45 protein-coding genes and 2 pseudogenes (1 of these 47 running past the window's edge) are annotated in these 57671 nt (G+C 38.8%); 31 read left to right on the top strand and 16 right to left on the bottom strand.

The annotated features are described in order from the left end of the window. Window positions 1-207 carry the 3' portion of a bifunctional aldolase/short-chain dehydrogenase gene (locus JOC76_RS14730; protein WP_205178691.1) on the top strand. The gene continues 1863 nt to the left of window position 1, outside the view, so the window shows 207 of its 2070 coding nt (coding positions 1864-2070); its start codon lies beyond the left edge, outside the window; its stop codon occupies window positions 205-207. Window positions 208-334: 127 nt separating this feature from the next. Here JOC76_RS14730 and JOC76_RS14725 read toward each other — a convergent pair whose 3' ends face one another. From JOC76_RS14725 to JOC76_RS14715, 3 genes are all read right to left on the bottom strand, one after another. After that, window positions 335-670: a L,D-transpeptidase gene (locus JOC76_RS14725; protein WP_205178690.1), complete on the bottom strand. Its 336-nt coding sequence runs from the start codon at window positions 668-670 to the stop codon at window positions 335-337. Between the two features lie 185 nt (window positions 671-855). Continuing rightward, entirely contained in the window at window positions 856-1608 is a 753-nt protein-coding gene (locus JOC76_RS14720) for a TraR/DksA C4-type zinc finger protein (RefSeq protein ID WP_205178689.1), read from the bottom strand. Between the two features lie 301 nt (window positions 1609-1909). Next, window positions 1910-2809 carry a LysR family transcriptional regulator gene (locus tag JOC76_RS14715; RefSeq protein ID WP_205178688.1) on the bottom strand — a complete coding sequence of 300 codons (900 nt, stop codon included), beginning with the start codon at window positions 2807-2809 and terminating at the stop codon, window positions 1910-1912. A 264-nt stretch (window positions 2810-3073) separates the two neighbouring features. Here JOC76_RS14715 and JOC76_RS14710 point away from each other — a divergent pair, with 264 nt between their 5' ends. From JOC76_RS14710 to JOC76_RS14685, 6 genes are all read left to right on the top strand, one after another. Further along, entirely contained in the window at window positions 3074-4126 is a 1053-nt protein-coding gene (locus JOC76_RS14710; protein ID WP_205178687.1) for a quercetin 2,3-dioxygenase, read from the top strand. A 2-nt stretch (window positions 4127-4128) separates the two neighbouring features. Beyond that, window positions 4129-5100 (top strand): alpha/beta hydrolase, encoded by a 972-nt coding sequence (locus tag JOC76_RS14705; protein ID WP_205178686.1) that lies wholly within the window; start codon window positions 4129-4131, stop codon window positions 5098-5100. 237 nt (window positions 5101-5337) lie between these two features. Then, the gene (locus tag JOC76_RS14700; protein ID WP_205178684.1) at window positions 5338-6276 is read left to right on the top strand and encodes a fumarylacetoacetate hydrolase family protein; all 939 of its coding nucleotides are present in this window, start codon (window positions 5338-5340) and stop codon (window positions 6274-6276) included. Further along, complete coding sequence (locus tag JOC76_RS14695; RefSeq protein ID WP_205178682.1) at window positions 6273-7232, top strand: VOC family protein; 960 nt, start codon at window positions 6273-6275, stop codon at window positions 7230-7232. Before JOC76_RS14700 ends, JOC76_RS14695 begins: the two co-directional genes overlap by 4 nt. Before the next feature lie 19 nt (window positions 7233-7251). Further along, complete coding sequence (locus JOC76_RS14690) at window positions 7252-8436, top strand: acyl-CoA dehydrogenase family protein (protein WP_205178680.1); 1185 nt, start codon at window positions 7252-7254, stop codon at window positions 8434-8436. A gap of 22 nt (window positions 8437-8458) precedes the next feature. Further along, window positions 8459-8902: a PNPOx family protein gene (locus JOC76_RS14685; RefSeq protein ID WP_205178678.1), complete on the top strand. Its 444-nt coding sequence runs from the start codon at window positions 8459-8461 to the stop codon at window positions 8900-8902. 79 nt (window positions 8903-8981) lie between these two features. Here the strand turns inward: JOC76_RS14685 and ystJ are convergent, their stop codons facing one another. From ystJ to JOC76_RS14655, 6 genes are all read right to left on the bottom strand, one after another. Continuing rightward, window positions 8982-10229: an NADP-dependent malic enzyme gene (gene ystJ / locus JOC76_RS14680; protein ID WP_205178676.1), complete on the bottom strand. Its 1248-nt coding sequence runs from the start codon at window positions 10227-10229 to the stop codon at window positions 8982-8984. Between the two features lie 199 nt (window positions 10230-10428). Then, window positions 10429-10686 (bottom strand): aspartyl-phosphate phosphatase Spo0E family protein, encoded by a 258-nt coding sequence (locus tag JOC76_RS14675; RefSeq protein ID WP_205178674.1) that lies wholly within the window; start codon window positions 10684-10686, stop codon window positions 10429-10431. 102 nt (window positions 10687-10788) lie between these two features. Continuing rightward, entirely contained in the window at window positions 10789-10938 is a 150-nt protein-coding gene (locus tag JOC76_RS14670) for a hypothetical protein (protein ID WP_205178672.1), read from the bottom strand. A gap of 16 nt (window positions 10939-10954) precedes the next feature. Then, a complete protein-coding gene (locus tag JOC76_RS14665; protein ID WP_205178670.1) occupies window positions 10955-11470 on the bottom strand; it encodes an acyl-CoA thioesterase in 516 nt (171 codons plus the stop codon). Between the two features lie 20 nt (window positions 11471-11490). After that, complete coding sequence (gene odhB / locus JOC76_RS14660; RefSeq protein WP_205178668.1) at window positions 11491-12735, bottom strand: 2-oxoglutarate dehydrogenase complex dihydrolipoyllysine-residue succinyltransferase; 1245 nt, start codon at window positions 12733-12735, stop codon at window positions 11491-11493. A 62-nt stretch (window positions 12736-12797) separates the two neighbouring features. After that, window positions 12798-15692, bottom strand: a complete 2895-nt coding sequence (locus tag JOC76_RS14655; RefSeq protein ID WP_205178666.1) for a 2-oxoglutarate dehydrogenase E1 component — start codon at window positions 15690-15692, stop codon at window positions 12798-12800. Window positions 15693-15857: 165 nt separating this feature from the next. On the opposite strand from JOC76_RS14655, the gene JOC76_RS14650 reads away from it, so the two are divergent. Further along, window positions 15858-16757 (top strand): LysR family transcriptional regulator, encoded by a 900-nt coding sequence (locus JOC76_RS14650; RefSeq protein ID WP_205178664.1) that lies wholly within the window; start codon window positions 15858-15860, stop codon window positions 16755-16757. A 109-nt stretch (window positions 16758-16866) separates the two neighbouring features. Here JOC76_RS14650 and JOC76_RS14645 read toward each other — a convergent pair whose 3' ends face one another. Continuing rightward, window positions 16867-17793 (bottom strand): LysR family transcriptional regulator, encoded by a 927-nt coding sequence (locus JOC76_RS14645; protein ID WP_205178662.1) that lies wholly within the window; start codon window positions 17791-17793, stop codon window positions 16867-16869. Between the two features lie 180 nt (window positions 17794-17973). Here JOC76_RS14645 and JOC76_RS14640 point away from each other — a divergent pair, with 180 nt between their 5' ends. The 5 genes from JOC76_RS14640 (at window position 17974) to JOC76_RS14620 (ending at window position 24560) form a co-directional block, all read left to right on the top strand. Beyond that, window positions 17974-19032 carry a quercetin 2,3-dioxygenase gene (locus tag JOC76_RS14640; RefSeq protein WP_205178660.1) on the top strand — a complete coding sequence of 353 codons (1059 nt, stop codon included), beginning with the start codon at window positions 17974-17976 and terminating at the stop codon, window positions 19030-19032. 27 nt (window positions 19033-19059) lie between these two features. Beyond that, window positions 19060-19230, top strand: coding sequence for a hypothetical protein (locus tag JOC76_RS14635; RefSeq protein WP_205178659.1), 171 nt, complete (start codon window positions 19060-19062; stop codon window positions 19228-19230). Beyond that, window positions 19191-20015, top strand: a complete 825-nt coding sequence (locus JOC76_RS14630; protein ID WP_239557748.1) for an alpha/beta hydrolase — start codon at window positions 19191-19193, stop codon at window positions 20013-20015. The genes JOC76_RS14635 and JOC76_RS14630 overlap by 40 nt, the downstream gene beginning before the upstream one ends. 263 nt (window positions 20016-20278) lie before the next feature. Beyond that, window positions 20279-21550, top strand: a complete 1272-nt coding sequence (locus JOC76_RS14625) for an MFS transporter (protein WP_205178657.1) — start codon at window positions 20279-20281, stop codon at window positions 21548-21550. Window positions 21551-21722: 172 nt separating this feature from the next. Next, a complete protein-coding gene (locus tag JOC76_RS14620) occupies window positions 21723-24560 on the top strand; it encodes an alpha-L-rhamnosidase (RefSeq protein WP_205178655.1) in 2838 nt (945 codons plus the stop codon). Window positions 24561-24682: 122 nt separating this feature from the next. On the opposite strand, the gene dcuS is transcribed toward JOC76_RS14620, so the two are convergent. The 4 genes from dcuS to JOC76_RS14600 all read right to left on the bottom strand — a co-directional run bounded on the left by dcuS (window position 24683) and on the right by JOC76_RS14600 (window position 29554). Then, complete coding sequence (dcuS, locus tag JOC76_RS14615) at window positions 24683-26269, bottom strand: DcuS/MalK family sensor histidine kinase (RefSeq protein WP_205178653.1); 1587 nt, start codon at window positions 26267-26269, stop codon at window positions 24683-24685. 33 nt (window positions 26270-26302) lie between these two features. After that, window positions 26303-26980, bottom strand: coding sequence for a response regulator (locus JOC76_RS14610; protein ID WP_205178652.1), 678 nt, complete (start codon window positions 26978-26980; stop codon window positions 26303-26305). A gap of 115 nt (window positions 26981-27095) precedes the next feature. Then, window positions 27096-28349: a dicarboxylate/amino acid:cation symporter gene (locus tag JOC76_RS14605; protein WP_205178651.1), complete on the bottom strand. Its 1254-nt coding sequence runs from the start codon at window positions 28347-28349 to the stop codon at window positions 27096-27098. A 185-nt stretch (window positions 28350-28534) separates the two neighbouring features. Continuing rightward, the gene (locus JOC76_RS14600; RefSeq protein WP_205178650.1) at window positions 28535-29554 is read right to left on the bottom strand and encodes an AraC family transcriptional regulator; all 1020 of its coding nucleotides are present in this window, start codon (window positions 29552-29554) and stop codon (window positions 28535-28537) included. A gap of 221 nt (window positions 29555-29775) precedes the next feature. Here JOC76_RS14600 and JOC76_RS14595 point away from each other — a divergent pair, with 221 nt between their 5' ends. From JOC76_RS14595 to JOC76_RS14515, 17 genes and pseudogenes are all read left to right on the top strand, one after another. Continuing rightward, entirely contained in the window at window positions 29776-30690 is a 915-nt protein-coding gene (locus JOC76_RS14595) for a DMT family transporter (RefSeq protein ID WP_205178649.1), read from the top strand. Between the two features lie 79 nt (window positions 30691-30769). After that, on the top strand, window positions 30770-31978 hold the full coding sequence (locus JOC76_RS14590) for an MFS transporter (RefSeq protein ID WP_205178648.1): 1209 nt from the start codon (window positions 30770-30772) through the stop codon (window positions 31976-31978). A gap of 436 nt (window positions 31979-32414) precedes the next feature. Next, window positions 32415-33833 (top strand): rhamnulokinase, encoded by a 1419-nt coding sequence (rhaB, locus tag JOC76_RS14585; RefSeq protein WP_205178647.1) that lies wholly within the window; start codon window positions 32415-32417, stop codon window positions 33831-33833. A gap of 22 nt (window positions 33834-33855) precedes the next feature. Next, window positions 33856-35109 (top strand): L-rhamnose isomerase, encoded by a 1254-nt coding sequence (gene rhaA / locus JOC76_RS14580; protein ID WP_205178646.1) that lies wholly within the window; start codon window positions 33856-33858, stop codon window positions 35107-35109. A gap of 218 nt (window positions 35110-35327) precedes the next feature. After that, on the top strand, window positions 35328-36344 hold the full coding sequence (locus JOC76_RS14575) for an AraC family transcriptional regulator (RefSeq protein ID WP_205178645.1): 1017 nt from the start codon (window positions 35328-35330) through the stop codon (window positions 36342-36344). Window positions 36345-36507: 163 nt separating this feature from the next. Beyond that, window positions 36508-37776 (top strand): glycoside hydrolase family 1 protein, encoded by a 1269-nt coding sequence (locus JOC76_RS14570; RefSeq protein WP_205178643.1) that lies wholly within the window; start codon window positions 36508-36510, stop codon window positions 37774-37776. 197 nt (window positions 37777-37973) lie between these two features. Then, a complete protein-coding gene (locus tag JOC76_RS14565; protein ID WP_205178641.1) occupies window positions 37974-39266 on the top strand; it encodes an MFS transporter in 1293 nt (430 codons plus the stop codon). Between the two features lie 99 nt (window positions 39267-39365). Continuing rightward, the gene (locus JOC76_RS14560; protein WP_205178640.1) at window positions 39366-42278 is read left to right on the top strand and encodes a family 78 glycoside hydrolase catalytic domain; all 2913 of its coding nucleotides are present in this window, start codon (window positions 39366-39368) and stop codon (window positions 42276-42278) included. 438 nt (window positions 42279-42716) lie between these two features. Next, entirely contained in the window at window positions 42717-43478 is a 762-nt protein-coding gene (locus JOC76_RS14555; RefSeq protein ID WP_205178639.1) for a DeoR/GlpR family DNA-binding transcription regulator, read from the top strand. A gap of 209 nt (window positions 43479-43687) precedes the next feature. After that, on the top strand, window positions 43688-46192 hold the full coding sequence (locus tag JOC76_RS14550; RefSeq protein WP_205178638.1) for a GH39 family glycosyl hydrolase: 2505 nt from the start codon (window positions 43688-43690) through the stop codon (window positions 46190-46192). 261 nt (window positions 46193-46453) lie between these two features. Continuing rightward, a complete protein-coding gene (locus tag JOC76_RS14545) occupies window positions 46454-47740 on the top strand; it encodes an MFS transporter (protein ID WP_205178637.1) in 1287 nt (428 codons plus the stop codon). A gap of 194 nt (window positions 47741-47934) precedes the next feature. Next, window positions 47935-49563 carry a nickel ABC transporter substrate-binding protein gene (nikA, locus tag JOC76_RS14540; RefSeq protein ID WP_205178636.1) on the top strand — a complete coding sequence of 543 codons (1629 nt, stop codon included), beginning with the start codon at window positions 47935-47937 and terminating at the stop codon, window positions 49561-49563. A gap of 17 nt (window positions 49564-49580) precedes the next feature. After that, window positions 49581-50525 carry a nickel ABC transporter permease subunit NikB gene (nikB, locus tag JOC76_RS14535; protein WP_205178635.1) on the top strand — a complete coding sequence of 315 codons (945 nt, stop codon included), beginning with the start codon at window positions 49581-49583 and terminating at the stop codon, window positions 50523-50525. Further along, window positions 50522-51364, top strand: coding sequence for a nickel ABC transporter permease subunit NikC (gene nikC, locus JOC76_RS14530; RefSeq protein WP_205178634.1), 843 nt, complete (start codon window positions 50522-50524; stop codon window positions 51362-51364). The genes nikB and nikC overlap by 4 nt, the downstream gene beginning before the upstream one ends. Window positions 51365-51369: 5 nt before the next feature. After that, window positions 51370-52197 carry a nickel import ATP-binding protein NikD gene (gene nikD, locus JOC76_RS14525; RefSeq protein WP_205178632.1) on the top strand — a complete coding sequence of 276 codons (828 nt, stop codon included), beginning with the start codon at window positions 51370-51372 and terminating at the stop codon, window positions 52195-52197. Between the two features lie 28 nt (window positions 52198-52225). Next, window positions 52226-53035 (top strand): nickel import ATP-binding protein NikE, encoded by an 810-nt coding sequence (gene nikE / locus JOC76_RS14520; RefSeq protein ID WP_205178630.1) that lies wholly within the window; start codon window positions 52226-52228, stop codon window positions 53033-53035. A gap of 93 nt (window positions 53036-53128) precedes the next feature. After that, window positions 53129-54434, top strand: a pseudogene (locus JOC76_RS14515) (MATE family efflux transporter). Between the two features lie 26 nt (window positions 54435-54460). Here the strand turns inward: JOC76_RS14515 and JOC76_RS14510 are convergent. Further along, a complete protein-coding gene (locus tag JOC76_RS14510) occupies window positions 54461-55456 on the bottom strand; it encodes an AraC family transcriptional regulator (protein ID WP_205178628.1) in 996 nt (331 codons plus the stop codon). Between the two features lie 226 nt (window positions 55457-55682). On the opposite strand from JOC76_RS14510, the gene JOC76_RS14505 reads away from it, so the two are divergent. Continuing rightward, entirely contained in the window at window positions 55683-56960 is a 1278-nt protein-coding gene (locus JOC76_RS14505) for a glycoside hydrolase family 1 protein (RefSeq protein ID WP_205178626.1), read from the top strand. Here JOC76_RS14505 and JOC76_RS14500 read toward each other — a convergent pair. Beyond that, window positions 56957-57671: pseudogene (locus tag JOC76_RS14500) on the bottom strand (hypothetical protein); the annotation flags it as partial. The gene JOC76_RS14505 and the pseudogene JOC76_RS14500 sit on opposite strands and share 4 nt — an antisense overlap.

The following is a 57671-nucleotide window of genomic DNA, read 5'->3' as shown; positions in this document are numbered from 1 at the left end:
AGATGGCGTGAAGAACGTGCTGCAGCATACGGCATTCACCCTGACCAATTAGAAGAACACTATCGTAAACGTACGACATTACTGGTTAACATTTATCCAAGCGATATTGCTGAATCTATTGCATTCTTTGCTTCTTCAAAATCAGATCGCACTACTGGCTGTATGTTAACAGTTGATGGCGGAGTACCTGCTGCCTTTACAAGATAAAAAGGGAATTGAAGAAATCCTGTCCCGAATTTTAATAAAAGTTTAATAGATTAAATAAAAGGAAAAGGGACATTCTAAGAAGCTTGTCTTTTTTCCTTTTTATTATTGGATACAAAGAATTATTGATTCATTTATGAATAAAAACGTTAGTACCAATAGGAACTAAAGATGATAATTCCAGAACATCATGATTAAACATTCTAATGCAACCATGCGAGACATTCTTACCTATAGAGGATGGATTATTGGTTCCATGAATACCGTAATGTGGTCTTGATAATCCCATCCAAAGGACTCCAAATGGTCCCTCAGGATTAGGATCTTTGTTGATAATCGTGTATGTTCCTGTAGGTGTTGGTGCCAACATCTTTCCAACTGCAATTGGGTAAGTTTTTAAAAGCCTGTGACGATCAAAAAGTTTTAATTGATGTTTTGACGTTGATACATCAATCCATTTCGCCATGAAGTTCAACTCCGTTTTTTTTGAATATTGTATGAAGTATGTTAGGCATATGTTAATTATAAGTACGAAAGATGGACCTGCGGACTTGATGAACACTATAAAACAAAACGATGAATGATAATTAGTATTATAGTAGGGATTTGGCTGCTCAATTACCTTAAGACCTAGTAAAAACAGAGACTGAATTATTCAGACTCTGTTTTCTTATCATCTATATAGCTGTCTCTCTTCTTATATGGAATATCTCCAATTTTGGATTCAATCCCTTTTCTTTGTAGCAGTTCCTTGTACTCTTCTAACTTTCTGGACGGCAAAACGTATTTTTGCTGACCCGTGATGTCTGTAGCAGAATATGATTCATAATCCTCAGCATATAATTCTTCGTTTTTTCCCTTGATATACAGATCATTATAGCTATTATAATCCCCAACAAAGTCGGAAGGAGTTTCCGACGTTCCAAACATGGCGACTTCCTCATAACTATCTTGAATATCGACCAGATCATGCCAGAAGGAATAAACTATGGGTGGCTCTAAGAGCTCTTCCCCAACTGGGCGATAATTTCTGTCGGATGTTTCCTGAGAATGATTTACACAATGTAAGGTTGAAGGAAGAACTTCCAGCCGTTCGAAAGGAATTTCTTCTCCGCAAACCTGACACTTTCCATAAATCCCCTTTCTAATGGCCGATAGTGCAAAATTTATTTTTTCAAGCTCTTTATCCTGGTGTTCCTCTAAGGCGAATTCTCGTTCACGCTCGAATAATTCAGTACCTAGGTCAGCAGGATGGTTGTCATAAGCCGATAATTCATCGACAGTTTCCCTCATGCTTGTATCCCTATTACTGTACTTACTGTTACGATTCATTTGGCGTTTAATTGCCTGTTTTTCCTCCTCAAGAATCCTTTTTAATGTATCTAATTGTTTTTTGGTAAGCATTACTGATCACATCCTCTTTTATAATTGCTTCTAATCTCTTAAATAATACCCTTTCTATGATTTATAAAAACCCCCATTAAGATGAAAGAGGGGATGTCTTTGTTACAGAAATAATTAAGAGGAAATAAGTTTAGATGGAGCTTATTTTCGTAAAAAGTATGATCTAAGTAGGGGGTGAACAGTTTGGCAAAATGGAATTTACTTCAACAGGTGCGACGTTCTATTGATATGATAAGACCATATAAAAAAGGTCAACCAGATAAAATTCTGGCTAACCTTATAAAATATTACTTTTGTAAATTCAGATTGTTAATCCTTCGTTCGCCAATACCTCTAAAAAAATTGGTATAGAAGGATTCAAATTGTTCTTCTTCCATGCTGCAACGAGTTCAAAATCATGTCCTTCGAGTCCGTCAATTTCGATAAAGCGAAGAGAATGGCTAGATACTGCTTCAAAGCTTTTAGGCAAAATCGATATTCCGATTTCCGATTCAACTAGTATTGGAACCGTATCGACAAACCGCGGTTGACTCACTATTCTTGGAGTGAGACCGTTTTGCTCACATAAATGGACGATAAATTCATAGGAACCTATAGGGGAATCATGCCGATTATGGATAATGAACGGCTCAATGGAAAGATCAGTAAGCTTGATTTTTTGTTGATTTGCTAGCGGATGATTTTTATGCATGACTACACAATATCGCTCTTTTGCTACGGTTTGGATCTCAACTTCTTCTATTCGATGCAACCCGGAAGGCTGGGTTAGCGCAATATCCAGTTCACCTTCTTCTAACGCTTCTTTCAGCATTTTACTAGGATAGTGATTCAAATGTAATTCTACTTTCGGATAAAGCACACGGAATCGTTTGATTACTTCTGGTAAAAAACCGCGCACATGAACACTTAGAAAACCTATTGATAGACTTCCGATCACACCGGCATCTGTTTGTTGGGCCTTTTCAATCGCTCCTGACGTTTTTTCCACGATTTCCATCGCTTCTTTTAAAAAGACAGCCCCAGCAGGTGTAAGCTGGACGGAGCGTTTATTTCGAATAAATAGCTTCACACCGACTTGGTCCTCTAAATCGGCAATTTGATGGCTGATGGCTGATTGAGCTACGTAAAGTTGATTGGCTGCTTTGGTAAAATTTAAATGCTCTGCTACAGTAATGAAATAGCGTAATTGGCGAATATCCATAGGGTCCTCACTTGTTATTTAATTATTATTATTTTATCATAAGAAGTAGAAAGTAGTCGAAATTATAAGATAACTTTTAAGGTTATATCTCTATACAACTTGTAATCTACTTTAAAAAGTCATCTTACATAGCAGAATAATCATTAATGCAGAATCATGATTACAGAAATCGAATACCTATATTTCCAAATTTTCTTCATTCGTATTATGTTTTATATTGAAAGCGCTTAATAATATTAGGAATTGTGATAAGGAGTGAATAGGATGGTTCTAAAAGTCGTTGGCAAGTTACCTAACGAGAAGAAACCATATTTTATTAAAAATGGAGAGGGAGAGCGATATCTTTTCGGTACCCAAGTAGCCTCTATTGTTGCGACCACAGATAGCACTGGTGATATGATGGAGATTGTACAATTATGGGGAGGTAAAGGGGACAGTTTTCCTGCACATGTCCATGAACAAGCCCACGAAGGCATTATGGTACTCGATGGGAGACTTGAAGTAGAACTGAATGGACAATTATATTTATTAACAGCAGGTGACTACGTAAGTATTCCGGCAGGCACTGTCCATTCTTATCGGATGCAAAGCCATCGAACACGCTTCTATTCGTTCACTATTAACGGTCATGTCGCAAAGCTATATTCCTTAATTGGAGAGCCATTTACGAAGTTTGAACGCCCTCCAGTTCCAACGAACCTCTTAAACTCTGATATTTTTAAGCAAATCCCTACTGGTATTGATATTAAGTTCGTCACTAGTCATCCAATAGATGGCTTACCACAATGGGTTAACGGCAGCTCAATTCCACAGGAGGTTCAACCATATGTACTGGAATCTGGAGGAGGAGTCCATCTTCTTAGCGGCGATACTGTACATACACTCCTAACGACCAAAGCCGCAACAGATAGCAAGTTTCTTGTACTGGTTTCTGAAGGACCAAAAGGACAAGCTATTGGTGAACATGCACATGAATTAACGAACGAAACATTTATGTGTTTACAAGGAGAAATGACTCTTTGGGTGGATGGGGAAGAGTTGCATTTATTACCAGGTGATTTTGCCTATGTACCGGCCAATACGCCTCATCGCTTCCGCTGTGATGCCCATTATACGAAGTTCTTTGGATTATTGACCCCAGGGGAATTTGAAGATTTCTTCCGTATTCTTGGCGATCCTTACGAACATCCAATCTTCCCAAGTGATCCGGCTCCGTATCGGTTTGACCGGGTTATCCAGCGAATTCATGAACTTGATTTAAAATTATTAGGTAAGCCGCCTGGTGCTCCGCCTGCTGCCGTCGAAGAGGTCCATTAATAATGAACGATCGTTATGAAGTAAAGGTAATAGCTGATCTTGAATTTGCTGCACCAAATGGAAAACCATTACTATTGGATCTTTATTTACCTATTGGAACGGAAAGACCTGTGCCAGTGATTGTCTGGCTGCACGGCGGTGGTTGGCGAATTGGTGATCGAAAGCTAGGACCGGATTTCCGTGTGAGATTTGCAGAGCAGGGCTATGCTATGGCAAGCATTGAATACCGCTTAAGTAGTGAAGCCATTTTTCCTGCACAGATTCATGATGTAAAGGCAGCCATTCGTTGGCTTCGTTCGGTTGCAGATGAGTATGGTCTTGATAGTGGTAAAATAGGTCTTTGGGGTTCTTCGGCTGGCGGGCATTTGGCGGCATTAGCGGGTACGACAGGATTTGGTAGACTAGAAGGTTTAGAGTTAGGAAATTCAGATTTTTCGAGTGAGGTACAGGCTGTTGTTGATGGTTATGGTCCAACTGATTTCTTGCAGATGGAAGACGAATCAGAGATTACACCTTCTGATGATCCGGAATCCAATCGTCTAAATTACGTTGAGCGCCATACCGACCCAAATTCTCGTGAGTCACAATTGCTGGGAGCACCTATTCAAACGGTTCCTCATCTTGTCCGTGAGGCGAATCCTATCACATATATTGATAACAAGATACCGCCGTTTCTTATTCTACATGGGAAGAATGACACAGCTGTACCTGTACATCAAAGTGAGCTGCTTTATCGGGCACTCGTTGAAAATGGAAATGAAGCTGCGCTTTGTTTGATTGAAGGATTGGGTCATGCATTTTTTAATAAAAATGATCTAGATGAACAGCCTTTGGAAGTTACCCTTCGTAAGGCTGGAAGAGGTGAATTCGAGCAAATAGAGAATGGCAGTATGAGAATATTTGAGTTAGTAGAATCATTTTTTCGAAGACACCTTTTTAAAATTGGATCAAAGGTCGATAAATACTCCGTTTAGGCGGGGTATTTTTTTTACTTTTTCTTTTGAAAATGAAGGACATAATTGCTGGAATCCCAATAAGAAGTGTCCTTCATAGATTGATGTGGGAACACAGTTATTTACATTATTTAAACTTAAAAATCAGAAATCGTGATTTCTCAAATTCAATATGTGTATTTCAAAAAGAAATCAATCTGCCTTATCATTAATTTAAAGAGAAAAACACACTGTTGTTAAACATAAGGAGGAGATTCCATGAAATTACTAACCTATTCCACAAACAATAATCCGCTACGACTTGGCGTTCTTGTCGACGAGAATACCATTGTCGACCCACAGCAAGCCTATATCGACCTTTTAAATGAAAGTGGGCAGGAAAGAGCAATAGAAATTGCGAACGCTTTATTACCAGCTGACCCAACACAATTTATTGCAGGTGGAGATCTCGCGTTAAAGACCGCTAAGGAAGCAATATCCTATGCCCTTGAGAATCCAACACAAACATCAGCCCTTTATCAAAAAGAAAATGTCCAAATCGGAGCACCTGTATTAAAACCTAATAAAATCATCTGCGTGGGATTGAATTACAAGAATCATATTCTTGAAATGAAGCGTGATCTTCCCGTCCACCCAGTGATTTTTGCCAAATTTGCTACAGCGATTACCGGTCCAAACCACATCTTTCCGCTAAATTCAAATTTGACTAAAAAACTAGATTACGAGGCAGAACTAGCGTTCGTGATAGGGAAAGAAGGAAAAGACATTCCATATGAGGATGCTTTGGACTATGTATTCGGCTACACCGTAGCGAACGATATCACAGCTCGCGACATGCAAAAACGAACCCTTCAATGGCTGCAAGGAAAGACACTCGATAAGAGCCTTCCGCTTGGACCTGTCTTAGTAACAAAGGATGAAATCCCGAATCCACACTGCCTGGATATTTCATTAACCGTTAACGATGAAGTAAGGCAGAAATCCAATACAGAACAGCTTTTGTTCAATGTCAATCATCTTGTTGAGTTTTTATCAGGCATCATTACTTTGGAGCCAGGAGACATCGTCCTTACTGGTACACCTGGTGGCGTCGGGGAAGCACAAAACAAATTTTTACAGCATGGAGACAAAGTAAAGGTTGAAGTCTCTGGCATTGGTGCAATTGAGACTACCATTGTGGAGGTGACTAAAGAATGACCACCAATCATGAACCTATACGAGATATTGCCCACTTAGCCCATATCGAATTATTAACTCCTAAACCATCCGAGAGTCTAGAATTTTTCCGCGATTTACTTGGAATGGAAATCGTCCATCGCGAAGGACAATCAGTCTTTCTTCGCGGCTGGGGGGACCAGCAGTTATACAGCTTGAAACTCACGGAAGCAAGTCAGGCTGGTTTAGGGCATGTGGCATTAAGAACCTATTCACAACAGGCACTTGAGCGGCGTGTACATGATATTGAGCAAAGCGGATACGGGATTGGTTGGACAGATGGGGACTACGCACACGGTCGCTCCTACCAATTTACCGATGCTGATGGGCATGTTTTAGAAGTGTTTTATGAGGCAGATAAATATGTAAGACCAGATCACTTAAAGCCAGGGTTGAAAAATCAGCCTCAAAAATTTTCAGCCAAAGGAGCCGCGGTGACACAGCTGGATCATATTAATTTGTTCAGCTCAAATGTCGATGCCGACAGCAGTTTTTTCCAAAATCAACTCGGATTCAGACTAAGTGAACAAGCCATAACCGATGAAGGTCAACAAACAACGGCTTGGCTTCACGTAACTAATAAATCCTATGACCTTGCCATTTCACTTGATAAATCAGGCTCTCAAGGTCGCTTCCATCATGCAGCATTCAAAGTGGAGAGTGCTGAAATGGTACTCCGGGCAGCAGATATATTTCTAGATAATGGAATATTCATTGAAGCTCCTCCTAATAAACATGTCGCAGGGCAAACGATGTTTGTATACGTATATGAACCTGGTGGTAATCGAATTGAGGTTTGCTCAGGCGGTTTTCTCATCTTAACACCGGATTGGGAAACGGTTACCTGGACAACGGAGGAAAGGAAAAAGGGCTTAGCATGGGGGTCACCGCTGCCATCCACTTTTCACACGTATGGTACACCGAACCTAGAAAAATAAACCAGAGGAGGATGAGAAAATGAATGAAGTATTAAAGAAGTTCTCATATGAGGAAGCGATCGAACGTGCAAAGGAATTGTCTGCTTCCCTACGAATGCGGCCAAATCTTGGTGAAGAATTAAGACATCAGCCCCCTGAAACCATTCAAGAATTCATTTCATCGGGCTTGGTTCGATCCTTGGTTCCGAGCCGTTGGGGTGGTCACGAACTCAATTGGAAGTCATTAGCGGATACTGCTATTGAGGTATCTAAAGGTGATGCTTCTGCAGGTTGGTGCTATTCTCTCCTGCTCCTGCATAACTGGATGCTGGCCTTTTTTCCAAATCGGGCACAAGCAGATGTGTGGCAAAACAATCCTGATGCCTGTCTTGCTACATCGATTAATCCAAGTCCGGATGCAACAATCAGCCGTGTAAATGGAGGATATAAGCTAAGCGGCAAATGGGGATTCTCATCAGGGATCAATCACTGTGATTGGGTCATGATTAGTGCCCCAGCCCCAGTATCGGAAGATGGAGAAGAAACCAAGGTTTTATATTTCCTCGTTCCAAAAAAAGATCTTCATGTGATAGATGTTTGGCGAGTCATTGGCATGAGAGGAACAGGCAGTAATTTACTGCAGTTAACCGACGTTTTTGTTCCGGACCATAGAACAATGGAGTTGGAACCATGGAACCTTCAAGGTGTATCACCTGGGATGGACTTGAATACAGCACCACTTTACCGCATCCAATTGTCAGCTGTAATGCCAGTTACGCTTTTATCCGTCATTCTTGGAGCAACCAAAGGAGCATATGAGATTTGGCGTGACCAAGTAATTGGAAAAAATAAAACAAGGGGCGGCGGAGCAGTCGCGAACTTAACCCATCAACAAATTCGACTCGCAAAGGTAGCGGCGAAAATTGAAGCTATTGATGCTCTTCTTCATAAATCTTTGGAACTAGTGGAGTCAGGCCGGGTAATGGATTATCCTGAACGGGTACGCTTACGCTGTAATTATGCGTATTGTGCAGAAATGTGTACGGAAGCGATAGAAACCATTTATACTAGTAGTGGGGCTGCCGCTTCTGCGGAGAGCCATCCTCTACAACAGTTTTGGCGGGATATACATGCTGGAGCACAACATACGGCTTTCAATTTTGATTGGGTCGGAGAACTGTTCGGCAAGCTTGAGCTTGGTCTTCCGGTAAAAGTGGAATATTAATAGAGAGAAGGAGAGATTCATAATGACAAAAACTTTAGATCGTCTGAGCCCAGCGCTCGCTTCTTCTTTGCAGGGAGAAAAGATGGTTTCGTTGATTACGGTGGATGCAGAAACTAAACTTCCGCAATTGAGTGTCGTTTCATGGGTAAATGCGAATTCAGAAGGCACTCAAATAAAGATAGCACTTGGGTCTAAAGCATCTAGTATTACAAATATCCAAAGCAATCCTACTGTCATTGTAGGGATGATTGGCGATGGAAGCTGCTATTCAGTACGCGGTAAGGCTACTGTGTCCGAAGTAATCGAGAAGACCATGAAGTTTTGTGTGGTTACGATTGATGTTGAGGAAGTGGAGAATGTCATGTTTTATGGTGGTAAGGTGACGGTTGAACCTGAATACGAAAAAACGTACAATCCGGAACTTGCCAAGAAATTAGATACAGAAGTTTACGAGCTTCTAAATTAAGGGAAAAACTAAAAAAAAATAATCAACAAGAAAAGGGAGCATCAATAGTGATAAGACTATTAGTGCTCCTTTTTTAGAATTATAATAAAGCAGGTTGTTTTTCTTCAACTAGTGGTAATAGACGCCTTTTGATTTCTTCAACATTTACATTTTTTTGTGCAACACCCGTTTCCATTGCAGCGTTAGCAACAGCAGCTGCTACATGGGCTGCTACCCGGCGGTCAAATGGATCAGGAATTACATAGTCGGGATAAAGTTCATCGTCTGAAATTAATCCAGCAATGGCATACACGGCAGCCAACTTCATTTCTTCATTGATTTCTATTGCCTGAACATCTAAAGCGCCACGGAAAATTCCAGGGAATGCCAAAACGTTATTGACTTGATTCGGGAAATCAGAGCGCCCTGTTCCAACAACTAGTGCCCCAGCTTCTTTTGCATCCCTTGGCATAATTTCTGGTACGGGATTGGCCATGGCAAAAATGATCGGATGATGGTTCATGGAACGGACCATTTCTTTGGTCACGGAACCAGCCGCTGATACGCCAACAAACACATCCGCTCCCATTAGTGCATCCGCTAGTTTCCCTTGTTTTTGTTCTTTATTGGTGATGCGGGCCATTTCTTCTTTAAATGGATTCATTCCGGCAGGACGTCCTTTATATATAATCCCATTTGTATCACATAGGATGACATCCTTTACCCCCATATGGAGCAAAAGCTTCACAATCGCTACACCCGCCGCACCGGCACCGTTTGCTACGACACGTATATCTTCAATGTCTTTATTAACGAGTTTCAGAGCATTGATTAATCCGGCTGCCGTTACAATAGCTGTTCCGTGTTGGTCATCATGGAAAATGGGAATATCGCAGATTTTTCGTAAGCGATCCTCAATTTCAAAGCATTGCGGTGCTGCGATGTCCTCCAAGTTTACTCCGCCAAAAGTGGGTTGTAATAGTTTAACCACCTCGACAATTTTATCGGGGTCCATTGTATCAAGGCAAATGGGAAATGCATCTACATCGGCAAACGATTTGAATAACAATGCTTTTCCTTCCATAACCGGCATCGCAGCTTTCGGACCAATATTTCCAAGGCCCAAAACGGCTGTTCCGTTGGATACAACGGCAACGAGGTTTCCTTTCATCGTGTAATCAAATACTTTACTTTCGTCTTCATGAATGTCTAAGCAAGGCTCAGCAACACCGGGTGAATACGCAAGACTTAAATCGTTTGCATTACTTACTGCGACTTTTGAGTGAACACCCAACTTTCCTCGATTTTCTTTGTGCATCCTTAATGCTTCTTCACGTAAAGTTGACATACATGTATCTCCCTTTGTTTAAGTTTTTATGGTATAGGAAAAAAGAAGAGTGCTCATACTTACATTTCAGCAATTTTGCTGCATTCATTCTCTTAATAAATGCGTACATATGTTGAAAAAACTACCAATCTCAAAAAATTTGTACCAACTAAACTTATACAAAAGAGACTCTTTAGTTTGATGTTGTTAAAGTTGGATATTAATCTTTTCTTTTTAAACCATCATGACTAGTGGATATGGGCTCATCTAAGTTTGGAGGCCTAATATAGAGATATCCCTGTTGTAAGGAGCGAAGTTCATGCATAATTTTTTGTAACATGACCATGTCCCGATCGATTTGTTGGCTGAGTTTTATGACATCAGGATCAGAGGGTCCCTTAGTCCTTTTCAATTCATCCAAACCCTGTCGGTAGGAATTGATACGCTTACTTAATTCAAGGGCATTCTTTAGAATCATGAACCTCATCTCCTTTCTATAGTTATCAAATTGTATTAATCTATTCCTTAATAACTAGCCAATTTTTGATAAGAGAAAATAGGCGGTTATCATGGAAAAGATCTAAACAGCGTAAATAGGATCATTAAAGTAAACAATGTGTGAAAGAATCTTGTAGCCTTTTAGGACTTTCAAAGCTTCTTTTGCCTCTTTTTCCGTGTTATATTCATACATGGTTATATTTAAATTTGAATAATGAGTGATAACCCACATAAAAAAAATCCTCCAATTAAAGGTAAATTTCCTGATACATGGTTAAAAATGAGGCTAATTCTTTACTTTTTTGTTTTCTTTCTTTACGCACTCTTGCCCGCTCTGGAGCGGTTTCATGTAATTTTTTCTCTTCTTCTGTTTCTGGGATGACTTCCGGAACCCATGTTGGGCGCTTATTCTCATCAAGTGCGACAAAGGTTAAGAGGGCAGTCGCCGCAATTTTACGCTTACCGCTTTTTAGGTCTTCTGCAATGACTTTTACAAATACTTCCATTGAAGATGTGCCTTTCCATGTCACATAAGATTCAAAGCAGACTGAATCAGTTGGTCGTATTGGATGTAAAAAATCGACTGAATCCGTTGAAGCAGTTACACATTCGCTTCGGCTATGGCGCGCTGCTGAAATAGAGGCGACTTGGTCTATATCACTCATTAACCGGCCGCCAAATAATGTATTGTGATTATTCACATCGTTTGGGAATACACGACTGGTTCGTATCACTCTTGATTCTCTACAGTATTTAGCTTCCATTGATAGATCTCCCTATAGTTTTAGCTTTCTAATAATAAGGTTTCTGGATCTTCTAACAATTCTTTTACCATAGCCAGGAAGCTAACGGCTTCTTTCCCATCCACAATTCGATGGTCGTAAGACAGTGCGATATACATCATCGGACGATTTGCTATTCGTTCACTATCAATTGCTACTGGCCTTGTTTGAATCTTATGCATACCGAGAATGCCTACTTGCGGACTATTCAAAATTGGAGTGGACATTAAAGAACCAAAAACTCCACCATTTGTAATCGTAAAGGTTCCACCTTGCAAATCATTCAAAGTGAGGGCATTATCACGAGCCTTTTTACCAAGATTACCGATTTCTTGTTCGATCTCGGCAAAATTTTTCTGGTTCGCGTTGCGTACAACTGGAACGACCAAACCTTCTGGAGCGGCAACGGCAATTCCGATATCGTAAAACTTCTTGATCAGCAATTCATCTCCTTGAATTTCCGCATTTAAAAGAGGGAATTGCTTTAAGGCTGAAACTACTGCTTTTGTAAAGAACGACATAAATCCAAGACGAACACCATGTTTATCATAAAAGGCATCTTTCCGCTTATGGCGTAAATCCATAATCGCAGACATGTCAACTTCATTAAATGTGGTCAACATTGCTGCTGTTTGTTGAACCTCTACGAGGCGTTTAGCGATCGTTTGACGTCTGCGGGACATTTTTACACGTTCTATAGGTTTATCAAACTCCACATCCGTTTGTTGTTCCTTTCGCTTTGGACTTGCCTTTTCCAATTTTGGTTCTTCTTTTACCGGAGATGCAGGTGAATAGGCTTTAACATCATTTGATCTAATTCTGCCTAGTGGGTCACTGCTGTTTACCCGGTTTAAATCGATTCCCAGTTCTCTTGCCATTTTTCTTGCAGCTGGAGAAGCAATCGGCCGGTTGGATTTCGGAACTTCTTGCTCAGACGGGATGCTTTGCTGGTTTAAGGATTCTTCTAACGTGTGCTCCGGATCTGTTGATGGGGCAACAGTTCCTTCAGCTTTGCTCTCCTCAATAATCGCAATAACATCGCCTACCTCTACCGTATCGCCTGTTTCTTTTAATACTTTTGTCACTACACCTGAGTATTCAGCATTTAATTCTATATTGACTTTATCTGTTTCCAGTTCTACGACACTATCTCCTTTTGATACTTTGTCACCAATATTAATGAGCCATTGTGAAATCGTTCCTTCTGAAATGGATTCTGCCAACTCTGGTACTTTAATTTCCATCAAGTTCATATCCTCCTAAGTACAGTAAGTACTATTATTATCTTGGTATTTGCTATTGATCTTGGTTAGCTTCTAATTAACTCTCTTTCATGTTTCTGTGTATCTTTTACACTATTAAAATTCAAAGCCTGTTGGATAATGTTATCTTGTTCCTTTTTGTGGACGATTGAATCGCCGACTGCGGTGCTTGAACGCGCCTGCCGTCCCATGTATCCAACTGTCAGTTTGCCGGAAGCAAGTTCAAAGAGAGTAGGGGCGATATAATGCCATGCTCCCATATTCTTTGGTTCTTCCTGTACCCAAATGATTTCCTTCAAGTTTGGATAGCGCTTTAGTATTTCTTCTACTTTTTCCATCGGGAATGGATACAATTGCTCGATACGAATGATGTGTATTTCGTCTAATTTTTGCATTTCTTTATTTGAGTCAATTTCGGCAGCCAGATCGATTGCCATTTTACCAGTCGCTAACACTAGCCTCTTTACTTTTTCTCTCCTTTTTCCTAGCTCTGGTTGTTCCACAACCGTTTGGAAACTGCCATCGCTTAGAGCAGTGCCAGGAGAAGAGACCAGCGGGTGACGAAGCAGACTTTTTGGTGTCATAATGACCAGCGGCCTGACGAATTCTGTTCCTAAGATGGATGCTTGCCGGCGCAAAATATGAAAGTATTGGGCAGCACTAGTCAAGTTTGCAACCGTCCAGTTGTTTTCTGCCGCCAACTGTAAAAAGCGTTCAAGACGGGCACTGGAGTGCTCTGGACCCTGGCCCTCATAACCGTGAGGCAGCAAAAGAGTAAGCCCTGACTTTTGTCCCCATTTTGCTCTAGCGGATGAAACAAATTGATCAAACAGAGGTTGTGCTGTGTTAGCAAAATCACCGTATTGTGCTTCCCATATGACAAGTGTTTCAGGAGCAAAGACATTATAGCCATATTCAAAACCTACTACAGCCGCTTCAGACAGTGGGCTATTATGAACCGCAAACGAAGCCCGGGCTTGCGTTAGATGATGCAAGGGTGAATAGGTTTCGTTGGTTTCTGTGTCATGCAGCACAATGTGACGCTGAGCGAACGTTCCACGCTCAGAATCCTGTCCTGTTAGCCGGATGGGTGTGCCTTCTTTTAACAACGTCGCGAATGCAAGCACTTCTGCTACCGCCCATTCTACTTTCCCATTTTCCTCCAGTGCTATTTCACGGCGTTCGAGAATCCGCTTTAATTTTGGATAAACGTGAAAGCTTTCCGGCCATTTCAGCAATTCGCGATTTAATTCACGAAGGGTATTAAGCTGTACATTTGTTTCCAATGGCGGAATTCCTTTCGTGATAACCTTAGGAACCTCTACAACTGCCGATTGCTCATCATGCTTCGTCTCTGACACTTGGTCATATTCAGCTTGGAGCTTTTCTTGTACGCTGCGATTGATTTGTTCGACCTCTTGTTCATTCAAAATACCCTTAGTTCGCAACTGTTCTGAATATAAGGCTTTTACCGTTAGGTGGCCCGCAACTTTTTTGTATACCTGGGGCTGGGTGACCGCAGGGTCGTCCATTTCGTTGTGGCCAAATCGGCGGTATCCGACTAAATCAATCAAAAAATCCTTGTGGAAGCGAGCACGGTATTGATAGGCAAGACGAACAGCTGCCAGACAAGCTTCTGGATCATCCGCATTTACATGCACAATTGGGATCTCAAAGCCTTTTGCCAAGTCACTCGCATATCTCGTAAAACGAGAATCATGGCTATCTGTCGTAAAGCCGACCATGTTGTTCGTGATGATATGAATGGTCCCGCCCGTTTGATATCCTTTTAATCCACCTAAATTTAAAGTTTCTGCTACAATTCCCTGGCCCGGAAATGCAGCATCGCCATGTACCAGTATTGGAAATGCTTTCTTAACATCTTGCTTAGGATATCCTGCTTTTTGACGTTCTTCTTGGGCTGCTCTTGTAAACCCTTCGATTACTGGATCGACAAATTCAAGATGACTCGGATTATTCGCTAAGGTAATCCGTGTACGAAGGGTACTGTCACCCTCGACGAACCGATTGCAGCCTAAGTGGTATTTCACATCTCCTGTCCAGCCCTCACTAATATCGACTAAATCTGCTGACGGTCCTTGTTGTTTGGCGTAAGAGTGCTGAAACTCAGAGAAAATCTTGCTGTATGGTTTATTTAATACATGTGCCAAGACACTTAAGCGGCCACGATGAGCCATTCCAATCAAGACATTTTGTACTTGATCCCCGACACCTTCGTGAATCGCTTCATTAAGCATAGGTACGAGCATGTCTACACCTTCAATAGAAAATCGCTTTTGACCGACAAAAGTTTTGTGTAAGAATTGTTCAAATCCTTCCACCGCTGTCAAACTCTTTAATAGGTTTGCTTGTTCTTCTTTTGATAAGGAGCGATGCATGCCCCCTGTCTCCACGATCCTAGTTAACCATGCTTTTTCGTCCATATTATCAACATGGTTAAATTCGTAAGCTAGTGTAGAGGTATAAAGATTCTTTAAATGGTTTATCGCATCACATGCGGTTTTAACGCTATCAGGTGTATCCTCCCAAACGAGTTTAGATGGAATCGCTTTCAACTCATGGTCACTTAGCCCATATTTTTCAGGGTTGAACAAGTCATGGTGTTTTTCATTCCCTTCTAACGGGTTCATATTTGCCGCTAAATGTCCATGTGAGCGAATGTCTTCTAGAAGTTTTACAACTTTCATCACTTTCTCTATGTCTGCTGAATTTCCTGGAATAACAGAGCCATGTTCGACATTTTCTTTCAATGGAGTTGTCTCAAAAGACAAGGGTGATCCCCATGTTTTAAATAACTCTATTAATTTTGGCTCGACTGTATCTATACCGTTTATATAATGCTCATATTGTTCGATTATATAGCCAAGGTTTGGACCATTAAATTTCCTCCATGGATTTAGTTGGTTTTTCTGTTCTCCCATTCTGGAATACCCCCATGATTGTTTTTCATATAATAATATTTGGAAAGGTAAATGAAGTAATTAACATTGATTAAGGATAAGGATAATGCAATAATGAAGATAAATAAAATTCAAAAATATTATTTTTACTTATAAAAAAACTTTATATCATTACAGGGTGGGACAATGGATTACCGTGACTGGGAAATACTGAAGGTACTTTATAATCAAAAAAATCTTACAAAAACAGCTCGATTATTATTTCTTACTCAACCTGCTTTAACGAGTAGATTAAAGCATATGCAGGAAGAGCTGGGGGTTACAATAGTAACCCGTGAAAGCCGTGGAGTGCATTTTACCCCACAAGGAGAATATCTTGTCCATTGTGCGGAGGAGGCCCTTGCTCATTATGAAAAGATAAAAGAAAATGTCCAAAATATGAGCAATAACGAAAGTAATAATGTGGTAGGTACGTTGAAATTGGGGGTATCTAATTTTTTTGCGAATTATGAACTTCCTTATCTTTTGAAACTATTTAAAAGGCAGTTTCCCCATGTGGAATTCAAGGTGATTACGGGATGGAGCAGAGACGTAACCCAACTTATACACAATAAAGATGTTCATATCGGTTTTGTTCGGGGAGACTATGGATGCAGGGGATTATTGACACATCAATTATTTGAGGAAACCATTTGCATTGCTTCAAAGGATGAGATCGAGATTAGGGATCTTCCTCGTCTTCCGAGAATTGAATATCGAGGGGATTACTTATTAAAATCAATAATTGATCATTGGTGGGCTGAAAATTATGCGCAAGCACCCTTTATTAGTATTGAAGTCGACCAAGTGGATACGTGTAAGGAAATGGTGATAAACGGTTTAGGATATGGTATCCTTTCCAACAGGGTTCTTAACGGAATAGAAGACTTATTCAAAGTCCCAATAACGGATCAAGAAGGAAATCCTATCTTGCGGAGAACGTGGATGTATTATCATAAGGAATCCCTAGAATGGAATGTCCTTAAGGCATTCGTCCATTTTATAGAAAACTTTGATTGGAAAGGTACTCGTACAAAGATTAAATAATTTAGTTTCTGGAAAAATTGCAATTAGATTACTATTTAGTAAGGTTAATAAAATAGAAGTTCATACATTATGTTTTAGAGAATAGGAGAATGAAGTAAATCCACGCTCATTATGGCGTGGATTCTTTATTTTTAAAAAATAGTCCATCTTCGTGTGTATTCATAAATGACTCAAATTCCTTGGTAAATAAAGATATTAAAGGATTATGATTATTCTTATTCCAGGCAATAATGAAATCAATTTCCTCTATTTTCTCTTCTAATTCAATAAAACGAAGAGTTGGAGGGGGATTGACCATTGCAACGGGAAGAATGGAAATACCAATACCAGCTTCAACCATAAGTAAAACAGTTTCAAAGTGGGAACATTCCTGTATGATGTTTGGAGAGATACCATACTTAATAAAGAGTTCTGAAATATGTTTAAATCCATCTGGGGACACTTCTTGATTAATTACAATGATCGGCTCAGAGGCAATCGACGTAATACTAACTCTTCTATGGTTCGCTAGAGGATGTTCACTATTCATAACCACTGTAATGGGAATGTTGGATATTTTCCTAGAGATGATTTCGGGGAATTTTTCAATTGATAACGATAGAGTAAAACCAATATCGATTTCTCCTAGTTTTAAGGAGGCATTAAGTGAATCCCTCGTGTATTGAATTAACTCAATGTTAATCTCCGGATATTTCTTGGAGAATTGATTAATCAGTCTTGGTAAAAAAAGTTTCTCTAGTCCTAAATACCCGATTTTTATGCTTCCTGACAAACCGCTTCCTCTAAGTCTAGCATTACTTATGGCTTCTTCATAATGTGCTATAACGCCTTTGGCATCCTTTAACAATTGAGTCCCAGCATTCGTTAATTGGACAGTTCTTCTATTTCTGATAAATAATTGAACTCCTATTAGTTCTTCAAGATTAGAGATTTGCTTACTAATAGCTGATTGAGCAACAAAGTGTTCCGCTGCTGCCTCGGTAAAACTCAATCGTTCCGCAACAGAGACAAAGTAACATAGTTGTTTTAAATCCATAGGTAATATTTCCCTTCCTATTGAAGATGTTTTGTGGGCTAATTACCCATATGAAAAAAAGGTATAACTGTGAACTATTAGTTATATTCTCTCATGAAATATTCTACCATATACTATCTATTGAAGTTATTGTGATAAATATCTCACATGTAATAGGTTAAACATTGAGGAGGAAAAAAATTGAGTACCTTGTTTAAAAATAAACTTCCGGATCACAAGATCCCTTATTTGGTGAGAAATGGAGAAGGAGAACGTTACTTATTCGGAAGACAGCTAGCTACTATTATTGCAAATGGAACAAGTACTGATAATTTAATAGAAATGGTTATCCTTTCAGGGGGAAAAGAAGATTCCTTCCCATTACATAAACATTTACATAGTCATGAGGGGATCTACGTACTACATGGCAGACTTGAAGTAGTTATAGATGATAAAAAATATTTACTGACCGAAGGAAACTATGCATATATTCCCGCAGGTACCTCTCACAGTTATAAAATGCTTAGTCACCGAACACAGATTTTATCTTTTACATCAAAAGGTGATGTTTCAAAGCTTTATTCCGTTATTGGTGAGCCCTACGATAAATTTGTACACCCTCCAAAAGCGGTTCATGAACCTTCCTATGAAAATTTTAAAAAAGCATCACTCGAAGCAGATGTAGATTTCATTATAGATACTCAAGTTAATCTTGGTACATCACAACTCGTTGAAAATGGGGAAATCCCTGAAGGTGTTGCACCGTATGTTCTTGAAGCAGGAGAGGGAATTCGCTTACTTACCGGAGACCAACTTCATACCCTGATGACAACTCAAGCCAATTCTAATGGCGAATTTATTTTCGTTGTGTCAGAAGGACCAAAAGGAGAAGCCATACCTGAACATTATCATGAAGAACATACGGAATTTTTCTTCTGTATTGAAGGTCAGGTTACATTGTGGGCAAATGGAGAAGAACTCACACTACACCCAGAGGATATTCTCCATGTGCCTGCTAACACTGTTCATTCCTATCGAATGGATTCACATTACACAAAAATGATTGGTATACTCGCGACTGGTCTATTCGAAGCATTTTTCCGTACGCTTGGAGATGTTTACGATGATTATATTTTCCCAAGCGAGCCGGCTCCACTCCGTTTTGATCGAGTACTCCAAAATTTAGATATTCTTGACCTGAAAGTGCTTGGCGGTCGTCCAGCAAAGATTAATAGTGAAATGAAAAAGATCATAAGTTAAAAATTGCATTATTAAGGAGGAGTTCCGTTGGAAGAGTTAGTGGATTATTCTGTAGAAATCATAAAAGACCTCGTTTACGCAGAGATAAATGGAAAACCGTTATTAGCTGATTTATATTTACCCCAGTTGAAAAAAGAGCCTATGCCAGTGATTATTGGCTGCATGGCGGGGGATGGCGTTTCGGGAATCGCAAATTAGGTCCAGATTTTACCCGATATTTTGCCAGCAAGGGCTATGCGATGGTAAGTATTGATTACCGGTTAAGTGATGAAGATACTTTTCCTGCTCAAATTCATGATGTAAAAACAGCAGTTAGATGGGTTAAGAGTATCGCAGGGGAATATGGTCTAAACGGTAATAAGATAGGTCTTTGGGGCTCATCGGCAGGAGGGCATCTTGCCGCACTTGCTTCAACAACTGAACCGAACCAATTTATCGGAGAGAATCCACTCTATTCTGACATGACAAGCGAGGTTCAAGCTGTTGCAATTGGTTATGGACCAATGGATTTTCTCCAAATTGATGAACAACGAGAATTAGATGGAATAAGCGAAGAAGATCCTGAGTCAGTCCAAATTCCAAAGGATAAAAAAACCTCTGATCCTGATTCATTTGAATCGTTGTTTTTAGGAGCCCCCATACTAACATGTCCTGATCGAGTGAAGGAAGCAAATCCATTGACGTATGTAAAAGCTGGGCTTCCTCCATTTCTAATTATGCATGGGTTAAGTGATGTAGCTGTTCCTGCACATCAAAGTCAGTTACTCTATCAAGCACTGGCCGCTAAAGGAAATGAAGTATCACTTTACCTGATTAATGGGCTGGGCCATGGATTTCTAAATCGATCAAATTTAGATGAAGGCGGTCCAAGGATAGCAACGTTTTTTACTTCAAAGAATGGGGGTGGGGAGATTATTGAAGAAAAAAATCTATTAATTTTTGATAAAATTGAGGAGTTTTTTCGAGTACAACTTTCAAAATGAAAATATAGTAAAAAAGAATGCAAACCACGCTTTTTCTTACGTGGTTTGCATTCTTTTTTTAGGATAAATAGTAACTAATATTAGGGACAAACAACTAAAAGGTATTACCTTTAAAGAGATATACAGACTATTTTAATAACTTATGTTTGAAATGGATAGGATTTATGTCACATATGGCTATAGTTATCCATTAGATCCTCCTATAAACTAAGGTTAGAAGCGCTTTCAATAATAAAAATAATATTAGGAAAGAAGGTTGAACAATGAGTTCTAATGTGATCAAAACACCTTTTCCTCGATTAATTACAGGTATTTCACTTGGAAGCTTTGGTTATAATCTCGCACTCATTACACCATTAGCATTCCTGCTTACCGTAAAACTGGCTATGCTTGATCCTGCAAACGTTACCAAAAACTTTAGTATTATTGGTCTTACTACAGGTATAGTTGGAATTTTAAGTCAATATTTGGCAGGTGTAATCAGTGATAGGACTACGTGGAAATTAGGACGCAGACGCCCTTGGATTTTAATTGGTTCAATAGGTGGAGCGGCGGCACTTTACGGGATAGGCGCAGCTAAATCCTTTACAATAGTGTTATTGTTTTGGGCCTTAGCCAAACTCTTATTTAGTTTTATGAGTACGGCTATAACAGCATTAATTCCTGATCAAGTACCGGAAAACAAACGTGGTACTGCTTCTGGAATATATGGTCTTGTCAGTCCGCTAGCCATTATGGTTGGAATTAACTTAATGTTTATCTTAAACAGTTGGTCGATTGAAAGGAAATTTTTAATACTTGGACTAATTTGTGTGGTCTTTGCCATTATTACATGTGTATTAATTAAAGAAGAAAGAGTGGATTATCAACAAGAACGTGGTAAGAATGATTCCTTAACATTTGGTGAAAAAATGTCTCGGATTTATCCAAGTCCAAGAAAATATCCTTACTTTACATTTGGAGTATTAACAAGATTTTTCATGGCTATTGCCTACACAGCAGCTTCTTTTACAAGTGTATATTATCTAGAGCGTTTTCATGTATCCCAACAAGATCTAGCAGGAATTGTTTCTACAAGCATGAATATCACTATCCCAATCTTAGCGGTTGCAAGTATTATCGGTGGTGGTCTCTCTGATAAATTTGGACGCCAAAAACCTTTTGTCTTTCTTGCGGCTGTTGTCACTGCAGTCGGTATATTAGGCTATGGTTTTGCTCCTAGTATTGGCTTTTCCTATGTTTGTGGTTCTATCATTTCCCTTGGCTTTGGTATGTTCTTAGCTGTCGATATCGCCCTAATGTCACGGGTCCTGCCACATCCTGAAGATGCAGCAAAAGATATGGGTATCGTCAATATTGCCAATGATATTGGGCAATCGCTTGCAAACGCAGCTGCAAGTCCAATTGTTGCTGCAGGAGGCTATCCATTATTCTTTGGAGTACTGGCTATTTTCGGAATCCTAGCAGGAATTATCGTTAAACCAATTCCAGAATTGGAAATAAAGGAACCTAATAATATTGAAATTGCTCAGTAAAAAAGTGAAGGAATCCGCGCTCAATTTGCGTGGATTTTATCCATATGTCGGAGGTTACACATGAATATAACCTTGATACTAATTGCAATACCAGCAGTTCTTTTTGAAATAATTGTAGCACCTCTTATTGTAAACAACATGAGAAATAGAGGGCAAATAAGGAGGAAAAGTCTTGACCCAGGTCATCAAGTTAACAATCGAAAATCAGGATAGTCTGATGGGAACGGATATCCTACAGCCGCGTTTCAGCTGGAGACTAGAAAGTGAACGGACAGGCATATTCCAGTCTGCCTATCAAATTAATGTGTTTGAAAATGCATCTTCGGACTTTAAAAAGTTGATTTGGGATTCTAATAAAGTACAATCACAAGTTTCCGTGAACATTCCATATGAAGGCCCTTTATTGCAGAGTAAAACCAGCTATACTTGGCAAGTCCGTGTTTGGTGTTCTAATGGAGAGGAATCAGCGTGGAGCAGTGAAGGTCATTGGGAAATGGGGCTATTACATGAGGAAGAATGGGTGGCGAAATGGATTGAGCCACAGCAAGAAAATGTAACAGAAGAACCGGAACTAACCTTAGAGGATATGTTTATTAATAAGAAAAAAGCGAATCAGCCTTCCCCGGAAGATAGACTGCATCCGCCTAAATTGGTTCGTAAATCCTTTCACATTGATCAAAAGAAAATAGAGAAGGCACGTCTTTACATTACAGCGCATGGACTTTATCACGCTAAAATCAATGGACAAAGAATTACGGATGCAGAATTTACACCTGATTACACATCCTATTCCAACTACCTGCAATATCAAACCTATGATGTTTTGCCCTATTTGCTCGAAGGTGAAAATGTATTAGGAGTCATTCTTGCAGATGGATGGTATGCAGGCAGAATAAGCGTCCCTGGAGGAAGCGCCCAATTTGGCAACAGACTAGGGCTGCTGGCGCAATTGGAAATCACTTATACAGACCAAACAAAACAAATTATAGCTACAGACGATTCGTTTTTATCATCAAACAGTCATTATGTTTACAGCGATATTTTCATTGGAGAAAAACAGGTTAAAAATCTTGAGAAGTCAGGATGGGATCAGCCAGGATATGATAGTTTAACCCATGAATGGGCATCAGTTTCAGTTGCTGATGATAAATTAGCTAACTTAAGAGCCCAATATGGGGAGTTGGTAAAACCGGTTGAAACTCTATCCCCAGTTAATATTTGGAAGGATCAGACCCAAGCTTATATGATTGATTTTGGTCAAGTCATCGCCGGCCGTATCCGACTTCATGTACAGGGTTCAAGCGGACAGGAACTTAAATTTGAACATTGTGAAGTCTTAAACGAAAATGGAGAGTTTTTTAATAATATAGTAGGAAGAAATAAAGAGCAAACCGATTATTATGTGACCAGGGGTGAGAATGGAGAGGTGTTCGAACCAACTTTCACTTTCCATGGTTTCCGTTATGTAAGACTATCAGGCTATGATTCTGAGCTAGAGTATGAGGACATAACAGCAATTGTTTTATATTCAGACATGAAGATGACAGGTCAGTTCACCACATCTGATCCGAAAATTAATCAACTTTGGAACAATATCCAATGGAGCCAAAAAGGCAATATGCTGTCGATTCCGACCGACTGTCCGCAGCGTGAAAAAGCTGGCTGGACGGGTGATATCCAGGTTTTTGCTCCGACCGCTGCCTTCAATATGGATGTCCAAGCATTTTTAACAAGGTGGCTTTGGAACTTAAAGAAGGAGCAAACAGAAGAAGGAGAAATTCTTAATTACTGTCCAGCACCAAAGGATATTTGGAATGATAAGAAATTTACTGAAACGATTTCTTCAGCGGGATGGGGAGATGCCATTCTGATTGTTCCTTGGGTACTTTTTCAGAGGTACGGTGATCGAAGAATCCTAGAACAATGCTTCCCGAAAATGGAAAAATGGCTTGATTATGTACAAAAAAGTGCAGCACAAAATAAAGAAAATGTTGAAAATGAACATGAGCGATATTTATGGGATACAAAGTTTCATTTTGGCGACTGGATGATTCCGAGTTTTATGTTCGGTGAAAAGCCGCAAGGACCAATCGCTTCCGCATTGGTGACGAAGGATCCGATTGCTACTGCCTATTATGCTTATTCTGCTGGTTTATTAGCTGAAGTTTCTAAAATTCTCGGAAGACAAGACAAGGCTGATTATTACCAAACCCTTCATGGTAAGGTGAAAGAAGCCTTTGGAACGGCCTATGTAAACGAGTCAGGGCTAATGACAGCTGATTACCAGGGCGTGTATACGATTGCTCTTGCCTTTAATCTGTTGTCAGGTGATCCAAAGAAAAAGGCAGTCGAAAGATTAGTAGAGTTAATTGAGAAAAATGATTTTAAGATTGATACTGGATTTTTATCAGTTCCTTTTATTATGGATGTTTTATGTGAAAATGGTTATGAGGACATAGCCTATAAGCTTCTTTTCCAAACAGCCTGTCCTTCATGGCTTTATGAAGTAAAAAATGGGGCAACGACCATTTGGGAATCTTGGGAAGCGATTAAACCGGATGGGACAGTCGGTGCTTTTTCCTTTAATCATTATGCTTTTGGTTGTATCGGAGATTGGCTTGTTCGCCATATTGGCGGGTTAACTCCAATGGAACCAGGATACAGTAAGTTTAAGGTAGAACCACATATCTGTGACAGATTAACATTTGCCGAGACCCAATATGAGTCGGTGTATGGTGAAATTAAGGTGAAATGGGAGGTTCAAGACGGGAAAAATATGATTCTTCAAGTCAACATACCGGCCAATTCACTTGCTGTCATATCACTGATAAATATCAGTCAGGACTGCATTCAGGAATTAAAGAATGAAGTGATAAAAATGGGCTATTCGGATGTTCAATTGTATGAAGAAGAAAAACGATTAGCATTCACTGCAGCTTCGGGACAAATAAATATAAAATACAAATTAGAAAATGTATGTGGGTTGGAAAATCGTAAATTACAAGTATAATCAAAAAAAGGGACATTCTCTGATAAAGAATGTCCCTGTCTGTATTTAAAGAGGTTAATTGAATCCCTATACATAAATCAAATTGACTGCCCTAAGTTATTACGTGTTAATCCTGGTTCATTTTAATAGGGGAGGGTAACAGTAAACCTCGTTCCTTTTCCAACCTCTGTAGAAAGTTCAATCTGACCGTGAATTTTTTCTATACTGCGTTTAACAAGAAATAAACCGATTCCTCGATCGTTCCCTTTTGTAGAAAACCCTTTCGAAAATATCTGCTTAACTATATCCGCTTCAATTCCGGGACCATTGTCCGCTATTTCAATTAAAAGCTCATGATCATAATAATCAAAATGAATGAATACCTTTTTATTCTCTTGGCCGGAAAGAGCCTCTAAAGCATTATCAGTTAAGTTTCCAATAATAGTAATTATTTCATGAGTAGTTTCAGGCAGGGCAGGTTCAGGCAAGGTACCTTCTCCTGAGAAGGTAAGTTCTGCCCCCATTTCCCTTGCGTAGCTCATTTTCCCAAGTATGAACCCTGCTAGAGCGGGGTCTTTTATTTTACTTGCAATATAACCGACTTCATTTTGAAGTTGGTCGGAAATATAGTCAATATAATCGGAAAGCTTTTCATATTGCTGCAGGTGAACTAATCCTAACACAACATGAAGCTTGTTCATGAATTCATGGGATTGTGCCCTTAATGCCTCTGCATAAAGTGTGACACCCGTGAGCTCTTTAGCTAATTTATTGATTTCTGTTTTGTCCCGAAAAGTAGTAATGGCCCCAACCATTTGATTACCGACAATAATCGGCAGTTGGTTGGCAAATAGGGTAATACCAGATAAATCAACTTCAATATTCAGACTTGGTTTCCCTGTTTCCAAGACATTTCGCAATTGAAGTTGAGGGAGATATTGGTCCACTAAGTGGCCGACAGGGTTTTCTTTCATTCCTGCTTCTTCAAATAACCGCAGTGCCTCATTATTAATGAGTGTGATTCGGGCATCCTGATCAACTGCTAGGATTCCTTCCTTAGTGGATTGAAGCATGGCACTTCTTTCTTCAAGTAATTTACCAATTTCAAATGGTTCCAGACCAAACATACTTTTCTTTATTTTTCTAGCTAAAAAAATGGCCCCCATAACTCCAATTAATACGCCGAAAATAACAGCTAAATAAATGACATGTTTGCTGTTTTTAACGTTCTGTTTGACCTTATTAAGAGAAATTCCTACCGCAACAGCGCCGATTTGTTTTCCAGCGTCTGAAAATACCGGAGTAAAGGCTCTTAATGAGTACCCTAATGTTCCCTTTGCGATGGAGGTATTTTCTTGACCACGGAGAACAGGTCCTTCATCGCCTCCAACAAAATGTTGCCCAATTTTATCTGGACTAGGATGCGTTTTCCGTATCCCATTCATATCCATCACAACAATAAATTCGACGGCAGTTATCTTAGTCATTTCGCTAGTATATTTCTGTAACTCCAATTCATCTTGCTTTTGTTCCAAATTTTTTATAGTAAGGGGAGAATGCGCAACCATCTTGGCAATATTCATTGCTTTATCTGTTTGATTATTTAGTGTCGTTTCTCCTATTTCGTTACTTATGAGCAAATCGGTGACAAATAAAGCAAGTGCCACAACCCCGCATACTAAAAAGGTTATCGTGGTTTGAAGACGAAACTGTGGTCTTTTTTTTCGCACAGGATCACCCCTTTCCATATTTTTAAAAAAAGGCTATAACCTGTACTTATTCATCGGACGGCCGACAGAACCATATTGAATTTCCATCACAATATCGCCTTTTTTCTCTAGATAGTCTAAATACCGGCGAACAGTGACACGTGCTAATCCAATGCCCGCGGCAACATCTTCAGAAGAAAGAGGCTCATCTTGTCCTTTTAAAAATTGTACGATTTGCTGGAGGGTTCTGTCATTCAACCCTTTTGGCAAATATTCTTCTGACTCGCCCACCTTGCGCTGAACTCCCATTAACTCATCCAAATCTGCTTGCTCAAACGGTTTATTTTCCTTGAATTTTTTTACGGTTTGACGATATTGCTCAAGTGCTGTTTGGAAACGGTCAAATCGGAATGGTTTGACAATATAATCTACAACCCCAGCGCGAAATATCTCCTGAATATGGTGTGGATCACGATTCGCTGTTAAGAGAATAACGTCTAAAGGATAATGGTTATTTCTAATAGTTTGTAACAAAGTAAGTCCATTGGTGTCTGGTAAAAAGAAATCTAGTAAAACGAGATTCGGCTTTTCTTTGTTGATGAATGAGATCGCTTCTTTACCATTGAAAGCTTTTCCAGCTAACTTAAAGCCAGGAAGCTTGGAAACGAATTGAGCATTTATCTCCATGACCATCGGATCATCTTCCACAATCAAGACTTTGATTGGCTCCATGACTTTTCTCCTTTGATATCTTTTCTACCATTATACCCTACTTTTTTTCCTATCCTCAAAAAAACAGCCACGGTTTTCGTGGCTGATGTCTTTTATCTAGTAGTTTTAAAGGAGGTTAGGCCGTTTGACTAATAGATTGCTTGGATGTAACATTCTCATCGAACTCATTTTCCATTTTGGAAACAACGACTGTTGCGACGCCATTGCCAATTAAGTTTGTTAAGGCACGTGCTGTAGACATAAACCGGTCAACCCCTAGAAGAAGAGCAATACCTTCAACTGGTACACTTGGGAAGGCAGCTAAGGTTGCAGCCAACGTTACAAAACCAGAACCAGTTACACCCGCAGCACCTTTAGAAGTTAGCATTAATACGCCTAGTAATGTGACCTCTTGACCAAAGCTTAAGTGAACCCCGAAAGCCTGCGCAATAAAGAGGGCAGCCATAGAAAGATAGATAGATGTTCCATCTAGATTAAAAGAATAGCCAGTAGGAATCACAAGACCTACAACAGACTTAGAACAACCGTATTTCTCTAGTTTTTCAACCATTTTAGGAAGAGCCGATTCAGATGATGAGGTCCCGAGGACTAAGAAGATTTCATCTTTGATATATTTAATAAATTGAAAGATATTAAATCGATAGAACTTCGCAATGCCTCCTAAAACGATAACAATAAATACTATCATAGCTAATACGGTTAACCCGAATAATTTTCCAAGGGATACAAGAGAACCGATACCGAATTCACCAATTGTGTAGGAAATCGCACCAAACGCTGCGATAGGTGAATAATACATAATAATATTGACAATCCGGAAGAAGGTATCGGATAACTTTTCGAAAAACTCAATTACTAATTTTCCTTTTTCTCCAAGTCCAGATAAGGCAATTCCGAATAAAACAGCTAAGAAAAGAATTGGAAGGAGCTGTCCATTTACCATTGCTCCCAGAAAATTATCAGGAATGATTCCCATGATAAAATCCATGAAACTATGGCTTCCTTCTGCCGCTTGTTGGGTGAATTGGGTAATATCCCCTTTTGCACTATGTGCATTTACACCCGCACCTGGTTTGAAAATCGTGGCAAACAGTATCCCAATCGCCAAGGAAATAGTGGAAACGATTTCAAAGTATAATAATGCTTTACCACCGATTCTGCCGACTTTTTTCATATCTCCCATTCCTGCAATCCCGACGACGATTGTTAAGAAGATAATCGGTGCAATCACCATTTTGATCATTTTAACAAAGATATCCGATAAGACTTTTAACTCTGCACCTGTTTTAGGAAATAGGGCACCAAAGATTATACCAAGTACGATTGCGATTAAAACCTGCGTTGTCAGACTTTTAAAATTGATTTTCATTTCCCAATCCTCCGATTCTTATAAAATTGTAAACACTTACAAAAGTGAATCAAGCCAAGATGTAAACTCTAATTGAAAGTATAAATTTTAGAGAATAGTCTGACAATATTTTGGTTATATCGTTCTTTTTGGTGATTTTGGTCACAATTTGTTCACAAATTAATTCATAACAAAAAAACGAAAGTCTACAAAATAGTAGCACTTTCGTTGTTCTTTTTACGATATTCAGCAGGGGTAACACCATGAATTTTTTTAAATGATTTATAGAAAAACGTAATATTGGTATAGCCGACTTTATTAGCGATTTGATCAATGGTTAAATCGGTATTTTCTAGCAGAGTACAGGCATTCTTTATTTTTAGCTGATGGGATAATTCCATAAAAGTCTTGCCTAAATTCGTTTTCAAGAGCCTTGTTAAATGATTTGGATGAAAATGAAACTTCTCCGCTGTCGTTTCTAATGTCAGGGTTTGATAATTCTGTTCCATATAACTCAAAATATCCGAGATAATCGCTTTTTTAAAGGTTGGTTCTTCCTTATTTTCTGATGAGCTATTATAAATCCTTAACAGCTCCGTAAAAGTTAATATCATATAGGAGTTGATGGCCTCATTCGAGCAAAGCTGTGGATCAAAGTATTCCCCCAAAGCTTGAATAATGATTTCTTTAAGTCGATTATTTTGACCCTTAGGAAAAATGATATAGCGACTGTCTTTCTTTTGTTGGTAAATTGCATTCACGAAAAAATCGGTTAATAAATCATTTCCAGAAAGTCTTTGAAGCAGTGCCGAATCAAAATAACTTGTTCGAATCATGATGTTAATAATAATATCATTTTCGGAGGCGTTTTCAATTCCGTGCATAACATTTGTATCTAGTAAACAGAGATCTCCTTCCTTGAGGATCACCTCTTTGCCATTAATGTACTGTGTGCAAGTACCTGAAAAAACATAGTTCATTTCAATAAAGGAATGTCTATGTTCGGTGAATTTGATAAAACGAGGGTGTTTTAGGAAAACAACATTTTGTTCAGGTTTAAAAAAATAATCTACCGGTACAATGTCGGGTGCTTGAACATCTTTCAAAAAAGTTAGTTCTGAGTCTTCTAAGTGGGAGTAATGCCTTGGGTTTTTAGATGTGCCCGAATGCTTTTTTTCAAAATCACTCATTTCCCTCAGTTGTTTTTCGATTATTGTAGTTTCCATGTTCTTCACCCACCTTTATGCATTATTTTATTAATTATAGTTTAACAATTTCTTAATCCTTTATAAAGTATACATACAAAAAGGGATGGATGTTAAGTATGGAGGTCTTAACCAATTATCACTATTAAATATTGTTTTACTATCTTTCGCGATACGAAATACCATGCTATACTATTAAAAGTTTCCAATATAATAACACCCTAGAAAGGTTGTTTATTTACATGTCTAGTACAATAAAAGCTTTTATTAGTCTCTTTTTGGTTTCTGTTTTATGGGGGTGTAATTATCCAGTTAGTTCCTATTTGCTGCAAGGATTTTCACCTGTTTTCTTATCAACCGTTCGAATTTGCTCTACCTCACTTTTTTTGATTATCTGTGCCTTGGTCCATAAGGGGATGAAGCGCCCCACCATTTCAGAGTGGAAATATCTCATTGGTGTTGGAATTTTTGGAACCCTGTTAAATCAAACCTTTTACTTTACGGGTCTCCATCATACAACACCCGCTAACGCCTCATTAATTATTTCTTTGGCACCCATAGCCACCATTTTGTTGGAACGAATCATTTTTAAGGTCAAGTTTACGATTAAAAAATCTGCAGGAGCCATGATTAGTTTAATCGGTGTTTTTTCCATTATTGGCGTTGCAAATGGCGCTTTGGGAATCTCATGGGGAGACTTTAACATTTTAATTGCCATGCTGTGCCTCTCGATCAGTATATTATTTATCCGAGGTTTAGCGAAAACCATGGACACTTTTATTATTACGGTTTATTCGACCGTACTAGGAAGTGTATTGATGATTCCAGCAGCAGGAGTTGAAAATTTAGTGAGCGGCTCTGTTATTAGTCATTCTATCTTAATGTGGATATTGTTAGCTTTTGCTGGGATTATCGCTCAAGGAGTTGCCGGTTTTTGGTGGAATAAAGGGGTAGCTAAAGTCGGCGCAGGTACAGCGTCGATGTTCATGAATATCCAGCCATTTGTCGCTATCCTTGCTTCCCATTTTATTTTAGGAAATCATATTTCGCTAAATCAAATCATTGGCGGGATTTTGGTATTACTCGGCGTATTTATTGCGAATATGCCATCGGTTAAAGCTGTCGTTTCTACTGGGTCAAATAAAGCAGCAATGTGAAGAGTCCTCCTCAAGGAAGACTTTTTTTATTAGTCATAAAAGTATGACCGTACGGGTTCAGGAATAGGGAGAAAAACAAATGACAAATAATTCTAAGGGAATAGAAATGAATCAATCAAAAGGGATAACATTGACAAAAGGTTTAGTTTTGTTAATGTCCATTACATGTGGTCTAGCTGTGGCCAATCTTTATTACAACCAGCCGCTTTTAGCCGATATGGGACGGACATTTCATGCCAATTCACATCAAGTAGGAAACATATCAATGTTTACACAAATTGGCTATGCAATAGGGATGTTTTTATTCGTGCCATTAGGAGATATGAAAGAGCGCCGTCAACTTATAACCGTTTTATTAGGTTCTGTAACCATTTCACTTATTGGCGTTGCTACAGCACAAAATCTCCTTTGGATTTACGTGGCTAGTTTGGCTGTCGGAATCACTACGGTTGTACCTCAGGTCATTATACCGCTGGCAGCACAGATGGCTGGGCCAGAAGAAAGGGGAAAAGTAATTGGCAGTGTGATGAGCGGATTACTTTTTGGTATACTTCTCGCACGAACCGTAGCGGGTTTTATTGGAGGCAGCTTTGGCTGGCGGATGATGTATTGGGTGGCGGCAGTATTAATGTTAGCATTAGCGATTATATTAAAACAAATCTTGCCTAAAAGTCATCCGGAAGCAAATTTAACCTATCGCCAAGTGTTAAAATCCATTGGTGAATTAATTGTCACTCAGCCAACCTTACGAGAAGCGTCTTTAGTGGGAGCATTGTTGTTTGGAGGTTTTAGCGTATTCTGGACTTCGCTTGCATTTTATTTAGAGGGAGCACCTTATTACTTTGGAAGTGAAGTGACGGGTTTATTTGGTTTGGTTGGTGTTGTCGGGGCTGCGGCAGCGCCCCTTGTAGGACGTTTAGCTGATCGGTTTAGCCCAAAGTTAATGGTTGGACTGTTCATTCTCATTACGTTGTTATCCTATCTTTTCTTTGGATTTTTAGGTTCTGCTGTCTGGGGAATCATCGTTGGGGTTATTCTGTTAGATTTAGGTGTACAGGGGGCACAGATCTCTAACCAAACCAGAATCTATAGTTTAGTTCCAGAGGCAAGAAGCCGGTTAAATACCGTATTTATGGTGACCTATTTCCTTGGTGGGTCACTAGGTTCCTCACTTGGGAGCTATGCTTGGAACCTATGGCAGTGGCGGGGCGTCTGTTTAACCGGAGGAATAATGATTGTTTTAGGGTTCATTGTTTGGGGAATCCACCAGCTAAAATATAAAAGTTAATCATTTAACATCACAGACTATTCTGTGGTGTTTTTTTATGGATCTGAAGTAATTGAATATTGGTTTCACTGTGTTTGAAAAATAACCGAAAAAATTCCGTTTAAATTGGGAAATACTCATATTTCCTTAAAAATAGAGGAAGTTTTTCCGTTTATATGATCCAAAACTTTTGATTTTGTCTTATTTATAGATTTTAAGCGGAATATTTCCGCTTATATCTGGTTCATAAGCTTCAACCATATACTTTAGCCGGAAATTCTCCGCTTATGAATCCTCATACCTACACGAAAATCAACAATAAAGAGGCTTTTAAAAAAAATGAGAGGTGAATGCAAATAAGGACAATAAATTGGTCCAATCAAGTTATAGGAAAAACCTCATTTTCTAGTATTATATAAGTATATCAGTAAGCGTTTCCAACCGAGAGGTGATATTAATGACAAAATACAGTATTGCTGTCGATATTGGTGCATCAAGCGGCAGACTCATTTTAGGCTGGCTAGAAAACGGGTTATTAAAACTAGATGAAATTCATCGTTTTGAAAACAAGATTGTTAAAAAAGGTGACTCCTATTGCTGGGAGGCCGACCAGCTTTTTCAAGAAATCAAAAATGGATTAAAAAAGTGCAATGAACTTGGCATCAAACCAGATAGTATCGGAATCGATACATGGGCAGTTGACTTTGTTTTACTAGATGAAAAGGACCAACCATTAACTGAGGCAGTTTCTTATCGGGATCCAAGAACAGACGGAATGATGGAGCAAGTTTTTGAGAAAATCATGAAAGAGCGTCTATATCTGGAAACAGGCATCCAGTTCCAAAAGTTTAATACCATCTATCAATTATATTCCATTAAACAACAGTCACCAGAAATCCTAGATCAAGCAAAATCATTCTTAATGATTCCCGATTACTTCAATTACCTTCTTACAGGTAAAAAAGCAAACGAATACACCAATGCTACTTCCACGCAGCTAGTCAATGCTTTTACGAAAAAATGGGATCATGACTTGTTGGATAGGTTAGAAATTAATAAAGAAATGTTCCAGGAAATTAAAGCGCCTAAGACCGTTCTTGGAACGTTAAAAGAAGAACTAGTTTCAGAGTTAGGCTTTGACCTGCAAGTCATTCTGCCTGCTACACATGACACAGGTTCAGCGGTAATTGCCGTTCCTGAAGAAAATGAAACGATTTATATCAGTTCCGGCACATGGTCGCTGATTGGTGTGGAAAACCACTTCCCAATTTGTGTCACCAAAGCATTAGACTACAATTTCACCAATGAGGGCGGAATTGATTACCAGTACCGCTTCTTAAAAAATATTATGGGTCTTTGGATGATTCAAGAGGTAAGACGCAATTACCATAATGAATATTCATTTGCTGAACTGGTTGATTTGGCAAGGGAAGCTAAGGACTTTAAGGCTGTGGTTAATGTCAATGATGACCGGTTCCTAAAACCTGAAAACATGGTTCAAGAAATCATGAATTATTGTGTGGAAACAGGCCAGCCGGTCCCTAGCACACCTGGCGAAGTCGCAAAATGCGTATATGATAGTTTAGCAGTCAGCTATCAGGATGCCGTAAACGAAATTGAAGAAATTTTTGAAAGACGATTTGAAAAAATCAATGTCATCGGCGGCGGCTGTCAAAATGAAATGTTGAACCAACTTGTGGCGGATGTAACGAAAAAAGAAGTGTATGCAGGGCCAGTTGAAGCGACTGCTATTGGCAATATCGTGGCTCAGTTAATGGCGCTCGATGAAATTCAAGATCTTAAAGAAGCTCGTAAGATTGTGAAAAATTCTTTCGAAGTAAAAAAATATTTACCCACTGCACCGATTACAAACTAACGGATAAGAGAGGAAGAAATTTATGTCTATACAAGAAAACTATGAACTTGCTAAAAAGGCTTATGAAAAATGGGGAATTAATGTTGAGGAAGTCATTGAAAAATTAAAAAATGTACCAATTTCAATTCATTGCTGGCAGGGGGATGACATCGGAGGATTTGAAGTGAATCAAAAAGAATTATCAGGTGGAATTTCCGTTACAGGAAATTATCCTGGTAAAGCGTCAACACCTGAAGAATTAAGAGCTGACTTAGAAAAAGCACTTTCCTTGATTCCTGGTAAACATCGAGTTAACTTACATGCTATTTATGCGGAAACAAATGGAGAAGTAGTTGAAAGAGATCAATTAGAACCAAAGCACTTCGAAAACTGGGTGAATTGGGCAAAGGAAAATGGTTTAGGGTTAGACTACAACCCAACATTGTTTTCACACCCTAAAGCAGATGATGGCTTAACACTTTCACATCCAAACGAAGAAATCCGCGAATTCTGGATTAATCACTGCATTGGCAGCCGGAAAATTGGTGAGTATTTCGGAAAAGAACTTGGTACACCAGCCTTAACAAATATTTGGATTCCAGATGGATACAAGGATATTCCAAGTGACCGCCTCACACCAAGAAAGAGACTAAAAGAATCATTAGATAAGATTTTTGCAGTAGAAGTAGATGAGAAATACAATCTTGATGCGGTGGAAAGTAAAGTATTTGGAATCGGCTCAGAATCTTACGTAGTTGGTTCTCACGAATTCTATCTTAATTATGCTATGAAAAATGATAAATTATGCTTACTAGATACAGGACACTATCATCCAACCGAAACCGTATCGAACAAGATTTCATCTATGCTTTTATTTAGCGAAAAACTAGCATTGCATGTGTCAAGACCAGTACGTTGGGACAGTGACCATGTGGTTATCCTTGATGATGAATTAAAAGAAATTGCCTTAGAAATCGTCCGTAATGATGCATTAGACCGTGTCATCATCGGCCTTGACTTCTTTGATGCCAGCATCAACCGTGTCGCTGCTTGGACAATCGGAACTCGCAACATGATTAAGGCATTATTATCTGCTTTGTTAGTACCAAACGAGTATCTAAAACAACTTCAAGAAGAAGGTAACTTTACGGAAAGACTAGCATTAATGGAAGAATTCAAAACTTATCCATTTGGTGCTGTTTGGGATTACTACTGCGAAAAAATGGGTGTGCCAGTAAGAGAGTCTTGGTTAGAAGAAGTAAAAGCGTATGAGCAAGAGGTTTTATTAAAGCGATAAGTTGATTTTATAAGGAAGACCCAAAAAGGCGGTAAATAGACTCCTTTTTGGGTTTTCTTTTTTAGTTAATAGAAGGGATTCTACATTGAATTGAAGATTTCTACGAAAAATAGGTATAATTCTACGAAGTTTTAAGCTATTCTACAAATTAAAGATGGAATTCTACATTTATTGTAAATTAATTTCCAATTTTCTTCAATTTGATGGGGAGGGTTCATATGAATAATGTTGATTTACATTCTTTCCTACAAGCCAACAATATTAGGGAGGCACCAGATTGGGACGTTATAAAAAACACCTATAATCCAGAGCCTGTAACTGAAGTAAATGGTCAACCCGTTTACAATTTTAATATGATCTTTGATCCCACAATCAACCCAATTGAGGATAACATTTTCATTTCTCAGTGTCCCGTCGCTGCAGAAGTCCCTATGCATATTCATCAATATATTGAACTTATATATGTTTATCAAGGGAATTGCACGGTTATCATGGAGGATCATGAAATAAACATGACTGCGGGCGGAACCATCATGATTGATAAAAACACCCCTCATACAATAAAAGAGATATCAAAATCTGATATTGTGATTGAGATGAAACTCAAGCATGACTACTTATCAACAGGGTTCCTTAGCCGATTTACTAATAAGAGTATCATCTCGCAATTTCTGATTGACTCCCTAATCGATAGTCGAAGAACCAATAACTATCTATACTTCCCTTTTGAAGTTCCTTCAAAAGTAGTTGGAATCATGGAGCAAATTATGTGTGAGCATTTTGATAAGGACGTTTTTACGTCGGAAATGATTGATGCCTATCTTTTCATCTTGTTTACAGAATTAATCCGTCACAGTAACAGCTCGAATAATGAACAAAAAGACGATATCAAGCAAAAGGATTCTATTGTTTTAGAGTTTCTAAAATATATTGATGATCATTTTAAAGACTGCAGCTTAACGGAAATGGCTGATCACTATAAATATCATCCAAACTATATTTCTGCTGTTCTTAAAAAGGCAACCGGAAAGTCATTTAAGGATCTCCTTCAAATTCAAAGACTAAATAAGGCAGCTTTATATCTAACAAACTCAGACCTTCCTATCCCTGATATTGCGGAAGAGGTTGGCTATTCCAGTTTATCTTTTTTCTATAAAAAATTTAATGAAGTGTACTTTCAAACACCTAAAGAATATCGGGATCAACAGTCTCGAAGTTATATTAATCAAAGTTAAATCATGTAATGGAACCGCTTATTCGGCGGTTTTATTTTTTTACAAAAATACAAAATCTTTGATTCGAGCAATAAACCTCTTTGTTTTTAATATTATAAACACTGAAAACGCTTGCTAAAATATAGGTAATCAGCAGGATAAAAGAAAACAAGGAGTGTTTAAAATGGAATTACATTTTCCATCTCATTTTCTTTGGGGTTCAACAACAGCCGCTTACCAAGTAGAGGGGAATAATTATAACAGCGATTTCTGGGCGGAAGAGCATTCGGAGGGCTCACCTTATAAAGATAAATCAGGAGATACTATTGATCATTATCGGCTTTATCGAGAAGATATTGCCTTGATGGCCAGCCTAGGTTTAAACACCTATCGGTTCTCAATCGAATGGTCGAGAATAGAACCTGAACCAGGGCAATATTCTCGGTCGGCAATCGAGCATTATCGGGATGTTCTCGAAACATGTTATAAACACGGAATAACACCTGTGGTCGCTATGCATCACTTTTCTTCACCTAAGTGGCTCATGAGACTGGGAGGATGGGCAAGCCCTGAAGTTCCCGACCGTTTTGCAAAATATTGTGAAGTGGTGTTCCGCGAAATAGGGCATTTAATTCCCTACGTACTAACGATGAATGAAATCAACCTGCCAGTTATGTTACGGGAGATTTTTTCAAAAATCGGTTTTATCCCTCCAGTCGGGATTGATAGAGAAGCGTGGACTGCTCCTAAATGGAGGGAGTCAGCTGCCAAATTATGCGGAACGACGATTGAAAACTATTTTACTTTCCATATGATCTCGGATGAGTCTTCTATCAAAATATTAAAAGAAACACATCAAAAGGCCCGTGAGGCAATTAAAAAGATTCAGCCCAATACGAAAGTTGGCTTTTCGATGGCACTTTCAGATATTCAGTCCATCCCGGGCGGTGAGGAGCTGGCCGAGCAAAAATGGCACAGTTACTTTAAACAATATTTGCCTATGTTAGAAGGGGATGACTTTTTCGGGCTGCAAAATTACACCAGAGAGGTATACGGGCCAGAAGGTCAAGTAAGACCAGCTGAAGAAGCAGAACTTACACAAATGGGCTATGAATTTTATCCTGAGGCGCTTGGTAATGTAATTCGAAAGGTAGCAAAAGATATAGACATTCCAATTATGATCACAGAACACGGTATCGCAACTGATGAAGACGAACGAAGGGTAGAATTCATTGGTAAAGCTCTAGAAGGTGTGCAAGCCTGTCTTGCTGATGGCATTGATGTTAGAGGCTATCTTCATTGGACTACTTTTGATAACTATGAATGGCAATCTGGGTATTCATTGAAATTTGGGCTAATCGAAGTTGACCGAACCACGCAGGAACGAAAAGTAAAGGAAAGTGCTCGTTGCTTAGGAAGTATTGCCCAAATGAATACCTTAGTATCGAAATAATATCTTGGGCTCCCGGGTCCAGCTCGGGAGCTGACAAATCTTTGAATCGAGCAATATACTGCTTTGGTTTTAACATTATATTCAATGAAAACGCTTGCTAAAATGGAAATATAAAAGGAGAAGATTAATAACAAGTTTTTATTCGGCTCCATGCGTTTGACTATATTATTTTTAAAAAATTAGAGGGGGTTAAATCAATGGAAAATAGTATCATGAAGAAGACGCCTTTTGTAAGGTTGGTAATCGCAGCAATGCTTGGAGTTGGTACATCGATCGCACCATTAGTACTCCTAGGATTTGGACTTTCTACATTTATTGTTATTAAAATTGTTGGTCAAGAACATGCAACCGCTGCCTTTGCTACAGCAACTGGGATCTCTGGTATTGCCGTCGTCATTTTTGGTCTATTTAGCGGAGTGATTGCAGATAAGACAAAGCTTAAAATGGGTAGAAGAAGGTTTTGGATGATTGCGGGAAGTATTGGCGGAGCATTATCCATGTTAGCGCTAACGTATGCTTCATCTATTCCAATGTTTGTGATAGCCCTATGTCTTGTCAATTTCTTTTATGGTATGGTTTCACTTTCCTGCTATGCGATTGTTCCAGAACAAGTAGAACCAGAGAAGTTTGGTCGGGTGTCCGGGCTAATTGGGGCAGCAGCACCTGCTTTTGTAATGTCTGGACAAATGATTATGGGGGCCTTTGCTAATTCTACCCTTGAAGAAAAAATGATTACCATCCTAATTGTCCAACTGATTGGTGGATTTTTAGCCGCTCTCTTAATTAAAGACAATTATTTTGCCGGCACAGAAAAGACGGAGAAGAAGTCAATCGGAATTCGAGGTTTTTATCCAAGTGTGAAAAAGTATCCTTCTTATACTTGGGCTTTGTTAACAAAGCTGTTTATTAACTTTTCAAACGCAGGTATGGGAATGTTAACCCTTTTCTATATAACAAGATTTCATTTAAGCGAAACAAAGATTTTTCAAATCATGGCACTTACTGCCCCAACGATTGCGTTAATGGTTGTAGCAGGTATACTGGGTGGTTTCTTATCAGATAAAGTGAAAAAACAAAAGCCTTTTGTCATGGGTGCAGCTCTTATTACAGGAATTTGTTTAATTGCCTTTGCCTTCTCTACTAATATTACATGGGTTATTGTAGGTAACTTTATCTTCAATTTTGGTTTCGGAATGTATGGTGCAGTAGATAATGCTCTTGTAAATCGAATTCTTCCTTCCAAAGAAAATGCAGCAAAAGATATTTCCATTATGAATACAATGACAAATCTGTCATCAACCTTGGTGAATTTTGCCGCACCTGCCTTAATTGCTTTAGGAGTAAAATTATTTGGCGGAGATGGCTATACACTCTTCTTCTTAGTACTAGCTGTATTCTCTATCCTTTCTGCGGTAGTAGTTCTGCCTATTCCTGAAATGGAATCTAAAAAGGAAAGCAGCCATGATTCTACAAATGAACTAGTTCTATAAATAATCATTGAAAAATGAAATGAGGGATGAATGTACGTAGAATACATTCATCCTTAGGTTTTTTCAGAAATAAAGTATGAATTGAGAGGAATATCAAAAATGACGTTATTAAAAGTAGAGGCATTAACTTGCGAGTATCGTAATAATCCGTTAGGAATTGATATAAAAAGACCCCGTATTAGCTGGAAAATTCAATCAGACCGACGTGGAACGATGCAAAAGGCGTATCAACTTCAAGTAACGGCCCATGACCAGAATTTTACTACCATTAAATGGGACTCAGGGATTATTGAATCTGATGAATCTATTCACGTTGATTATGGTGGTCCCGAATTAGAACCTCGAACAAGGTATTTTTACCGTGTAAAAGTCTGGGACAATTTTGAACGAGAAACAGCGTGGAGTGAAATAGCATGGTGGGAAACCGGTTTGTTGGATACTAGTGAGTGGAGGGCGGAATGGATTACACCTGATCCTGCCGAAATTGATCCACAGAGCGAGCCCGCTTTTCTATTAAGGAAAGAATTTAATCTAAAAACCGGAATCAGTTCAGCTCGTATTTATGGCACTGGTGTTGGTTTGTATGAATTATATTTAAACGGAGAACGCGTCGGCGATGAACTACTCGCTCCAGGGTGGACGAGCTATCATAAACGACTTCAGTATCAGACCTATGATGTAACCGAACAGATGTTAGCCGGTTCCAATGCGATCGGAATTATGCTGGCAGATGGCTGGTATAAAGGAAACCTCGTTCGGGAGAATAATCGCAATATCTATGGTGACAGACGGGCAGCATTTTTCCAAATTCATGTTACCTTTAACGATGGAACAGAAGAGGTCATTGTAACGGACAACACTTGGAAGGCTTCTACAGGACCTATTCTTTTTTCAGAAATCTACCATGGTGAAACGTATGATGCAAGGCTTGAAAAAGAAGGCTGGAGTCAATCCGACTTCAATGATCAGGATTGGACCGGTACGATCATTCAAGAAATGCCAGTTACCCAATTGGTGGCACAAGAAAACGTACCAACTCGTGTAACAGAAGTGCTTAAACCAATAGACGCATTTGTCACACCTGCTGGTGATACTGTTATCGATATGGGGCAAAACATGGTCGGCCGCCTGCGATTTAAGGTGAATGCTCCTAGAGGAACTCAAATTGTCTTAAAGCATGCCGAAGTACTGGATAAAGACGGAAATATTTACTTTGGCAATTTAAAATTTGCCCAGCAAACAGTAGAGTATATAACAAAAGGTGAAGGGCTCGAGACCTATGCTCCCCATTTTACATTCCAGGGTTTCCGTTATGTAAAAGTGGAAGGATATCCTGGACAGGAAAACGGTTTGCCACTTGGAAATTTCGACGGTGAGGTCATCCATTCTGACATGGAGCGCACAGGTGAATTTGAGTGTTCTGATCCATTAGTGAATCGGCTTCAGCAAAATATTGTTTGGGGACAAAGAGGAAACTTCCTGGATGTGCCGACCGACTGTCCTCAGCGAAGTGAACGGCTAGGGTGGACAGCGGATGCACAGGTCTTCATTCCTACTGCTCTATTTAATTATCAAGGAGGACCATTTTTTACAAAGTGGCTCAGAGATTTAAAAGCGGACCAGCTTCCAGATGGTAATGTCCCATTTGTTATTCCGAATGTAGAAGGTGGAATGGGTTCTGCCGCTTGGGGGGATGCCGCGACGATTATACCATGGACGGTTTATCAGACTTATGGAGATAAACGTGTACTTGCTGAGCAATTTGAAAGTATGAAGGCGTGGGTTGAATACATCCGCAGGCAGGGCAAGAACGAATATCTTTGGAATACAGGTTTTCATTTCGGTGATTGGCTAGCCCTGGATGCGAAAGAAAATAGCTTTGTTGGCGCCACGGAAAGAGATTTTATTGCCACCGTCTTTTATGCCCATTCAACTAGGATTCTAAGAGATGCAGCAGAGGTCCTTGGGAAAAAAGATGAAGTTCAGGAATATAGTTTCTTATTAGATAAAATTATCGAACAATTTAACCATGAATTTGTTTCTCCATCAGGCAGATTGGTGTCTCCAACCCAGACTGCTCATGTTATTGCTCTCATGTTTGATATGGTGGAAGGAAAAGCTAAAGAACGGACAGCCTATGAGTTAAATCAACTACTCATTCAAAACGATTATCATTTAAACACAGGCTTTGTCGGAACACCGTATATCAGTTTAGCACTGTCAAAAGGCGGTTACCATGAAACAGCCGTCAAATTATTAATGAAGGATGATTTCCCGTCCTGGTTATACCAAGTGAAAAAAGGAGCCACAACTGTGTGGGAGCATTGGGATAGCATTAAGCCAGATGGTTCATTCTGGAGTGATCAAATGAACTCTTTCAATCATTACGCTTACGGATCTATCGGGAATTGGATGTATAAAGCCGTAGCAGGGATTGATATGGATCCAGCAATACCTGCCTATAAGAAAATCAAAATCGAACCAAAATTTGCAGGGATTTCGTTTACTCAAGCAAAAGCTGCTTATGAATCCATGTATGGAAGGATTTTATCATCCTGGCACCTGACGAATGAAACGGTGGAAATAGAGGTTGAAATTCCTGGAAATACAACGGCAGAGATTCTTTTACCTAAAGCGCATCTGGCTGATGTCATGGAAGGAAATAAACCATTGGTTTCAGGGGACATTCATTCATATATGGAAACGGTAGAGGGGGTACGACTTACGGTTGGTTCTGGATCTTATCACTTTAAGTATCGAAACGAAAGTGGATTGAAACCAATCTTTACTGAAGATACCCGAATTATTGATTTCCTTGATTATAAAGAGGCAGTTGCTGTTATCGAGAAATTTGCCCCTGGTATCACAAAACCACCAGCTATTTTTTCTACAAAAGCTAGAAGCTTAAAGGAATTGGCGGAGTTACAAGAGGCGAATCTAACAGTTGATAAGGTTAAAGCCATTATTGACGAGCTAAAAATGCTGGAATTGGAAGTTGAATTAGTAAAATAAATAGATTAAAGCCAATCGCCTGTCGTGATTGGCTTTTTTTGCGGTTGTTGGGGGATTTGTTAATATCTTCTGGAATTTGTTAAAATGGGATCAAATTTTGTTAATATCACTTGAAATATTGTTAATATCGCTAAATTTTTGTTAATATCGTCCTGAAATTTGTTAATAAAGCGTTAAAGCAATAAAGTAAAGTCTTCTAAATAGAATTTAGCTCAATTTAAGAAGCCGGTTTTAAATAGTTGGTTTGATTGTGGACAGGCGTGTGTGGAGCGCCTGTCCTTTTTGGCTTAAAAAACAAAAATATATTAGTTGAATCTTTCTTTTTGTATTATTTATGTTTGTTTTTCAAAGAAATATGTTATAGTTATAGTATGAATAAGTAAAAAACAAACATAAAACAACATAAATAAAAGTGTGAGATAGAGAGGGGTAGAAGATATGCTTGTAGCAGAAAGACAGAAGAAGATCGTCGAATTAGTCAACGAGCGATTAAGCATACGGGTTACGGAGCTGAGCAAGATATTCTCTGTTACTGAAGAAACAATTCGCCGGGACCTTGAAAAGCTTGAAAAAGAGAACCTTTTAATGAGAAGTCATGGCGGTGCGGTTAGTATTGAAAAGGAACAAGGCGAGGTTTCTTATTTAGAAAGAGAAATCACCAATGCGGAACAAAAGAAAGCGATCGCGGCATCAGCAGTTCGATTAATTGAGCCGGGTGATCAAATTGTTTTAGATGCTAGTACTACTGCATGGTATGTTGCGAAGGAACTTCCTGATATGCCTTTAACAGTTCTAACCAACTCGATAAAGGTAGCGATTGAGCTAAGTAAAAAAGAACAAATTAAAGTCATTTCTACTGGTGGAACATTACTTTCACAATCTTTATCATATGTTGGACCACTAGCGGAACGATCCCTAAGCATGTACCATGTGAATAAAGCATTTCTTTCCTGCAAAGGAGTTCATCTCGAAAGAGGACTAAGTGACTTTAATGAATCACAAGCGTTATTAAAGAAACAAATGATAGAAATAGCTGATGAAACCATTTTAATGGTGGATTCCAGTAAATTTGGAACACGGGCTTTCTCAAGAATAAACCCTGTTTCCAACATCGACTGCATTATTACCGATTCAAAAATAGATAAAGAAACTAAAAACGAACTAAACGAGAAAAAAATAAAATTACTAATTGTAGACTAAAACAGGCCAAAACTGGTCTGTTTTTTTATAGTTTAGCTCCAGCGCCTAGCCCCTCGATGGTCTACAGCCACTCAGGGAAAGAAGGCGAAGAACGCCTTCTTTCCCTGAGCGTCTTATGCTTGTCGGGGCTGTTCAAGGCGCTTGCGCTTTTGTTCTTAAAATGTATACTGAATAAAACAAATTGATGGAATCAAGATGGGTGACCGAAAATGAATTTTACTTATGAAATTATTGAAATGAATAAAGAACTGCCCTTACATATTTTTCTTAATAGCGTGGATTATGTATCAAACCATTGGCATGACAGCATTGAAATCATCTTTGTCCTAAAAGGAAAAGTTAGTGTGTCTGTTAACGATAAACGGTATGAGTTAAATGAAAAAGACGTATTCTTAATCAATGCAAATGATATTCACGCGATCCAGCACCAAGAAGAAAATTTATTATTAACGATTCAACTGCCCATTCCTGAATTAAAAGAAAATATTAAAGATGTCGATTCCTACGCTTTTTCTTGTAAATCTTTTCTGTATGATGAGAACCATCAAGCAGAGTTTAATGAACTGCGTTCCTTGTTGGCACAGATGATGTGGGTCATAAATAAAGAGGGTGAAAGTTATGAATTACAAATAAAGTCGCTCTATTTTCAGTTAATTTATTTGCTGATCAAAAACTTTAAAGAAGAGACAGAAAAGGAAAGCAAGCTCTCCAGCCAGAAACATATCGAACGGTTACTAAGGATTACCTCCTATGTGAAGGACAATTTTAAGCAGCAAATTACCTTAAATGAATTATCGCAGATAGAATTTCTGTCTGTACATTACTTATCAAAATTTATTCAAAAACATTTAGGGATGCCTTTTTCAAAATACGTTGACAGTATTCGGCTCGACCATGCTGTCAAAGATATTGTTTTTACCGATATACCCCTCACGCAGATTGCGCTTGATAACGGGTTTGCAAGTGTAAAAGCCTTTAATCGGGCTTTTAAGGAGTTTTATCAACAGACCCCAAGTGAGTACCGACGTGCGGTTGAGATGGAACCAAAGAAATCGGAGAGTAATAAAGTGACGCTTGCTAACTATGTAGAAATTGATAAATCCCAAGCTTTTGACCAACTGTTTGCTTTCCTTCCAAGTAATGAACAAGCGAGTGTGGTCGAAAATAAGGCCGTTTTAAAAAAGGCGTTTAAGATTAATGTGGCGGAAAAGGCACAAAAGCTAAGTCATACTTGGAAAAATCTTATGACCGTGGGGAAGGCGAAAGAGTGTTTATACACGGATATCCAAAACCAACTTAAGATGGTGAAAGAGGCGACAAATTTTCAATACCTTCGCTTTCATGGGCTTTTTGATGATGAGATGATGGTTTACGGTGACAACGAACAAGGACTTCCTGAATATAATTTTCTATATACGGACAAGTTAATGGAGTTTTTACGGAGTATACAAGTAAAACCGTTTGTTGAACTGGGATTTATGCCTAGGGATTTAGCTGACAGCCACGAAACGGTTTTTTATAAAGAAAGTATCGTCAGTAAACCAAAGGACATGGACAAATGGAATAACCTCTTAAAGGCGTTTATTGGACATTATGAGAATCTTTATGGGGAAGATGAAATCTTGCAATGGTATTTTGAAGTTTGGAATGAGCCGGACTTTTATGTATTTTGGCGAGGAACATTCGAAGGTTATTGTACGTTGTATAAAAATACTTATGACACGATCAAGGGCATAAATCCTCATTACAGGGTAGGCGGTCCAAGTATTGTTTCGATTAAAAATAATGATTGGCTGCAACGATTTTTAGATTTTTGCAGGAGAGAGCGTTGTATTCCTGATTTTATTTCTTTTCACTGTTATTCACATGACGAAATGGATGTAAATAAGAAAAAGAAACAAACCAATGAAAGTGCGATGGATTTTGGTTATATTTCAAGAGATGAAAGCTTTCTGGAAAATCGCATCGCAGACCTTAAACAGATATTGTTCGAAAATAATCTAGCGGAAATTGAAATTCACCTTTCTGAATGGAACTCGACGGCGTATCATCGTGATTTAACGAATGATACCAGCTTTAAAGCAGCTTTTATTGTAAAAAATCTCTTGGAAAATATCGATGTGATTCAAAGCTTTGGCTATTGGACGATAACCGATTTAATAGAAGAAAGAAGAGCGGCGACTGTCGATTTTCATGGCGGGCTTGGGTTAATCACCAATCGCAATATTCCCAAAGCAGCTTTTTATGCTTATGAATTACTTGGCAAGTTGGGGAATCAACTCGTTTCGCAGGGGGATGGTTATTTCCTAACGAAAAGTTCAAATGGTTTTCAGTTACTGCTGTTTCATTATTGCCATTATGACCGGCTCTATTGTATGAACCAGCATGCAAACATAGATTTACAAAATCGATACAATGTGTTCCTTGATCATAATCCAATCGAAATGAAGTTTATTTTAAATGATTTGAAAAAAGGAACATATAAGGTGAAGCAATACCGATTAAACAGGCAAAATGGAAGTTCGTTTGATACTTGGGTCAAGATGGGAGCACCTAACCAAATGGGTGCTGATGAAATAAGCTATTTAAAAGATGCAAGTGTTCCTGGACTTCATATTAGTGAAGTCAGGATTGAAGAAGATTATATTCTAACAGCTAATCTTGAGCCACATGAAGTTCAATTATATGAGATTATTCCACAAAAGGCACTGTAAGCAAATGCTAGTGCCTACAGTATTGGTTTCAAGGCAGGAACCGACCTGCCTTTTTTTGTTGCCGAAATATAGTAAAATGGAACCATAGAAAACAGAAATGACAATTTAGGTACCTGCTTTGAACAAATATCGGATAGTGTAAAGGTTTTCATATCTCTATAATGAAGTACATAAGGAAGCGTTTCCAGTAACGAGGATTCATAGGGAATCATTTAATTTATTTTTATGTACTTAGTATTTTTACTAAATGGAGGTAGAAAAATGGAGAATACTGTGATGAATAAGACCCCCTTTATGAGATTGATAGTGGCAGCTATGCTGGGTGTTGGAACCTCAATCGCGCCGTTAGTACTATTAGGATTTGGACTTTCTACTTTTATTGTTATTAGAATTGTTGGACAAGAACATGCAACTGCTGCCTTTGCTACAGCCACTGGAATCTCCGGTATAGCTGTTGTCATTTTTGGACTTTTTAGCGGAGTGATTGCAGATAAGACAAAGCTTAAAATGGGGAGAAGAAGGTTTTGGATGATTGCGGGAAGTATTGGCGGAGCACTATCCATGTTAGCTCTAACGTATGCTTCATCCATCCCAGTGTTTGTCATTGCTTTGTGTCTAACCAATTTCTTTTATGGTATGGTTTCACTATCATGTTACGCCATTGTTCCTGAACAAGTAGAACCTGAGAAGTTTGGCCGGGTTTCTGGATTAATTGGTGCAGCAGCACCTGCTTTCGTCATGATCGGACAGATGGTCATGGGAGCTTTTGCAAAATCAACTCTTGAAGAGAAAATGATTACCATGATTATTGTTCAACTAATTGGTGGAATGTTAGCTGCTCTTTTAATTAAAGATAATTATTTTGCCGGAGCATCAACTAGTGAGAAAAAGTCAATTGGGATTCGTGGTTTCTATCCAAGTTTTAAAAATTATCCTTCTTATACTTGGGCGTTATTAACAAAGTTGTTTATTAATTTTTCAAATGCTGGAATGGGGCTGTTAACACTTTTCTATATCGCTAGATTTCAATTGGATCAAACAAAGATTTTTCAATTAATGGCACTTACCGCACCAGCTATCATGTTAATGGTTGTGGCAGGTATTCTTGGAGGATTCTTATCAGATAAAGTGAAAAAACAAAAGCCTTTTGTTATGGGGGCAGCACTTGTAACAGGAATCTGTTTAGTTGCATTTGCCTTCTCTTCTAACATCACTTGGGTTGTTGTCGGTAACTTTATCTTCAACTTTGGTTTTGGAATGTATGGTGCAGTGGACAACGCCCTTGTAAACCGCATTTTGCCTTCTAAAGAGAATGCAGCAAAAGATATCTCGATTATGAATACAACAACAAATCTTGCATCAACACTAGTAAATTTTGCAGCACCAGCTTTAATCGCTTTGGGAGTCAAGTTATTTGGCGGAGATGGATATACGCTCTTCTTCTTAGTGCTAGCGGCTTTCTCAACCCTTTCTGCAGTGGTTGTCCTGCCAATTCCAGAAATGAAATCAAAGTCTGAAGTTGAGAATGATATGGGTGAAGCGATTTAATCCAAATGGAAAGTGAAAAAAAGCCTGAATCTTTAATTACCAAGTAATTAAGATTCAGGCTTTTTATTCTACTTACTGATTATTTCTATTTTGGCTAGTGGTAAAAAAATAAAGCTTCTAATTTTACATTGACAAGATTCCGTGATGCTTTTACAATTGAAAATGATTATCATCGTCAATTAGGGGGAAGTTACATGTTTAATAAAATAAAAAGTCGGAATTTTTTATTAACTTCTGTTTTTATTTTACTATTATCAACAGTATTACTAGGTTGTACCAACGCTAGTGATAAGGATGCAACGTCAGAAAATAAAAAGGATGATAACATGCTTACCATCGCTTGGGCGAGAGATGTGGGCGAAATGAATCCGCATGTTTATAATCCGTCACAATTATTTGCTCAGTCCATGGTATATGAACCGTTAGTAAGCTATGGAGAAGGTGGCGAGTTAAAACCTCATCTAGCAGAATCATGGGACATCTCTCAAGACGGAAAAGTATATACATTTCATCTGCGTAAAAATGTGAAATTTTCTGATGGAACTAGTTTTAATGCTGAAATTGTGAAAAAGAATTTTGATACCATTTTGAAACATATGGATTTACATGGTTGGTTGGGTTTCCTTTCAAAAATTCAAAGTACGGAAGTTGTCGACGACTATACGTTTAAAATGACATTAACTGAATCCTATTATCCAACGATTCAGGAACTCGCAGTTGTTCGACCAGTTCGTTTCTTAGGTGAAGCTGGATTTCCTGAAGATGGTGATACTTCAAAAGGGATTAAGAAACCAGTTGGAACAGGCCCATGGGTTTTGGAAGAGTATAAAGCGGATGAATATGCGATTTTCAAACGCAACGAAAACTATTGGGGTGAGCTTCCGAAAGTAGAAAAAATTAAAGTGAAAGTGATTCCTGATGCTGAAACGAGAGTACTAGCCTTTGAAAAAGGTGAACTAGATTTAATTTACGGAGAAAGTGTTATTAGTTTAGACGCCTTCAAACAATTGAAATCAACAGGGAAATACAAAACTAGTATTTCTGAGCCAGTAGCGACAAGACAGCTGGTTATGAATACAAATAGAGAACAGCTTTCCGATGAGCGTGTCCGTCAAGCACTACAGTATGGCTTTAATAAGGAAGCAATGGTAGAAGGTATTACTTCGGGACTAGAGGAACCAGCAGATTTTATTTTACCAACAAACTTGCCTTACACTTCCAAAATTGATGTTAAATCAACTGATTATAATGTAAAAAAAGCAAAAGCGTTATTGGATGAGGCAGGCTGGAAACTTCCTAAAGGGAAAACAGTTCGTGAAAAGGATGGACAACCGCTAGAAATTGAAATGATGTACGATTCAGCAGAAGCTATTCAAAAAGCAATGGCAGAAACACTACAATCAGAATGGGCAGCTATTGGTGTAAAATTAAATATTACAGGGGTAGAGCTGGCGGATCAGGTTCAAAGATTTAAAGATAATGACTTTGATATTAATTTCTTTAGTAACTATGGTGCTCCATATGATCCACATACCTTTATAAACATTGTGGCAAAAGAAGGATTTGGATTTAATGAAGCCATTTCAGCCTATCCGAACAAAGCGGAATTACTAAAGCAAATCGCACGCATTCCACAGACAACTGACGAAGCAGAACGTCAACAGCTTTACACATCTGTTTTAACATCACTGCAAGAACAGGGAGCAATTGTTCCAATCTCTTATATTAAGAAAACAGCGGTTTATCAAAAAGATGTCACGAACTTCCATTTCTCTGCGAATCGTGACGAAAATCCATTCACAGGAATTACTATTAAGCAGTAAGAAGGTAGGAGGCTATTATGGGCACTTATATAATAAAACGAATAATGTCCATTATCCCGGTTTTTCTTCTGGCCGCACTTCTAACGACCGGGATGATCCACCTTTCTCCGGTGGATCCGGCCGAGGCCTATTTAACAGCCGCTCATATCGAACCGACCGATGAGATTTTGGCTCAAAAAAGACATGAGTTTGGTTTAGATCAACCTTTTTTTATACAATATCTAAATTCTATTAAGAAGATAAGCCAGCTTGATTTTGGTAAATCTTATGTAACGAATAAGTCCGTTTGGGACGAGGTGATCTATCGAATTCCTGCAACTATCCAGCTAGCTTTAGGAAGTTTATTCATAGCAGTGCTCATCAGTGTCCCACTTGGCTTTTTGGCAGGGGTAAAAAAGAACAGTGCGATTGATCATTTTAGTCGTATACTCTCCTTTCTGGGGGCGTCTATTCCATCTTTTTGGTTAGGTTATCTATTAATTTTTTTCTTTTCGGTAAAACTAGACCTTTTCCCAGTTGAAGGGATTGGGACTTGGCAGCATCTTGTTCTTCCTTCCGTAACACTTGCTCTTCCTTTAATTGCCATGTATACAAGATTGTTGCGTACGAGCATCCTTGAAAATTTACAAGAGCCCTATGTACTTTTCGCAAGAACAAGGGGAATTAAGGAAAGAACGATAATGGCCAAGCATGTCTTAAGGATCGCCATTTCACCAATGATTACGGGACTAGGGATGAATCTTGGAAAACTGTTAACGGGTACGATTATCGTGGAGACCGTATTTTCTTGGCCAGGGTTTGGTCGTTATTTTATTGAAGCGATTTTTAACCGTGATATTCCTGTCATTCAATGTTATGTGTTTATTGCAGCTAGCTTGTTTATTGTTAGTAATTTGATTGTGGATCTTATTCAAATGTATATTGACCCGCGTATATCCAGGAAAGAAGGGAGTCGCTTATGATAACCAGTATACGTAAGAAATTCATAAGTCAAAATGTGATTCCTATATGTTCTGTGATTCTAGGTATACTTTTTATTTTGGCGATATTTGCCCCCTGGCTAGCACCAAATGATCCGACTGCGGTCAATTTAGTATATAAACTACAGCCTCCTTCTTGGGAATTTCCATTAGGAACCGACCATTTAGGAAGATGTAACTTATCACGTCTTTTATATGGGGCACGAATTTCATTAGGTTTTGCCATGCTCATTTTCATTTCATCCTTAGTGATTGGTTTAATCGTTGGTACCTTCTCAGGGTATAAAGGCGGATGGGTCGATCATGTTTTGATGAGATTTTGTGATGGTGTGATGGCTTTTCCTAGTCTTATCCTTATTCTTGGTTTGGTTGGTATTTTCGGCCCTGGACTTTCACAGGTCATCTTGGCACTAATGCTTGTCCAATGGGTATATTATGCAAGAATGTTCCGAGGAATGGTCCTAAGTTTGAAGGAACAAAACTTTATTGCAGCCGCGAAAATAAGTGGCTCCTCTCAATGGAAGATTATGAAAAGACATATTATCCCAAATGTACTTCCTCCATTAGTCGTAATGGGTACATTAGAAATGGGTTGGGCCATTATGGATATATCCGCTATGTCGTTTCTCGGATTAGGAGTACAACCGCCAACACCTGAATGGGGAGCAATGATTCACGAAGGAAAGTCGTATATTCGTACAAACCCTGCCTTGATGATTTATCCTGGGTTAATGATTATGCTTGTTATTGTTACCCTCAATTTATTAGGAGAAGCGTTATCAGAACGTTACGGAGTCAAACGAGATTTTAAAAAGGGATGAGAATCTTGGGTAGAGATCAGTCGATTGTGCTGCAAGTTAGCGATTTACATGTAGAGGTAAAAACAAAGAATGGGGCTGCCACTCTCGTTCAAGATTTAAATTTTGAACTGAAGCGTGGGGAGGTTCTTGGTCTAGTTGGGCAAAGTGGATGCGGTAAAACCGTTACGAGTATGTCCATTCTTCAGCTACTCGATCGGAAAACCACTAAAGTTACAGGGAGCATAAAATTACAAGGTCATGAATTGAACGGTTTAGGTGAGAAAGAAATGCGTGGAATTCGTGGTAAGGATATAGCCTTTATTATGCAAAATCCAATGAATGCTTTTACGCCTGTTTTTACAATTGGCCATCAATTTATTGAAATGATTCGTTCACATACACAATGGAATAAAAAACAAGCAACAGAGTTGGCCATTGAGGCGATGCATCATGTCAACTTACCAGATCCTGTTAAACTATTAAAGTACTATCCTTTTCAATTGAGTGGTGGTATGCTTCAACGGCTGATGATTGCGATTGCAGCATGCTTAAATCCTGCGGTCATTATTGCCGATGAACCGACAACCGCACTTGATGTAAATAATCAAAAGAAAGTATTGTACCATTTAGATAAAATTCGCTCTGAGTATGGCTCAGCTATCTTATTAATTTCCCATGACCTCGGGGTCATTTCTGAAATGGCAGATGAAGTGGCTGTTATGCAGAATGGCGGAATCGTAGAAAAAGCGGATGTGTTCCAACTATTTGATGAGCCACAGCATAAATATACGAAAAAACTTTTACGTGCACGAACCGTATTACCATTCGATCAGTCAGTCATCCATTTGGCTTAAAAATAGGCATCTTGTAAGGGGGGAGAAAATGAGTTTATTACAATTAAATGAAGTAACTCAAGCTTATGGATCCCGAAAGTTTATCAACTGGAAAGACCGTTCTAAAAAAATACTTTCCAACATTTCTCTCTCTCTTGAGGAAGGAACTTGTTTAGGTTTGCTTGGTATGAGCGGAGCTGGGAAAAGTACCTTAGGAAAAGTGATTCTTGGTTTGGAACGGCCGCAATATGGAAAGGTTCTTTTTCAAGGGCATGATATATACAACACAGATAAGCACAGTTATCAAAAAATTCGTCGTGATCTCCAGGCAGTCTTTCAGGACTCCTATTCATCGGTCAATCCTCGAATGACGGCGGAACAAATTATTTCAGAGACGTTAGAGAACTTTGAAAAGCTTACTCTCACTGAACAAAAACGGACCGTTATTGAATTATTGGAAAGGGTAGGGCTAAGTGAAGAAGATTTAAAAAAATATCCCAATCAATTTAGCGGCGGGCAACTGCAAAGAATCAATATTGCAAGAGCCATCTCACTTAAGCCAAAGCTGATTGTCTTGGACGAAGCGGTTAGTAGTCTAGATATGGTGAATCAAACCCTGATTTTGGAATTACTAAAGCAGTTAAAAGTGGACTTCGGACTATCGTTTCTTTTTATTACACATGATATAAAAGCTGCCTATACGATTAGTGATAGATTAGGTGTACTAGAAAAGGGAGAATTGGTCGAGCTATACGATGATAAAAATCAGTTTTTTACTTCCGTACATCCTGTAGTAAAAGAGATGAGGGATTCAATGCTTGCCGAGTACCCACGTTTTCGAACTGTTAGACGTGCTTAATTTAAAAAGTAACCGCAGTTTCAAGGCCTCGATTTCTTTTACATGATCGGGGCTATTGTTTTTATTTAAAGTGATAAAAGGAGGCTTTTCCGAGTGAATAATCGGGCGTACCTATCTTTGGCGATCCCCTTAACAATTTCAACAATGACAACGCCCTTGTTAGGTGCTGTAGATACAGCCGTTGTAGGGCAACTTCCCGATCCAGCTTATATTGGAGGAGTTGCCTTAGGGACTCTAATTTTTAATACATTATATTGGGTATTCGGATTTTTACGGGTTAGTACATCTGCTTTTGCTGCACAAGCGAACGGGGCAAGCGACCCAGATCAAGGAATACTTGCTTTAGCTCGTCCTTTTTTATTAGCGATTGTGGTGGGAATTTGTTTTATTCTACTTCAATGGCCAATTGAATATCTTGCTCTGAAATTGTTTCCGCTGATTCGGATGTCAGTCAGTTTGCGGCAGAATATTTTCGAATCAAAATATGGGGGCACCCTTTACATTGATGAACTATGTGATCCTTGGCTGGCTAATGGGAATGGCAAAGATTAAAGAATCATTATTTTTACAAGTGTTAATGAATGTTTTGAATATGATTTTGGCTATTCTTTTTGTCCATGTCTTTTCTTTTGCTGTAAAAGGGGTCGCTGCGGCCGCTTTGATTGCTGAAATAATAGCCACTATAGTAGGGTTAGTTATTATAATAAAGGCATCACCATTTGTGTGGAAATTTCCATCCTTTCAAAAACTAATAGATACACAGTCTATGAAAAAGATGTTTAACGTTAACAAGGATTTGTTTATTCGAACCATTAGTTTATTAGTCGTTATTAATATGTTTACAGCAAAAGGTGCTTCGTTTGGAACAGACTTGTTAGCTGCCAATGCTGTTCTATTTCAAATCCATTACATAATGGCTTATTTCTTTGAGGGGTTTGCGAACGCCACGAGTATTCTTGTCGGTAAAGCGGTAGGATCAAATGACAAGGAACTATATGAAAAGACACTTACTTTATCAAAAAAATGGTCGGTCATTATCGCTTTTGTTATAGCTTGTATTTATGGTTTATTTCAAAAACAAATTTTTGCGCTTTTTACGAATCTACCAAGTGTTATCGAACTTTCAGTCACATATGGCAAATGGCTAATCCTTTACCCGTTTGCCGCGTGTTTTGGCCTTGTCATTTATGGTGTTTTTACAGGAGCCACGGAAATTGCTCCCGTTCGAAACTCTATGATTTTTGCAATGATTGTTTATATCTTTTTACAAATGACGATTACCCCTATCTGGCATAATCATGGCCTATGGCTGGCTTTCATTGTTTATACAATTGGGAGATCTGGATTTCTAGTCATGTATACCCCTAGATTAAATAAGAAATTGTTTGAAACAACATGATAACAAAAACCAAGGGTGACTTAATGCTAAAACCCTTGGTTTTTATGCTTTTCCTTATAACAATGCGGGGTCTCATTAAACAGTTCTTTAAACTTCTTATAAAAGAAGGTAACACTAGAATATCCTACGTCTTGAGCGATCTCAGGTATGGGTAAATCCGTATTAGATAGATATAAAGCAGCCTGGTTCAACCGTTGGATTTGGAGAAGTTCTTTAAATGATTTTCCAGTCCCTTTTTTTAGTAAAGTGGACAGATAACTCGGATTAAAGCCAAAGGTCTGTCCCATTTTAACCAGCGAACAGTCCCAGTAATTGTCCTCAATGTATTTCAAAAAATCAAGTAAAGAAACTATGTTTTTATTGTCTACGACTTCATATCGTGTCTGAATATTATTGGTGCGAATTAATGTAGAAAATAAAACGACTAAATATGAATCGATAATTTCTGCAGAACAAAAATCACGTTCAAAAAATTCACACATAATATTCTCCATAATTTCCGTGACTTTTCTGCCCTCAGGTTTAAAAATCAAGAATTGATTTTGCTTCCGATGACTAACGAGTGATTCGATCATGAATTGAGAGATAATACTTTTCTGTGACATTCTTCTTAGAAAGCTCGGTGATAGATAGTCTTGCTTCAGAATGTTATTGATTATAATATCATTTTTAGTAGTGGCAGTTACGCAATGAGGTACTTCTTTGTTAATTAAAATTAATTCTCCTTTATTCAAATTAACTTTCTTTCCTCTAATTAAAACGGTACATGTTCCCCGATAGACAAACATCATCTCTATGTAATCATGCATGTGAAGAGGAATATCCGAGCCATAAGGCTGCTGAGAGATGGATATGTTCTCCTCAATGGGTGAATCGTTTATATCAAAGGCCCTATTAAATAGATAAACAGGTTCTCCGTTTACCATCACAGAATGAGGATTATACTCCTTCAAAACTCTTTCTTTATCAATTGGCCCTAAATGGTAGGTGTCTAAGTAGCCTTCAAGTTCAAGTCGGTCCATATATGCTCCCTATGAATAATGATTTGAGTATTCATTTCTTTGGTTTTATTATAAAAATATTTTCCAATCGTGCAAAAAGTCAATAATAATGGTTTTTGCTTTTAATATTAAGAACTATGATTCGAGCAATCATTAACTCGTTTTTTAATATTATATCTTCAGTAATGGATTGTTACTATTACTTTATTAGGATCGATTTTTCAATAAGATCAGGAGGTAACTTAAAATGAAATATGTTTTTCCTAAATCCTTTCTATGGGGAACAGCTACATCTGCCTACCAAGTAGAGGGAAACAATAATAAATCGGATATGTGGGCTGAAGAATATTCTGAAGGATCACCTTACAGGGATTATTCCGGTGAGTCGGTCGATCACTATAATCGTTATAAGCAAGATATCGAATTAATGGCAAGTCTTGGTCTTAACAGCTATCGTTTTTCCATAGAGTGGTCAAGAATTGAACCCGAGCAAGGTGTATATTCTCAGAAAGAATTAAACCATTATCGAGATGTTATAAAATTGTGTTACGACAACCATATTACCCCAGTAGTTACCATGATGCATTTTACGTCGCCACAGTGGCTGATGAAGATAGGTGGCTGGAAAAATCCTAAGACAGCAGACCTGTTTGCGAAATATTGTGAGGTCGTATTCAAGGAATTTGGTCAGGACATTCCTTATGTCTTAACGATGAATGAAGTCAATTTGCCGGTCATGTTAAAAGAATTATTTATTAATATGAACTTTATGCCTCCTGTTGGAATGGATGCTAAGTCATGGACAGCTCCAGGTTGGCGTGAATCAGCCGCCTCTAAATGCGGGACAACTATTGATCAATATTTCACTTTCCACATGGCTTCCGATGAGGTTTCTTTAGAAATTGTGAAAGATGCACACTGCAAAGCACGGGAAGTAATGAAGAAAATTAACCCTTCCTCCAAAGTGGGACTTTCCCTGGCATTGCCTGAAATTCAAGCCATTGAAGGTGGAGAAAAACAAGCTGCGAAAGTATGGCATGATTATTTTGGGCAATTTAAATCGGTTATTGAAGGTGATGACTTCATTGGTGTACAGAATTACACCCGTGAAGTGTATGGTCCAGAAGGACAAGTTCCGGTAGCGGAAGGAACTGAAGTGACCGCGATGGGCTATGAGTTTTATCCTGAAGCACTAGCAGGAACCATCCGAAATGTAGCTGAAGAGTTAAATATCCCCGTTTTGGTAACAGAGCACGGCATTGCAACAGAGGATGATGGCCGTCGGATTGAGTTTATCCAACGAGGACTTAAAGGGCTGCATTTATGTATAGAGGAAGGAATCGAGGTTTGGGGTTATCTTTATTGGTCCACGTTTGATAACTATGAATGGACGTTTGGTTATCAACCACATTTTGGGATTATTGGAGTCAACCGGGATACGCAAGAGAGAGTGGTAAAAGAAAGTGGACATGTTCTGGGGGAAATTTCGAAGAACAATGCTGTAAAATTTAAAAAGATGGATTAATTCAGTGTAACTGCTGCATGGGTTGAAGCAAAAACTAGTTCTCCTGTCCGAACTGGAAGTAACTTCGGACAGGGTTGAAGTAAAACCTGGTGAAGCTGTCCGAACTGGAAGTAACTTCGGACAGGGTTGAAGTAAAACCTGGTGAAGCTGTCCGAACTGGAAGCAACATCGGACAGGGTTGAAGCGAAAGCTGGTGTTCCTGTCCGAACTGGAAGCAACTTCAGACAGAATTGAAGCAAAAACTGGTGCTCTTGTCCGAACTGGAAGCAACATCGGACAGGGTTGAAGCAAAAGCTGGTGCTCCTGTCCGAACTGGAAGCAACTTCGGACAGGATTGAAGCAAAAACTGGTGCTCCTGTCCGAACTGGAAGCAACTTCGGACAGCAACGAAGCAAAAACTGGTGTTCCTGTCCGAACTGGAAGCAACATCGGACAGGGTTGAAGCAAAAACTGGTACTCTTGTCCGAACTGGAAGTAACTTCGGACAGGGTTGAAGCAAAGGCTGGTGCTCCTGTCCGAACCCGAAGCAACATCTGACAGCATCGAAGCGAATATTGGTGCTCCTGTCTGAACCCGAAGCAATATCGGACAGGGTTGAAGCAAAAACTGGTACTCTTGTCCGAACTGGAAGTAACTTCGGACAGGGTTGAAGCAAAGGCTGGTGCTCCTGTCCGAACCCGAAGCAACATCTGACAGCATCGAAGCGAATAT

It is taken from the genome of Neobacillus cucumis (assembly GCF_016908975.1).
GTDB classification, from domain to species: Bacteria; Bacillota; Bacilli; order Bacillales; family Cytobacillaceae; genus Neobacillus; species Neobacillus cucumis.
This window is presented reverse-complemented; position numbering and strand designations above follow the sequence as displayed.

Excerpts from the sequence above, each read along its gene's own strand:
- JOC76_RS14675 (WP_205178674.1), bottom strand. The coding sequence starts at position 10,686 with ATGATTCTAAAGAATGCCCTTGAATTAAGTAAGCGTATCAATTCCTAC.
- JOC76_RS14725 (WP_205178690.1), bottom strand. The coding sequence starts at position 670 with ATGGCGAAATGGATTGATGTATCAACGTCAAAACATCAATTAAAACTT.
- JOC76_RS14645 (WP_205178662.1), bottom strand. The coding sequence starts at position 17,793 with ATGGATTTAAAACAACTATGTTACTTTGTCTCTGTTGCGGAACGATTG.
- JOC76_RS14575 (WP_205178645.1), top strand. The coding sequence starts at position 35,328 with ATGAATAATGTTGATTTACATTCTTTCCTACAAGCCAACAATATTAGG.
- JOC76_RS14720 (WP_205178689.1), bottom strand. The coding sequence starts at position 1,608 with ATGCTTACCAAAAAACAATTAGATACATTAAAAAGGATTCTTGAGGAG.
- JOC76_RS14670 (WP_205178672.1), bottom strand. The coding sequence starts at position 10,938 with ATGTGGGTTATCACTCATTATTCAAATTTAAATATAACCATGTATGAA.
- JOC76_RS14545 (WP_205178637.1), top strand. The coding sequence starts at position 46,454 with ATGGAGAATACTGTGATGAATAAGACCCCCTTTATGAGATTGATAGTG.
- JOC76_RS14505 (WP_205178626.1), top strand. The coding sequence starts at position 55,683 with ATGAAATATGTTTTTCCTAAATCCTTTCTATGGGGAACAGCTACATCT.
- nikA (WP_205178636.1), top strand. The coding sequence starts at position 47,935 with ATGTTTAATAAAATAAAAAGTCGGAATTTTTTATTAACTTCTGTTTTT.
- JOC76_RS14700 (WP_205178684.1), top strand. The coding sequence starts at position 5,338 with ATGAAATTACTAACCTATTCCACAAACAATAATCCGCTACGACTTGGC.
- JOC76_RS14710 (WP_205178687.1), top strand. The coding sequence starts at position 3,074 with ATGGTTCTAAAAGTCGTTGGCAAGTTACCTAACGAGAAGAAACCATAT.
- JOC76_RS14690 (WP_205178680.1), top strand. The coding sequence starts at position 7,252 with ATGAATGAAGTATTAAAGAAGTTCTCATATGAGGAAGCGATCGAACGT.
- JOC76_RS14590 (WP_205178648.1), top strand. The coding sequence starts at position 30,770 with ATGACAAATAATTCTAAGGGAATAGAAATGAATCAATCAAAAGGGATA.
- ystJ (WP_205178676.1), bottom strand. The coding sequence starts at position 10,229 with ATGTCAACTTTACGTGAAGAAGCATTAAGGATGCACAAAGAAAATCGA.
- JOC76_RS14595 (WP_205178649.1), top strand. The coding sequence starts at position 29,776 with ATGTCTAGTACAATAAAAGCTTTTATTAGTCTCTTTTTGGTTTCTGTT.
- JOC76_RS14610 (WP_205178652.1), bottom strand. The coding sequence starts at position 26,980 with ATGGAGCCAATCAAAGTCTTGATTGTGGAAGATGATCCGATGGTCATG.
- JOC76_RS14555 (WP_205178639.1), top strand. The coding sequence starts at position 42,717 with ATGCTTGTAGCAGAAAGACAGAAGAAGATCGTCGAATTAGTCAACGAG.
- JOC76_RS14715 (WP_205178688.1), bottom strand. The coding sequence starts at position 2,809 with ATGGATATTCGCCAATTACGCTATTTCATTACTGTAGCAGAGCATTTA.
- rhaB (WP_205178647.1), top strand. The coding sequence starts at position 32,415 with ATGACAAAATACAGTATTGCTGTCGATATTGGTGCATCAAGCGGCAGA.
- JOC76_RS14510 (WP_205178628.1), bottom strand. The coding sequence starts at position 55,456 with ATGGACCGACTTGAACTTGAAGGCTACTTAGACACCTACCATTTAGGG.
- JOC76_RS14550 (WP_205178638.1), top strand. The coding sequence starts at position 43,688 with ATGAATTTTACTTATGAAATTATTGAAATGAATAAAGAACTGCCCTTA.
- nikC (WP_205178634.1), top strand. The coding sequence starts at position 50,522 with ATGATAACCAGTATACGTAAGAAATTCATAAGTCAAAATGTGATTCCT.
- JOC76_RS14605 (WP_205178651.1), bottom strand. The coding sequence starts at position 28,349 with ATGAAAATCAATTTTAAAAGTCTGACAACGCAGGTTTTAATCGCAATC.
- JOC76_RS14650 (WP_205178664.1), top strand. The coding sequence starts at position 15,858 with ATGGATTACCGTGACTGGGAAATACTGAAGGTACTTTATAATCAAAAA.
- JOC76_RS14655 (WP_205178666.1), bottom strand. The coding sequence starts at position 15,692 with ATGGGAGAACAGAAAAACCAACTAAATCCATGGAGGAAATTTAATGGT.
- JOC76_RS14625 (WP_205178657.1), top strand. The coding sequence starts at position 20,279 with ATGAGTTCTAATGTGATCAAAACACCTTTTCCTCGATTAATTACAGGT.
- JOC76_RS14565 (WP_205178641.1), top strand. The coding sequence starts at position 37,974 with ATGGAAAATAGTATCATGAAGAAGACGCCTTTTGTAAGGTTGGTAATC.
- JOC76_RS14600 (WP_205178650.1), bottom strand. The coding sequence starts at position 29,554 with ATGGAAACTACAATAATCGAAAAACAACTGAGGGAAATGAGTGATTTT.
- JOC76_RS14705 (WP_205178686.1), top strand. The coding sequence starts at position 4,129 with ATGAACGATCGTTATGAAGTAAAGGTAATAGCTGATCTTGAATTTGCT.
- JOC76_RS14570 (WP_205178643.1), top strand. The coding sequence starts at position 36,508 with ATGGAATTACATTTTCCATCTCATTTTCTTTGGGGTTCAACAACAGCC.
- JOC76_RS14685 (WP_205178678.1), top strand. The coding sequence starts at position 8,459 with ATGACAAAAACTTTAGATCGTCTGAGCCCAGCGCTCGCTTCTTCTTTG.
- nikE (WP_205178630.1), top strand. The coding sequence starts at position 52,226 with ATGAGTTTATTACAATTAAATGAAGTAACTCAAGCTTATGGATCCCGA.
- JOC76_RS14665 (WP_205178670.1), bottom strand. The coding sequence starts at position 11,470 with ATGGAAGCTAAATACTGTAGAGAATCAAGAGTGATACGAACCAGTCGT.
- rhaA (WP_205178646.1), top strand. The coding sequence starts at position 33,856 with ATGTCTATACAAGAAAACTATGAACTTGCTAAAAAGGCTTATGAAAAA.
- JOC76_RS14560 (WP_205178640.1), top strand. The coding sequence starts at position 39,366 with ATGACGTTATTAAAAGTAGAGGCATTAACTTGCGAGTATCGTAATAAT.
- nikB (WP_205178635.1), top strand. The coding sequence starts at position 49,581 with ATGGGCACTTATATAATAAAACGAATAATGTCCATTATCCCGGTTTTT.
- JOC76_RS14695 (WP_205178682.1), top strand. The coding sequence starts at position 6,273 with ATGACCACCAATCATGAACCTATACGAGATATTGCCCACTTAGCCCAT.